This window comes from Enterococcus spodopteracolus (genome assembly GCF_030441955.1).
GTDB lineage: Bacteria > Bacillota > Bacilli > Lactobacillales > Enterococcaceae > Enterococcus_B > Enterococcus_B spodopteracolus.
Genome location: NZ_JARJHD010000010.1, coordinates 1 through 57,671, shown reverse-complemented (window position 1 = coordinate 57,671; position 57,671 = coordinate 1). Strand labels below are relative to the sequence as shown.

At 39.7% G+C, this 57,671-nt stretch carries 54 protein-coding genes and 1 other RNA gene (1 of these 55 running past the window's edge); 45 read left to right on the top strand and 10 right to left on the bottom strand.

Annotated features, from left to right (window positions below; all coding sequences use genetic code 11):
• Together P3R27_RS11250 and recU are read right to left on the bottom strand one after the other, a co-directional pair.
• Positions 1-1,228: the 5' portion of a PBP1A family penicillin-binding protein gene (locus P3R27_RS11250; RefSeq protein WP_034688155.1), read on the bottom strand. 1,163 nt of this gene lie to the left of the window's left edge; 1,228 of the gene's 2,391 nt are visible here — the first part of the coding sequence; its start codon is at positions 1,226-1,228; its stop codon lies off the left edge, out of view.
• Positions 1,218-1,859, bottom strand: a complete 642-nt coding sequence (gene recU / locus P3R27_RS11245) for a Holliday junction resolvase RecU (RefSeq protein ID WP_034688157.1) — start codon at positions 1,857-1,859, stop codon at positions 1,218-1,220. The genes P3R27_RS11250 and recU overlap by 11 nt, the downstream gene beginning before the upstream one ends.
• A 64-nt stretch (positions 1,860-1,923) precedes the next feature.
• Here recU and P3R27_RS11240 point away from each other — a divergent pair, with 64 nt between their 5' ends.
• The 7 genes from P3R27_RS11240 (at position 1,924) to P3R27_RS11210 (ending at position 7,638) form a co-directional block, all read left to right on the top strand.
• Complete coding sequence (locus P3R27_RS11240) at positions 1,924-2,463, top strand: SLOG family protein (protein WP_034688158.1); 540 nt, start codon at positions 1,924-1,926, stop codon at positions 2,461-2,463.
• A gap of 89 nt (positions 2,464-2,552) precedes the next feature.
• Positions 2,553-2,966: a cell division regulator GpsB gene (gene gpsB / locus P3R27_RS11235; protein WP_010735545.1), complete on the top strand. Its 414-nt coding sequence runs from the start codon at positions 2,553-2,555 to the stop codon at positions 2,964-2,966.
• Between the two features lie 18 nt (positions 2,967-2,984).
• An RNA gene (gene rnpB / locus P3R27_RS11230) (RNase P RNA component class B) lies at positions 2,985-3,355 on the top strand.
• A gap of 296 nt (positions 3,356-3,651) precedes the next feature.
• Positions 3,652-4,821 carry a THUMP domain-containing class I SAM-dependent RNA methyltransferase gene (locus P3R27_RS11225; protein WP_010735544.1) on the top strand — a complete coding sequence of 390 codons (1,170 nt, stop codon included), beginning with the start codon at positions 3,652-3,654 and terminating at the stop codon, positions 4,819-4,821.
• A gap of 81 nt (positions 4,822-4,902) precedes the next feature.
• Entirely contained in the window at positions 4,903-5,370 is a 468-nt protein-coding gene (locus P3R27_RS11220) for an ASCH domain-containing protein (RefSeq protein ID WP_034688159.1), read from the top strand.
• Positions 5,371-5,430: 60 nt separating this feature from the next.
• On the top strand, positions 5,431-6,933 hold the full coding sequence (locus tag P3R27_RS11215) for a carboxypeptidase M32 (protein ID WP_034688161.1): 1,503 nt from the start codon (positions 5,431-5,433) through the stop codon (positions 6,931-6,933).
• Between the two features lie 30 nt (positions 6,934-6,963).
• The gene (locus tag P3R27_RS11210; protein WP_034688163.1) at positions 6,964-7,638 is read left to right on the top strand and encodes an HD domain-containing protein; all 675 of its coding nucleotides are present in this window, start codon (positions 6,964-6,966) and stop codon (positions 7,636-7,638) included.
• 176 nt (positions 7,639-7,814) lie between these two features.
• Here the strand turns inward: P3R27_RS11210 and P3R27_RS11205 are convergent, their stop codons facing one another.
• Positions 7,815-8,138 (bottom strand): hypothetical protein, encoded by a 324-nt coding sequence (locus P3R27_RS11205; protein ID WP_034688165.1) that lies wholly within the window; start codon positions 8,136-8,138, stop codon positions 7,815-7,817.
• A 127-nt stretch (positions 8,139-8,265) separates the two neighbouring features.
• Between P3R27_RS11205 and P3R27_RS11200 the strand changes: the two genes are divergently transcribed.
• Together P3R27_RS11200 and P3R27_RS11195 are read left to right on the top strand one after the other, a co-directional pair.
• Entirely contained in the window at positions 8,266-9,411 is a 1,146-nt protein-coding gene (locus P3R27_RS11200; protein WP_034688168.1) for a VanZ family protein, read from the top strand.
• A 75-nt stretch (positions 9,412-9,486) separates the two neighbouring features.
• Positions 9,487-10,836 (top strand): DEAD/DEAH box helicase, encoded by a 1,350-nt coding sequence (locus P3R27_RS11195; RefSeq protein ID WP_126134068.1) that lies wholly within the window; start codon positions 9,487-9,489, stop codon positions 10,834-10,836.
• 108 nt (positions 10,837-10,944) lie between these two features.
• Here P3R27_RS11195 and P3R27_RS11190 read toward each other — a convergent pair whose 3' ends face one another.
• Positions 10,945-11,373: a GNAT family N-acetyltransferase gene (locus P3R27_RS11190; protein WP_034688174.1), complete on the bottom strand. Its 429-nt coding sequence runs from the start codon at positions 11,371-11,373 to the stop codon at positions 10,945-10,947.
• Between the two features lie 362 nt (positions 11,374-11,735).
• Here P3R27_RS11190 and alaS point away from each other — a divergent pair, with 362 nt between their 5' ends.
• From alaS to P3R27_RS11175, 3 genes are all read left to right on the top strand, one after another.
• Entirely contained in the window at positions 11,736-14,378 is a 2,643-nt protein-coding gene (gene alaS, locus P3R27_RS11185) for an alanine--tRNA ligase (RefSeq protein ID WP_034688175.1), read from the top strand.
• A 167-nt stretch (positions 14,379-14,545) separates the two neighbouring features.
• Positions 14,546-15,142 carry an ECF transporter S component gene (locus tag P3R27_RS11180; protein ID WP_126134069.1) on the top strand — a complete coding sequence of 199 codons (597 nt, stop codon included), beginning with the start codon at positions 14,546-14,548 and terminating at the stop codon, positions 15,140-15,142.
• 92 nt (positions 15,143-15,234) lie between these two features.
• Entirely contained in the window at positions 15,235-16,320 is a 1,086-nt protein-coding gene (locus P3R27_RS11175) for a cation diffusion facilitator family transporter (protein WP_241234804.1), read from the top strand.
• 931 nt (positions 16,321-17,251) lie between these two features.
• On the opposite strand, the gene P3R27_RS11170 is transcribed toward P3R27_RS11175, so the two are convergent.
• A complete protein-coding gene (locus P3R27_RS11170; protein WP_034688182.1) occupies positions 17,252-17,647 on the bottom strand; it encodes a ribonuclease HI family protein in 396 nt (131 codons plus the stop codon).
• Between the two features lie 75 nt (positions 17,648-17,722).
• On the opposite strand from P3R27_RS11170, the gene P3R27_RS11165 reads away from it, so the two are divergent.
• Complete coding sequence (locus P3R27_RS11165; RefSeq protein ID WP_034688185.1) at positions 17,723-18,160, top strand: EbsA family protein; 438 nt, start codon at positions 17,723-17,725, stop codon at positions 18,158-18,160.
• 109 nt (positions 18,161-18,269) lie between these two features.
• Here P3R27_RS11165 and P3R27_RS11160 read toward each other — a convergent pair whose 3' ends face one another.
• Positions 18,270-18,482, bottom strand: a complete 213-nt coding sequence (locus P3R27_RS11160) for a cold-shock protein (RefSeq protein ID WP_029594249.1) — start codon at positions 18,480-18,482, stop codon at positions 18,270-18,272.
• A 180-nt stretch (positions 18,483-18,662) separates the two neighbouring features.
• Here P3R27_RS11160 and P3R27_RS11155 point away from each other — a divergent pair, with 180 nt between their 5' ends.
• From P3R27_RS11155 to P3R27_RS11125, 7 genes are all read left to right on the top strand, one after another.
• Entirely contained in the window at positions 18,663-20,333 is a 1,671-nt protein-coding gene (locus tag P3R27_RS11155) for a formate--tetrahydrofolate ligase (RefSeq protein ID WP_034688188.1), read from the top strand.
• 935 nt (positions 20,334-21,268) lie between these two features.
• The gene (locus P3R27_RS11150) at positions 21,269-21,463 is read left to right on the top strand and encodes a helix-turn-helix transcriptional regulator (RefSeq protein ID WP_200868958.1); all 195 of its coding nucleotides are present in this window, start codon (positions 21,269-21,271) and stop codon (positions 21,461-21,463) included.
• Positions 21,450-21,941 (top strand): DUF6773 family protein, encoded by a 492-nt coding sequence (locus tag P3R27_RS11145; RefSeq protein ID WP_301356940.1) that lies wholly within the window; start codon positions 21,450-21,452, stop codon positions 21,939-21,941. Before P3R27_RS11150 ends, P3R27_RS11145 begins: the two co-directional genes overlap by 14 nt.
• A gap of 96 nt (positions 21,942-22,037) precedes the next feature.
• A complete protein-coding gene (locus P3R27_RS11140) occupies positions 22,038-22,421 on the top strand; it encodes a hypothetical protein (protein ID WP_126134072.1) in 384 nt (127 codons plus the stop codon).
• Positions 22,408-23,106: a CBS domain-containing protein gene (locus tag P3R27_RS11135; protein WP_126134073.1), complete on the top strand. Its 699-nt coding sequence runs from the start codon at positions 22,408-22,410 to the stop codon at positions 23,104-23,106. The genes P3R27_RS11140 and P3R27_RS11135 overlap by 14 nt, the downstream gene beginning before the upstream one ends.
• 4 nt (positions 23,107-23,110) lie before the next feature.
• A complete protein-coding gene (gene lspA / locus P3R27_RS11130) occupies positions 23,111-23,575 on the top strand; it encodes a signal peptidase II (RefSeq protein WP_126134074.1) in 465 nt (154 codons plus the stop codon).
• On the top strand, positions 23,572-24,483 hold the full coding sequence (locus P3R27_RS11125) for an RluA family pseudouridine synthase (protein WP_065095773.1): 912 nt from the start codon (positions 23,572-23,574) through the stop codon (positions 24,481-24,483). Before lspA ends, P3R27_RS11125 begins: the two co-directional genes overlap by 4 nt.
• Before the next feature lie 59 nt (positions 24,484-24,542).
• Here the strand turns inward: P3R27_RS11125 and P3R27_RS11120 are convergent, their stop codons facing one another.
• Positions 24,543-24,665: a hypothetical protein gene (locus P3R27_RS11120; RefSeq protein WP_256209227.1), complete on the bottom strand. Its 123-nt coding sequence runs from the start codon at positions 24,663-24,665 to the stop codon at positions 24,543-24,545.
• Between the two features lie 58 nt (positions 24,666-24,723).
• Here P3R27_RS11120 and pyrR point away from each other — a divergent pair, with 58 nt between their 5' ends.
• The 14 genes from pyrR to P3R27_RS11050 all read left to right on the top strand — a co-directional run bounded on the left by pyrR (position 24,724) and on the right by P3R27_RS11050 (position 39,739).
• Positions 24,724-25,263: a bifunctional pyr operon transcriptional regulator/uracil phosphoribosyltransferase PyrR gene (pyrR, locus tag P3R27_RS11115; protein ID WP_029594119.1), complete on the top strand. Its 540-nt coding sequence runs from the start codon at positions 24,724-24,726 to the stop codon at positions 25,261-25,263.
• Positions 25,264-25,277: 14 nt separating this feature from the next.
• Positions 25,278-26,561, top strand: coding sequence for a solute carrier family 23 protein (locus P3R27_RS11110; protein WP_010735517.1), 1,284 nt, complete (start codon positions 25,278-25,280; stop codon positions 26,559-26,561).
• 12 nt (positions 26,562-26,573) lie between these two features.
• Positions 26,574-27,500: an aspartate carbamoyltransferase catalytic subunit gene (locus tag P3R27_RS11105; RefSeq protein ID WP_034688201.1), complete on the top strand. Its 927-nt coding sequence runs from the start codon at positions 26,574-26,576 to the stop codon at positions 27,498-27,500.
• 20 nt (positions 27,501-27,520) lie between these two features.
• Positions 27,521-28,801, top strand: coding sequence for a dihydroorotase (pyrC, locus tag P3R27_RS11100; protein ID WP_034688203.1), 1,281 nt, complete (start codon positions 27,521-27,523; stop codon positions 28,799-28,801).
• 4 nt (positions 28,802-28,805) lie between these two features.
• A complete protein-coding gene (locus tag P3R27_RS11095) occupies positions 28,806-29,885 on the top strand; it encodes a carbamoyl phosphate synthase small subunit (protein ID WP_066025534.1) in 1,080 nt (359 codons plus the stop codon).
• Positions 29,885-33,070: a carbamoyl-phosphate synthase large subunit gene (gene carB, locus P3R27_RS11090; RefSeq protein WP_126134075.1), complete on the top strand. Its 3,186-nt coding sequence runs from the start codon at positions 29,885-29,887 to the stop codon at positions 33,068-33,070. The genes P3R27_RS11095 and carB overlap by 1 nt, the downstream gene beginning before the upstream one ends.
• 85 nt (positions 33,071-33,155) lie before the next feature.
• Positions 33,156-33,932: a dihydroorotate dehydrogenase electron transfer subunit gene (locus tag P3R27_RS11085; protein WP_034688208.1), complete on the top strand. Its 777-nt coding sequence runs from the start codon at positions 33,156-33,158 to the stop codon at positions 33,930-33,932.
• Positions 33,929-34,858 carry a dihydroorotate dehydrogenase gene (locus P3R27_RS11080; protein WP_034688209.1) on the top strand — a complete coding sequence of 310 codons (930 nt, stop codon included), beginning with the start codon at positions 33,929-33,931 and terminating at the stop codon, positions 34,856-34,858. The genes P3R27_RS11085 and P3R27_RS11080 overlap by 4 nt, the downstream gene beginning before the upstream one ends.
• The gene (gene pyrF / locus P3R27_RS11075) at positions 34,855-35,565 is read left to right on the top strand and encodes an orotidine-5'-phosphate decarboxylase (protein ID WP_034688211.1); all 711 of its coding nucleotides are present in this window, start codon (positions 34,855-34,857) and stop codon (positions 35,563-35,565) included. The genes P3R27_RS11080 and pyrF overlap by 4 nt, the downstream gene beginning before the upstream one ends.
• Positions 35,566-35,568: 3 nt before the next feature.
• Entirely contained in the window at positions 35,569-36,201 is a 633-nt protein-coding gene (gene pyrE, locus P3R27_RS11070; protein WP_034688213.1) for an orotate phosphoribosyltransferase, read from the top strand.
• Between the two features lie 203 nt (positions 36,202-36,404).
• Positions 36,405-37,046: a YfbR-like 5'-deoxynucleotidase gene (locus P3R27_RS11065; protein ID WP_126134076.1), complete on the top strand. Its 642-nt coding sequence runs from the start codon at positions 36,405-36,407 to the stop codon at positions 37,044-37,046.
• 41 nt (positions 37,047-37,087) lie between these two features.
• Entirely contained in the window at positions 37,088-37,789 is a 702-nt protein-coding gene (locus P3R27_RS11060) for a carbonic anhydrase family protein (protein WP_034688219.1), read from the top strand.
• Positions 37,786-38,688 (top strand): LysR family transcriptional regulator, encoded by a 903-nt coding sequence (locus P3R27_RS11055; RefSeq protein ID WP_034688222.1) that lies wholly within the window; start codon positions 37,786-37,788, stop codon positions 38,686-38,688. Before P3R27_RS11060 ends, P3R27_RS11055 begins: the two co-directional genes overlap by 4 nt.
• A 340-nt stretch (positions 38,689-39,028) precedes the next feature.
• Positions 39,029-39,739 carry an ETX/MTX2 family pore-forming toxin gene (locus P3R27_RS11050; RefSeq protein ID WP_034688224.1) on the top strand — a complete coding sequence of 237 codons (711 nt, stop codon included), beginning with the start codon at positions 39,029-39,031 and terminating at the stop codon, positions 39,737-39,739.
• Between the two features lie 187 nt (positions 39,740-39,926).
• On the opposite strand, the gene efbA is transcribed toward P3R27_RS11050, so the two are convergent.
• On the bottom strand, positions 39,927-41,627 hold the full coding sequence (gene efbA / locus P3R27_RS11045) for a fibronectin-binding protein EfbA (protein WP_034688227.1): 1,701 nt from the start codon (positions 41,625-41,627) through the stop codon (positions 39,927-39,929).
• A 192-nt stretch (positions 41,628-41,819) separates the two neighbouring features.
• Here efbA and P3R27_RS11040 point away from each other — a divergent pair, with 192 nt between their 5' ends.
• The 7 genes from P3R27_RS11040 (at position 41,820) to P3R27_RS11010 (ending at position 48,937) form a co-directional block, all read left to right on the top strand.
• Positions 41,820-42,446, top strand: a complete 627-nt coding sequence (locus P3R27_RS11040) for a hypothetical protein (protein WP_034688229.1) — start codon at positions 41,820-41,822, stop codon at positions 42,444-42,446.
• Between the two features lie 424 nt (positions 42,447-42,870).
• A complete protein-coding gene (gene trpX / locus P3R27_RS11035; RefSeq protein WP_126134077.1) occupies positions 42,871-43,896 on the top strand; it encodes a tryptophan ABC transporter substrate-binding protein in 1,026 nt (341 codons plus the stop codon).
• Complete coding sequence (locus tag P3R27_RS11030) at positions 43,893-44,774, top strand: ABC transporter permease (RefSeq protein ID WP_034688235.1); 882 nt, start codon at positions 43,893-43,895, stop codon at positions 44,772-44,774. The genes trpX and P3R27_RS11030 overlap by 4 nt, the downstream gene beginning before the upstream one ends.
• Positions 44,775-44,776: 2 nt before the next feature.
• The gene (locus tag P3R27_RS11025) at positions 44,777-45,547 is read left to right on the top strand and encodes an ABC transporter ATP-binding protein (protein ID WP_034688238.1); all 771 of its coding nucleotides are present in this window, start codon (positions 44,777-44,779) and stop codon (positions 45,545-45,547) included.
• A gap of 181 nt (positions 45,548-45,728) precedes the next feature.
• Entirely contained in the window at positions 45,729-46,589 is an 861-nt protein-coding gene (gene aroE, locus P3R27_RS11020; protein WP_034688239.1) for a shikimate dehydrogenase, read from the top strand.
• A gap of 114 nt (positions 46,590-46,703) precedes the next feature.
• Positions 46,704-47,855: an LCP family protein gene (locus tag P3R27_RS11015; protein WP_034688243.1), complete on the top strand. Its 1,152-nt coding sequence runs from the start codon at positions 46,704-46,706 to the stop codon at positions 47,853-47,855.
• A 512-nt stretch (positions 47,856-48,367) separates the two neighbouring features.
• A complete protein-coding gene (locus P3R27_RS11010; protein ID WP_235186308.1) occupies positions 48,368-48,937 on the top strand; it encodes a hypothetical protein in 570 nt (189 codons plus the stop codon).
• 404 nt (positions 48,938-49,341) lie between these two features.
• On the opposite strand, the gene P3R27_RS11005 is transcribed toward P3R27_RS11010, so the two are convergent.
• Positions 49,342-50,778: a hypothetical protein gene (locus tag P3R27_RS11005; protein WP_301357525.1), complete on the bottom strand. Its 1,437-nt coding sequence runs from the start codon at positions 50,776-50,778 to the stop codon at positions 49,342-49,344.
• A gap of 8 nt (positions 50,779-50,786) precedes the next feature.
• Here P3R27_RS11005 and P3R27_RS11000 point away from each other — a divergent pair, with 8 nt between their 5' ends.
• From P3R27_RS11000 to P3R27_RS10990, 3 genes are all read left to right on the top strand, one after another.
• On the top strand, positions 50,787-51,128 hold the full coding sequence (locus P3R27_RS11000) for a hypothetical protein (RefSeq protein WP_126134079.1): 342 nt from the start codon (positions 50,787-50,789) through the stop codon (positions 51,126-51,128).
• A gap of 287 nt (positions 51,129-51,415) precedes the next feature.
• Positions 51,416-53,587, top strand: a complete 2,172-nt coding sequence (locus tag P3R27_RS10995) for a type IA DNA topoisomerase (RefSeq protein ID WP_301390119.1) — start codon at positions 51,416-51,418, stop codon at positions 53,585-53,587.
• Positions 53,588-53,663: 76 nt separating this feature from the next.
• Entirely contained in the window at positions 53,664-53,978 is a 315-nt protein-coding gene (locus P3R27_RS10990) for a hypothetical protein (protein ID WP_126134080.1), read from the top strand.
• 32 nt (positions 53,979-54,010) lie between these two features.
• On the opposite strand, the gene P3R27_RS10985 is transcribed toward P3R27_RS10990, so the two are convergent.
• Positions 54,011-54,499: a GNAT family N-acetyltransferase gene (locus P3R27_RS10985; RefSeq protein ID WP_126134081.1), complete on the bottom strand. Its 489-nt coding sequence runs from the start codon at positions 54,497-54,499 to the stop codon at positions 54,011-54,013.
• 261 nt (positions 54,500-54,760) lie between these two features.
• Here P3R27_RS10985 and P3R27_RS10980 point away from each other — a divergent pair, with 261 nt between their 5' ends.
• Positions 54,761-57,301, top strand: coding sequence for a cation-translocating P-type ATPase (locus P3R27_RS10980; protein WP_126134082.1), 2,541 nt, complete (start codon positions 54,761-54,763; stop codon positions 57,299-57,301).
• Positions 57,302-57,671 lie beyond the last annotated feature (370 nt).

Genomic DNA, 57,671 nt, shown 5'->3' with positions numbered 1-57,671 from the left:
ATGCTGGCGCGTAGTCAGTGATCGGTTTCATAGTTGAACCAAAGTCACGAGAGGTATTAACAGCTAAGTTATTACCTAAAGCGACATCATCCGGAATGTTTCTTCCACCAATCTGCGCTGTGACTTGTCCAGTATTGACATCGATCAATGTAGTGGCTACTTGCATTTGATCATCTGGATATGCAACGTATTGATCTGTATTCACTACATCATATAAGTGTTTTTGGGCATTCAAATCTAAGTTCGTATAAATATCTAAGCCATCGGTATAGACATTCTTGTCTGTTTTAGCATGGACTTCATTGATGACCTCTTTGACATAATTGTCGACGATCCGTGTATTAGTGTCTTCTTGAGTTAATTCTTGCAAGCCATCCGTGATCGGTGTATTGATCGCTGTATCGTACTCTGTTTGAGAAATTTTTTCATTTTGGAGCATCGTGTACAAGACAGTGTCACGACGTTTTTTTGCTTGCTCTGGAAACTGGTAAGGATCATAAGCTGACGGTGCTTGAGGCATTCCTGCTAAAAGCGCGGTTTGCGGTAAATTCAATTCGCTTAATGTTTTTCCAAAGTAAGATTGAGCCGCTGTTTCCATGCCATAAAGACCGTTAGACATATAGACTTTGTTGACATAGTAGGTCAATATCTCTTGTTTTGATTTCGTTTGTTCCAGTCTGACAGCCATCCAGGCTTCTTGGGCCTTACGTCTGATTGTTTGGTCTTCGGTACTAGTGGAGAAGAAAGAGAGCTTGATCAGCTGCTGAGTCAACGTACTACCACCTTGTAAGCCGCCAGATGTGAAGTTGGATAATGCGGCACCGATGATCCGAACAGGGTCGACACCGATATGTTTGTAAAATCTTCGGTCTTCGACTGACACGATGGCATCTTCAAGTGTCTTTGGCAGTTCGTTGGCAGAAATTTTTTCTCTTTTTTCTGCTCCTAGATCCTCAAATAACTCGCCATCTTTCGTATAAAGTTTTGACGAAACTGTTGCATCCAGTTTTTCGTCTGTCAAAGCAGGAGCATCTTTGGCATAAAACCAAAAAAGTCCGACCCCTGCGAGAAAAGCGATACAGATCAAGGAAAGACCAATTAAAAGAATACGTGTGATCAATCCTTTTCGATCTTTTCCAGTGCCTTTTTTCGTTGATTGTTTTCCTCTTTTCTTTGGAGAAGAAGAGGAGGTGCTTCTTTTAGAAGATCTTGTTTGGTTAGTTGGCATTCTTTGGTTCTCCTTCATTAGATTCTAAGTACTGGTCGATTGCTTGCAAGTATGGAACACGAGGGGCAAAACCACTTGGAATCTCGATTCCTAATTCTTCGATCAATGAAAGCGGCAAGGATTTTCTTCCTTGTGTCTGTTGTTCGTTCCAATAGTGGATTAAATGTGTACTATCTAAATAAAAACAACGCTGTAAGGCAGAAAACCATAAAAGTACAAAACAGATTCCTCCTTGTTTTTGACAAGCTTCCATATGTGAGATTTGATGGGGATGAAAATTTTTAAATGGAAATGAAGTTTTGTTTTTTGTCTCTTTTGCTTCAAAATCCAAATAGAAACCTCGATAGACACCGTTATAATCAGTTGTAGAAGCTTGTGTAAAATAAGCTTCTTTAATGACAGCGGCACTACGTCGAGGGTAGTCAACTTTTACGATTTGAACCGGTGTTGGCTTTTTATGGATAACAGCCATTTGATGGGCCAGATAATACTCGTTGCTTTCATTGATGGCTTCTTCAAATCGCATCCCGCGATTGCCAAACTCCGTATTTGGGTTCCTTTTTACTTGTTTTTTTTCTTTGGACGAGGCATCCTTGATATAAGGACGGCCATTTGGATAGCGTAAAACCATGATCGAATCACTCTCCTAGGCCACATTATAGCAAAAAAGCACAGAGAAAGAAAAGGAAACTGGAATGGATACAATAAAAGTAATGTATATCTCTGGTTATCGCAGTTTTGAATTAGGCATATTCAAAGATAATGACCCTAAAATGACAGTTATTAAAAAAGTTTTAAAAAATGAATTGACCCAATTGGTGGAAGAAGGATTGGAATGGGTGATCATCAGCGGTAACTTAGGCGTCGAATTATGGGCAGGTGGAGTCGTCGCTGAAATGAAGGCGGATTATCCAGAATTGAAGCTTGGGATCATTTATCCGTTTGCAGAGTTTGGCAATGGTTGGAATGAGAACAATCAGGAAAAGAAAAGGCTGGTAGAACAGCTTTCTGACTATCGTGAGTCGGTGAGTCACCAACCCTATCAATCACCAAGTCAACTAAGGAATCATACCCAATTTATTCTACAACATACAGACGGGACACTATTGATTTATGATCCAGAATATCCTGCAAAAATAGACTATTTTTTTAAGGATGCACAAAAATACCAAGGGAGTCATCCTTATGAGATTCGAACCGTCAGCATGGATGATTTGCAAAATTTTAGTGAATAAAATAATATAGTGTTTGATTTATCAAGTCTTTTCCGATACAATAAAAAAGTAGAAACGTTAATACGTAAATGAGAACTAGAGGTGTAAATATGGCGAATTTGATTTATAGTCCTAAAGACATTTTACAACAAGAATTCAAAACAAAAATGCGCGGATATGATCCGATCGAAGTTGACGAATTCTTAGACAATATTATCAAAGATTATGAGAATTACAGCAAACAACTCCTTGCTTTACAAGAAGAAAACGATAAATTAAGTGCAAAAGTCGCTCAATTATCGAAAAACCAAGGAGCAGCTCCAAGTCGTGCACAACAAACAGAAACTCCGAAAAGTGCGGCAGTAACGAATTTTGATATTTTAAAACGTCTATCAAATCTTGAACGTGAAGTATTTGGTAAAAAATTAGATGCACAAGCAGGAAATGTACCACCAGTAACGCCTAATCCAAACAACTATACAACAACAAATGAACATGACAACGAAGCAACACGTCAGTTTTAAGCAATGAATCGATTTGTGGTTTTCGGGTAATCGCGGTCTGGCTTTGACCAGACTGAGGAAAGTCCATGCTCGCACAGGCTGTGATGCCTGTAGTGTTCGTGCTTAGCGAAAAAATAAGCTAAGGTACTCTTTTAGAGTAACGGCAGGAAAACAAGCTAAGGTTTCGGCTATGCTTCAGTATCCTTGAAAGTGCCACAGTGACGAAGCGAACGAGGAAACTTGTTCGGTGGAACGCGGTAAACCCCTCGAGCGAGCAACCCAAACAACGGTAGGGGCGCTTTTTGTCGGGGAATCAGAACGAGACAAAAGGGCAGTTGATCTGCAGATAGATGGTTACCGCTTTGTTTTTTCTCCCTGGAAAAACAAAGTACAGAACATGGCTTATAGAAAACCACATCTTCAGGGAATAAATCGATAGGCGAATAACAGCCTACAAAATCAGTACTAACAATAGCTTTTTCCTACATCCGATCTTTTCACATAGAAAAGATCGGATGTAGGAGATTTAGAAGAGGGTGTGACGGAAGCGCACAGCTCCAAGAATGAAGCAGCAACATACGAAAATAGCTTGTCGTATTTTTGGGTGTTGTTGCTTATTTTCTAAGGGCTGCTTCTGCCACACCATTTGTTTGATTATAGAGGACGAAGGTCATCATACCTCTTTTTGATTGATAAGGAGAATACAATGGATAAAAATAGAGAATTCAATTTAATAGCCACAGCGGCCAGCGGGCTAGAAGCATTAGTAGGAAAAGAACTGAGAGATCTTGGCATCGAGTGTCAAGTCGAAAATGGTCGTGCGCGTTTCAAAGGAACGATGGAAACGATTGCTACAACCAATCTATGGTTGCGTACAGCAGATCGTATCAAGATCGTCGTGGGTGAATTTGATGCTCGTACGTTTGATGAATTATTCGAGCAAGTCAAAGCGTTGCCATGGGAAGATTATCTTCCTTTAGATGCGTCATTCCCTGTAGCTGGAAAATCGATCAAATCGACGCTTTATAGTACACCAGACTGTCAAGCCATCACTAAGAAAGCAATTGTTGAAAGACTACGTACGTACTACCATCGTCCGTCTACTGTGCCGTTGACAGAAACCGGTGCACATTTCCAACTAGAAGTTGCTTTATTGAAAGATCATGTGTTAGTGACCCTTGATACGACTGGTCCAAGTCTGTTCAAACGCGGTTATCGTTTGGAAAAAGGTGGTGCCCCATTAAAAGAAAATATGGCAGCAGCTTTAGTGATGTTGACGAACTGGCGAAAAGATCGTCCGTTTTATGATCCGGTTTGTGGTTCAGGAACACTCTGTATCGAAGCTGCATTGATCGGTCATAATATCGCCCCTGGTTTCAATCGTGAATTTGTGTGTGAGACGTGGGACTGGTTCGATCCGGCAATCATGGAAAAAGTTCGTGCAGCGGCGGAAGAACAGGCAGATTATGATATCGAATTAGATATCACTGGGTCTGATATCAATGGTCAATTGATCGGTATCGCCAGAGCTAATGCGGAAGAGATCGGTTTAGGAGATTCCATCACTTTCCAACAACGGGCAGTGAAGGACTTCAAAACGGAAAAAGAATACGGCGTCATCGTTGCTAATCCCCCTTACGGTGAACGCTTAGGTGAAGAAGAGTCTGTTCGTCGTCTCTACAAAGAAATGGGTGAGGTCTTCCGACCATTGAAAACGTGGAGTAAGTACATCTTGACAAGTGATTTGGCATTTGAAGAATTTTACGGACAAAAAGCAACAAAAAAACGTAAATTATACAATGGTGCATTGCGCACAGATCTGTTCCAATATTGGGGAACTCGGCCACCAAGAAAAGAACGGACTGAAAATGAATAACTAGGATATAAGTATAGACACCTAAAAACCATGGTTGGGACTTTAAGACCTTTGGCCCTATGATTTTTGGAGGAATTGAAAATGAATGAACAAGCAAAAAAATATTGGAAAGAATTTTGGCAAGGCGAAGTCCCTCCAACAAATGTTACTGCAGAGCAGTGGGGGTGGGAAGGGACACCGATGGCAGATGAATTGGCGGATTTGATTTTAAAGGGGATCAAAACGGCGTCATGTTCATCATACGATGAATGCCTGTATTACGATGCAGACCCTTTATCTAAAATCGGAAGTTATACCATTGTTTTAAATAGTAAAGACGAACCTGTAGGCATCATAAAATATACAGATATGACGATAATGCCAATGAATGAAGTAACAGAAGAAATTGCCTGTGCTGAGGGTGAGGGTGATTTGAGCCATGATTACTGGTATAAAGTTCATAAAAAATTTTTTAGGGAGTTACTGCCCCAAATTGGAAAAGAATTTTATGAAGAGATCCCCCTTGCTGTTGAACGGTTTGAATTAATCAACGCAAAGGAAATGTCGTAAAAGTAAGTGAGCTATAACTATTGGATAAATGATAACTAGGATAAGTTGGAGGATTTTTGGATGAATGAAAAGGAATTTTTGAAAGAAGTCAAAGAAATCGATTTAATGGGTCAAGCGTTAACAGTATTGGACTGGGATATCCAAACAGGCATGCCAGAAAAATCAAGTGAAGAACGCAGTGAAGTCAACAGTTATTTATATGGGCTATATTTCTCAAAAAAAGTCGGATCGAAAATCGCAGAAGCAATCGAATACTTCTCTGCGCACCCTGACGAGTTGTCTGATCTTGGAAAAACGGTTTTTGAGAAAGTCAAAGAAGACTATGAATTAGAGCATAAAGTACCGGAAGAATTGATGATTGCTTTAACTTCTGCGACTTCTAAAGCCCACACGAAATGGCAAGAATCGCGTGAATCAAAACAATTTGCTGATTTTGAATCCGCGTTATCTGAAAACATCAAGATCACAAAACAGTTGATTCCATATTGGCGTAAAGAGGAGAAAACAGACTATGATGTGCTGTTGAACCAATACGAACCAGGAATGACCGTAGAGATCTTAGACCAAGTATTTGACCAAGTCAAAGAAGGGATTATGTCCATCCGTCAAGACTTAGTCGAAAAAGGAACAGCACCTGAGACGGATTTTCTTTCACGTAAAATGACGAAGGAACAACAAAAACGTTTTGTAGTCGGTGTGATCAAACAGTTAGGGTATGATTTTTCTAGAGGGCGCTTAGATGACACGATCCATCCATTTATGATCGGGATCAATCGTAATGATGTCCGCATCACGACACGTTGGAATGAAGAGGACTTCAAAATGGCAACGTTTGGAGTGATCCATGAAGCCGGACACGGAATGTATGAACAAAATATTGATGAAAAATATACGTATACACCAGTAGGCGAAGGCACATCAATGGGTATTCATGAGTCGCAATCACTTTTCAATGAAATCATTGTCGGCAGCAACCGCAGTTTCTGGGAAAAGCAGTACCCATTCTTCCAAGAGTGTGCTGAAGGAACCTTTGATGATATTTCTTTTGATGATTTCTATCGTTCGTTACAGTATACAAAAGCAAGCTTGATTCGGATCGAAGCAGACAGTTTGACGTATCCATTACACATCATTATACGTTATGAGATCGAAAAAATGATTTTCAATGAAGGGTTAGAAGTTGAGAAATTACCAGAAGTATGGAACCAAAAATATGAAGAGTACTTAGGTATCCGTCCAACAAACGATTTAGAAGGGATCTTGCAAGATGTCCATTGGTCAGGTGCAAGTTTTGGTTACTTCCCATCTTATGCGTTAGGATTCATGTATGCTGCACAATTATTACATGCAATGAAAAAAGATATCGCTGTTGATGAGATTTTGGCTTCTGATGATTACTCACCGATCAAAGAGTGGATGACAGAAAAAATCCATCAGTACGGCGCATCAAGAAAACCAAATCAATTGATTCAAGAGGCGACAGGAGAAGCATTGAATCCGCAGTACTTGATCGATTTTATGCGAAAACTTTACTTTAGCGTTTATGGTGTTGAAGAAGTCTAAAAAATTCTCAAATAGAAGGTGAAAGCGGCAGTGTATAAATTAAATGAAATTGCTAACTACAGCATGGCACAATTGGCTTTGGATCGTTCAGGACATGGTGTGGACCATACGAATCGAGTAGTCGAACTTTCCCGACAAGTCCTTGAGACACTACCGCAAGCCAATCCTTTTATCACGCTGGCAGCGGCATATCTACACGATACGATCGATGATAAAGTGGTCGAAGATGAAGAGCAAGCGAAAGAAAGACTCAGAGTCTTTTTGGCAAACATCGGAGTTGCAGAATCAGAGATTCATCAAATCTTTCATATCATCGAAAATATGTCTTTTTCAAAAAGTTGGTCTGATAACGTCGAATTGTCCTTAGAAGGCAAGATCGTACAGGATGCAGATCGCTTAGAGGCGTTAGGTGCGATGGGTATCTTACGTACGGCATATTATGGAGGACATAAGGGGCATCCGATTTTTGACCCAGCCATCCAACCAATCAATTATACGAACAAACAAGATTATCGTAAAGGCTCGACAGTCATCAATCATTTTTATGAAAAATTGTTGTTATTGCCAGATCAAATGAATACGGGTTATGCGAAACAAGAAGCAAAACGACGTGAAGCGTTCATGCGTGAATTTCTAGAGGAGTTCTACAAAGAATGGTTTGTCGGCGATGATTCACTTGATTCACAAATCTGGCGTAACCGATAATTAAATAGATACGTCTGAGCCATTCGTCCTCTCGCGTCATCTAAAACCAAATAAACGGCGAGAACATAAGGAAGTTCTTCGTAAAAAAAAGCGTCATCCACAAAAAGTTGAAAAACAATTTTCGTGGATGACGCCTTTTTTTTGAGGTTAAACACTTCTGTCTCAATCTCGTCTTTCTATTTGTTTTTTCGAATTTGCTTGATCCTTAACAATGCTCGGAAGATATTCAGCAAAAATAATAAAGTAGCAATTCCAATCGGTACCCAGATCAAATAGACAGAATAGCCAAGTTCTGCAGAAAGTTCTGCACTTGAAGTATGTGAAAGCTCAGAGACTGCTTGTTGCCATGTCTGTAAGTTGAAAACAAGCATAAAGCCTGCGATGATCAATAGAATAAATCCTAAGTAATGGATCGATGTCCGTTTGCGAATCAATGCAAAGACTAAATAGAGAATAAGTAAAAATGCTGGAACACCAAATACAAAATAAATATTAAGCAAAATGAATCGCCTCCTCATAATAATCATACTTCAATTGATAGGAATTTAAAAATAATTTAGTCATTACTTGCATTCTCTTCACCAATATTGCTAAGATAACTGTATTCAAAGGAGGTCTGTTTGTTTTATGGCAAGTTATATCGAGCCGATTCGTTTTGCGTTGATTGTCTTTCCTTTTCTCGCATTGGCGATTTCTGCTATCTTTTTTATTTATGAATACCGAAAGTATGGAACGTTTCTCCTAACTAGAGCGGTCATTTTATATTCATTTGTCTTTTATCTATTATGTGCTTACTTTTTAGTGATTTTACCTTTACCTACTAAGGAAGCTGTCGCGCAAATGACAGGTCCAAAAATGGAATTACACTTATTTGCGTCTTGGGAGAACTTCAGAGCGAATACAGTCCTCGTGTTGTCCGATCCGAGTACCTATTTATCTGCGATGCGACAAAGTGTTTTTTTAGAGCCATTATTCAATCTCTTTTTACTCTTACCTTTTGGCATCTATTTAAGGTATTATTTCCGACTATCCTTCGTCAAAACGGTCATTGCAAGTTTCTGTCTCTCCCTATTTTTTGAGTTGACACAATTAACCGGTCTTTACTTTATCTATCCACGTCCGTATCGATTATTCGATGTCAATGATTTACTGACCAATACATTTGGCGGAATGCTTGGCTATCTTGTGACGCCAATCTTTACGTTTATGTTGCCAACAAGAGCGAGAATGGATGAAGTATCTTATGAAAAAGGCAAGACGGTCTCTTTGACACGCCGTCTGGTTGCCTATTTGATCGATTGGTTTTTCTTATCTATTTGTACGTCGATCATCGGAGTGGTTGCCGGATTGTCGATTGGAAGTAACGAGTTCACCTCCTATAGTTGGTGGTTGTTCGTGCAAGTCTTTCTATATTTCATGCTTCTTCCTTTCTTCACAAATGGTAGAACACTTGGAAAAAAAATTGTCCGTATCAGGCTTGTGGAAGATGGGAGAGAACGAATCAGATTTCGTGCATTGTTCATTCGATATGCGTATTTCTATTTCTTATTTTATGGGCTAGGCTGGTTGAGCCAATTAGTTGGTCCAGTCATCAATCAAGCGACAGGTGTCACACAGATGAGTGCAGTATTCATTTTCTTATGTACCTTGGTTGCACAGTTCATCTTCGGTCTGAATCTATTCTTATCTTTTATCCGCAAAAAGAGAGTTTTATTCTATGAAAAAGCGAGTCATACTTACACGATCAGTACGATCAAAGATAGAAAAGCCTGACCTTTTCAAGCAAAGTAAGCAAATTTATGGTATAATTCCAAAGTCGTGAAAAATACAAAGAGAAGAGGTGTCGAAATGAGTCATTTTAAACAATTCAATTTTCATCCGTTTATCAACGAAGCGTTAGCAGAAAAAGGGTTCCAACAACCAACAGAAGTGCAAGAACGATTGATTCCTTTGATTTTAAAAGGGAAAAATATCATCGGACAATCACAAACTGGTTCAGGAAAAACGCATACGTTTCTTTTGCCTCTATTTCAAAAAATCAATGCCAGTAAAGAAGAAGTCCAAGTGGTGATTACAGCACCAAGTCGTGAACTGGCGACACAGATCTATGATGCGGCTGTTCAAATTGCTAAGTTTTCCGATCCGGAGATTCGCGTATCGAATTTTGTCGGCGGAACAGACAAACAACGTCAATTAAATCGCTTGAATCACCAACAACCACAGATCGTTGTCGGTACACCAGGACGTATCCTTGACATGATGAATGAGCAAGCTTTAAAGATCCATACAGCCTTTGCTTTCATCGTGGATGAAGCAGATATGACCTTAGATATGGGATTCTTGAATGAAGTTGATCAAATCGCTAGCCGCTTGCCAGAAAAATTACAATTTTTAGTTTTCTCAGCAACGATTCCAGAAAAACTACGCCCATTCTTGCGTAAATATATGGAAAATCCAATCATCGAAGAAATCAAACCAAAAGCAGTGATCTCAGAAGATATCGAGAATTGGTTAGTTTCAACAAAAGGAAAGGATAAGAATCAAACGATCTATCAGTTATTGACGATCGGGCATCCTTATTTAGCAATCGTCTTTGCAAATACGAAACAACATGTAGACGAAATCGCTGATTACTTGAAAAACCAAGGCTTGAAAGTAGCGAAGATCCATGGAGATATCACTCCTCGTGAACGTAAGCGTGTGATGCGTCAAGTGCAAAACTTAGAGTATCAATATGTAGTTGCGACAGACTTAGCTGCTCGTGGTATCGATATCGAAGGCGTTTCTCATGTCATCAATGCGGAGGTTCCAGAAGATCTAGATTTCTTTATCCACCGTGTCGGTCGTACTGGTAGAAACGGCTTAAAAGGAACCGCGATCACTTTATATGCACCAAGTGATGAGCCATTGATCGAAGGCATCGAAAAAATCGGTGTTGTCTTTGAGCCAATGGAAATCAAAAATGGTGAAATCGTTAAAACCTATGATCGTAACCGTCGGACAAAACGTGAAAAATCAAAAGACAGCCTTGACCCAACACTGATTGGTTTAGTCAAAAAGAAAAAGAAAAAAATCAAACCTGGTTACAAGAAAAAAATCGACTGGGCAATTGCGGAGAAAAATAAAAAAGACCGCAAGATCGAAAGACGTCAACAAACGCGTACAGCCAGAAAAAATAAAAAGAATTCCAACCAATAAGAGCAGTCATGAGCGAATCACGCTGCACTTGACTTTCAGCCCCAAAAACCTAAATAGTAAATCTATTTTTGGTTTTGGGGCTGATTTTTTTTGATTACACATTTGATATTAGGAGAGCTTTTTTCGCATTTGTTGACAAAGAATGCCGTCTTCGATTAGTGGGTCTGAAAAACTCTGATAGCCCTGCTTTTCGTAGAAAGGAACGGCGGGAATTTCTGCAATCAAATAGATTTCTTTGAATGCCTCATTTATTGCTCGCTTTTCTGCTAATTGAAGCATTTCTCTGCCAATCCCACGGTTGCGCCAATTATTTGCGACACAAAAACGATCAAATTGGATTTGTTCTTCGCTTTGTTTTTGATAACGCAAGGTAGCAATTGGCTGTTCGTCATGGATCATGACAAAGTTCGGGTAATAGGCATCTTTACCGTCGAATTCTAAATGAGCAGGTATTTCTTGCTCTAACACGAATACGTCATAACGTAAAACGTAACTGCTGGCTTTTATCCATTCTTCGGTTCCAAAATACGTTTCCATTGTTTTGCCTCCTATTGAGTTCTTTCCTGATTATAGCAAGGAAAACGTAGACCGCAAACAATAAAAAATCAAAAAGTAGGATTGACAGCCTCGCTAAGAATACGTATACTGATAAAGTACAAAAAGGACATAGTTTGTTTTAGACTGACTCACAGAAAATTCTTTCTCGGCTGAAAAAAGAATAGTCACTGTTCAACCTGCTCCCTTTTTTCAATTTGATAGAAATATCAACGCGACTCAGCGTTAACGAGTTTAAGAGGTAATGAGTAAACATCATTGCAATCAAGGTGGTACCGCGAGTTTTCGTCCTTGGCTGTAATGGTGTTTTTTGTCGTTTATTATTTAGAAAGAAGGTAAAATAAATGAAAAAATTAAGCAGTGCAGAAGTACGTCAAATGTTTTTAGACTTTTTCCAAGAAAAAGGACATACGATCGAACCGAGTGCTTCACTAGTACCTGTCAATGATCCAACCTTATTATGGATCAACTCAGGAGTGGCGACACTAAAAAAATATTTTGATGGATCTGTTGTACCAGATAATCCAAGAATCACGAATGCGCAAAAATCCATTCGGACGAATGACATCGAAAATGTTGGGAAAACAGCTCGTCATCATACGATGTTTGAAATGTTAGGGAACTTCTCGATCGGCGATTATTTCAAAGAAGAGGCAATCCACTGGGCATGGGAATTTTTAACAAGTCCAAAATGGATGGCGTTTGATCCTGAAAAATTATATGTTACTGTTTATCCAAAAGATACAGAAGCAAAACGTATCTGGCACGAAGAAGTTGGCTTATCTCTTGATCATATCGTGGATGTAGAAGATAACTTTTGGGATATCGGTGCTGGACCATGTGGGCCAGATACAGAGATTTTTTATGATCGTGGCGAAGCCTATAATGACTTGGAAGAAGATGATCCTGAAAACTATCCTGGTGGCGAAAATGAACGTTATCTTGAAATCTGGAACTTAGTATTCTCAGAGTTCAACCACAAACCAGATAATACATTTGAACCTCTTCCACATAAAAACATTGATACGGGCATGGGTTTAGAACGAATGGTCTCCATCGTTCAAGACGCACCAACTAACTTTGAAACAGATTTGTTTTTACCAATTATCCATGCGGTTGAGAAATTAAGTAACCAAGTGAAATACGGCGAGAACGCCTTGACAGATATTTCATATAAAGTAATCGCTGACCATATCCGTGCATTATCTTTTGCGATCGGTGACGGGGCTTTGCCTTCAAATGAAGGACGTGGCTATGTGTTACGTCGTTTGTTGCGTCGAGCAGTCATGCATGGGAAAAAACTAGGGATCGAGCAAGCTTTCTTATATCGTTTAGTACCTGTTGTTGGTGAAATCATGGAGAGCTATTATCCTGAAGTGTTGGATCAAAAAGAATTCATTGAAAAAGTCGTTCGTACGGAAGAAGAACGTTTCAATGAAACGATCAACGAAGGTCTTGAGATCTTGAACCAAGTAATCAAAGAGGTAAAACAAGCAAACGGAACAACGCTTGCCGGGAAAGATATCTTTAAACTTTACGATACGTATGGATTCCCAGTCGAATTGACAGAAGAAGTGGCGGAAGATGAAGGATTGAATGTCGATCACGCAGGTTTTGAAACAGAAATGCAGGCGCAACGGGATCGCGCGCGTGCGGCTCGTAATACTGAAACATCTATGGGTGTTCAATCTGCTTTGTTGACAGACATCAAAGTAAATAGCACATTCATCGGTTATGACCATATGGAATCTGATAGTGAATTACTGGTGATCGTCCAAGACGAAACAATCGTCAGTGAACTATCGGATGGGGAAGCTCAATTGATCTTTGATCAAACACCATTTTATGCTGAAATGGGTGGACAAGTAGCCGACCAAGGTTGGATCATTGATGCCTCTGGTGAAACAGTAGCAAATGTGGCTGATGTTCGTAAAGCACCAAATGGACAATTCTTGCATAAAGTAGAAGTCCTTTCTGAGATCAAAGAAGGAAACACTTACCATTTATTGATTGATGAACCAAGACGTAACCGAATCATCAAAAACCATACGGCTACTCACTTATTGCACAAAGCATTAAAAGAAGTATTAGGTGATCATGCCAACCAAGCAGGTTCATTGGTTGCACCAGGTCATTTGCGTTTTGATTTTACACATTTCGGTCAAATCACAAGTGAAGAATTGGCGAAAATGGAACAAATCGTAAACGAAAAAATCTGGGAAGCCATTCCTGTTGAAACGATCGAAACAGACATCGATACAGCGAAAAATATGGGCGCAATGGCATTGTTTGGTGAAAAATATGGCAACGAAGTCCGCGTGGTCAATATCGGCGGTTGGTCGATCGAATTATGTGGTGGTACGCATGTTGGTAATACCGAAAACATCGGAATCTTTAAAATTGTTTCTGAATCAGGGATTGGTGCAGGGGTTCGTCGGATCGAAGCAGTGACAAGTAAAGAAGCTTATGAATTGTTGGAAAGCGAAGAACAACAACTAAAAGAAGTTGCGGCAATCGTGAAATCACCACAATTGAAAGAAGTCGTAGCTAAAGCAGAACTGTTGCAACAACAATTAAGAGAATTACAAAAAGAAAATGAACAATTGGCAAGTAAGTTAGCCAATCAACAAGCAGGGGATATTTTCAAAAATCCAGAGACGATCAATGGTAAAACGATCATCACTGCACAAGTTAAAGTAAAAGACATGAATCAATTACGTCAATTAGCCGATCAATGGAAACAAAAAGCAGTTTCAGATATTCTTGTCTTGGCAAACGAACAAGAAGGTAAAGTCAGCTTGTTAGCAGCAATGACGCCTGAAGCAAATGAAGCAGGCTTGAAAGCCGGCGAGTTGATCAAAGTAATCGCACCTAAAGTCGGCGGCGGTGGCGGTGGTCGTCCAGATATGGCGCAAGCAGGTGGAAAAAACCCAGCTGGTATCTCAGACGCATTGACAGAAGCAAAAACATGGTTAGAAAATAAATAAAAGCAAATGTAAGTTTTTACTACAAAGAAATGGCAAGCGAGTTTGGGATGATTTCCCAAGCTCGTTGCTTTATTTTCATTGACTCAACGGTTGTTGCTATATACACATTTATTGACAAATCATCAAAACGCTATAGGATTAGAGTAAAGCAAACAGGGGGAGATTCAATGAATAGCAAAAATAAAACATTTCGGTTAGTACTTCGTGCCATTTTGTTAGCCATCATTATCGTTCAATCAATGATTCCGTGGTTAGGCTTTATCCCATTAGGTTTTATTAGCTTGACGATCATCCATATCACAGTGATCGTAGCGGCCGTGGTATTAGGACCGAAAGATGGCATGTTGATCGGCCTGTTCTGGGGAATTGCGACGATCATCCGAGCCTACGCGATGCCAACTACACCTTTTGATACATTGGTTTTCACCAATCCAATCATCTCAGTTGTACCCAGAGTTTTAGTGGGACTAGTAGCTGGCCTAGTATTTCACTGGTTGTATAAGCGTTCTACTACGATCGTCGTACCGACTGTTGTAGCTGGAATTCTAGGCTCTTTAGTCAATACGATCCTTGTATTAGGATTTATGGGCTTATTTTATACAAATGCCACAGCTCAAGCTTATGGTGTCGATGCTTCGGTCTTGTTCAAGACACTTGCTGGAATTGCAGCAATTAATGGGATTCCAGAAGCTATCGGCGCTGGGATCATCACACCGTTACTCGCCAAAGCATTATTTGCAGCAACACCTTTAAAACCTGAATGATATAAGACTAGCAATCATAGATAAAAGGAGTCACAAATTTGACAAAGAAACAAGAAATACTAACAGCAAAAGAACGAACAAAAAAAGCATTGATGGCAGGAGTATGGGGAATGTTAACTAATGTGATCCTATTCGTTGCGAAATTAATGATCGGACTACTCTCTGGAAGTGTGTCGATCATGGCGGATGCCATCAACAGTTTGTCGGATACCGCTTCTTCTGTTTTGACTTTGATTGGCTTTAAAATCGCAGCAAAACCAGCAGATCCGGAGCATCCATATGGACACGAACGTTTTGAATATATCAGTGGACTATTCGTATCTCTCATCATCACATATGTCGGATTCCAGTTCTTACATTCCTCAATTGAAAAAATCATCGATCCGAAAAATATCGCTCTATCACCGATTATCTTTTTAGTTTTAGTCTTTTCGATTGCCTTAAAAATTATTCAGGGGCGTATGTACAAGAGAACTGCAAAAATGATCGATTCGGAAACCTTACATGCCACTGCCAAAGACAGTTATAATGATGTATATACGACCTTTGCTGTTTTACTCTCAGCTTCTGTCGAGTGGCTGACAGGCTGGCGCGTAGATGGCTATATTGGCTTTTTATTAGCACTTTATATCTTGTACAGCGGTGTAATGATGTTAAGAGAATTCGTATACGAATTATTAGGAAGCCGTCCCACTGTCGAACAGATCCAGGCGATGGAGGAGCAGCTAAATGGCTATACAAAAATCCTCGGCTATCATGACTTATTAGTGCATAATTACGGACCAAATCAACGATTTGCTTCAGTTCACGTGGAAGTCGATGATCGGCTAGATTTGAATGAAGCGCACAAAATCATGGACATTATCGAAAAGGATTTTAAACGATCATTAGGTGTAGAATTAGTCTGTCATCTAGATCCTGTACCAGTCAATAATGAGAATTATCAAGTAATTCTCAATGAGTTGAAAAAAATCATCAATGAGACAGCAGAAGGCTTGAAAATCCATGATTTCCGCATGATCCATAAAGGACAGATCCTACAATTTGATGTCGTTGTCCCTGAAGGTACGCGTTTGTCTGACGAGGAGTTAGAACGAATGATGCGTATCCAAATAGAAAAGAGAGTCGGGCAGTATCAATTAGATATCACCTTTGATCATAATTATTTACTTTTCTAAATTGTTGACAAAAAATAATACGCGATGTTTAAATATCTATACGACCTATCTGTCGCGATGAGATTTTGACTAAACTTAAAATAAGCAAAAAACCTGAAATCTTAGATAATCGGGTTTTTTGCTTATTTTAAAACAAATCTTTTAGCCTTTCATTTTGGTTATTAGAAATACTATAATGGATGACAGTAGACTTTTACGTTATATTGTTCTGAAAGACGTATGTGTTTTCTAGGACAAAATAGGATAACTAAAACAGACAATGGCTGCTTCTTCGTTGTACCTACAAATGTTTGACTGAACCTAGATGAAAGTTTTCGCGGATTTGTTCGTCACGCTAAATCGAATTTTGATGGTGAAAGAATCAGAAGAGGCAACTTCTCGTCGGATTTAGACACGGACAAATAGTACATCCGAGGGATAATAAAAGGAAGTGAAAAATTTGGCAGAAAACTAAAAACGAATCCTCTTTTGGAACAGACTTCAATGATAGCTTTTATATCTTATCATGACCCATAAAGACAGCGTTGATAAAATAAACAGAATGATCGATACATATGTGGATAGTCAGACTTTTTCAGAAAATACCTTGGAGATTATGAGGTCATGTTAGCTGAATTCGGCGTATGTTAATAGTTGACCAAAATAAAGCAGTCAAAAATTTTGTCGGAATCTAGCTATCAGGACTTATTTATTCTAATCGATAACTGGAAACAATAAACATTTATTTTGCCCTTACAATCTTTGAGTTAGTCCAAATAACAGCGACATAAAATTCTGAATATTTAGCAGATGTTTGAAAGAATCGTGTCTCAACATTTGTTGATCTATTATTATGATTATGTTCTTTTATAGACCGAGACAAAAGGTGAAGTTGACCGTATAAAGTGCTTGCAAATCAAGATACGATTGCTAATTGCTTTGTTCCAATATTTTATAAAAATTTTTGTAAAGCTTGTCTAGCTAGATTATCAGCGCCTTTATTTTTACTTTCAGGTACCCACTGAAGGATCAACATTGAAAAATCTTTTAATAGACTTTGTATTTTTTCTAAATAGGGTAAAAAATCTTTGTTGCTCGTATGATTTTTATCGATGGTTGATACAAGTACTTTACTATCGGAATAGCAGAGAATGATTTCTTCTGCCTTCTGTCTATTCTTTAGAATTTCTAAAGTTTTTAAAAAGACTTCAAACTCGGCTTGATGGTTTGAACCAAAGGACAACGGGATAGACAACTGTTCTTGTTGTTGATCAGCGACTATTAATATTCCTCCACCACTAGGCCCAGGGTTGCCTTTTGTTGATGCGTCAATGTATACTTTTAACATAAGGAAAAACACGCCCTTCAAAAATTGTCGGTTTGACTTATTATACCACTACAGATAAAGACACGAGGTTGAAGAATGAAAAAAAATATTCGCTGGCAGCCCGAAACGGCACAGTCGATCATTTATTGGTCATCAACATTTATTTTATTATTTTTGAGTTTGGTTTTATCGTTAGAAAATACAAGGCCTTATTGGAAAAGTAATATCTTAATGGGGATATTCTTTATTTTTCTTTTGCTAGGATTTCGACGCTCCCTTGTTTTAAAGAAAGAGGCAATAAAAATAAAATATGCTGCTTTTTGGAGAGATCGCGACATACCTATCAATGAAATCAAGGAAGTTCACGTACAAAAACGTAAAGTATCTTTATCTTTTGTAAAAGGCAAAGAGCCATTCGTGATTTTCGTCAATCAGAAGGCACAAGGAAAATTGCTTGATCACTTGAAACATCCATATAAAAAAACGATCATCACTTCTTCGCTAATAGAGAATACGAACGATTTAGTTGAGTAAAAAATAACGATAGAGACATTGGTAATTTTTTAACTGCACAGAGAGTCCTCTATAATAATAAACAAGCTATTCCGAAAAATATCGGAATAGCTTGTTTTGTTTGATTGGACTAAGCTTGATCATTGATCTTTTTGACATGGGCCGCCTGAACGCCTCGATTACCTTCAATGACGGTAAATTCTACCACTTGGTTTTCTTCAAGTGTTTTGAATCCTTCTTCTTCGATCGCAGTAAAATGTACGAAGATCTCTTCTGTTTCATCATAACTAATAAAGCCATATCCTTTTTTGTTATCGAACCATTTCACCATTCCTGTGGTCAAAACACTCACGACCTTTCTATGTCTGATCATAGCCTATATTATAAAGAGAATTAATAGGTACGTCAAATAAATTAAAAGTCAGTTTTTTTTGTTTTTTTTTTTAAGGAAAACAGGTATAATGGATTTAACTTAACAAAATATAATTATTTATATATATAGTTCGTGAAAAGAGGCGTTTTGATGAAGAATGATTTAGAAATTTCACAAGAAACACAGCTAAAACCGATAGTTAGAGTTGCGGATAGCATTGGGATCAATGAGGATGATTTGGAATTATATGGAAAATACAAAGCAAAGATAAACTTTACCGGAATAAATGATTTTTCGGAAAAAGAGGATGGTCGCCTCATATTGGTAACTTCTATCAATCCAACACCAGCGGGTGAAGGAAAATCAACAGTTACAGTCGGATTAGGTGACGCTTTGAACCAAATAGACAAAAAAGCAGTGATTGCATTGCGTGAGCCCTCATTAGGTCCGGTTATGGGAATCAAAGGCGGAGCCACAGGAGGTGGCTATGCGCAAGTATTACCAATGGAAGATATCAATTTGCATTTTACTGGCGACATGCATGCGATCACTTCTGCAAACAATGCATTGTCAGCTCTATTAGATAATCATATCCATCAAGGAAATGAGCTGGGGATCGATCCTCGACGTGTCATTTGGAAACGTGTGGTGGATTTAAACGACCGAGCATTGCGAAATGTGATCGTTGGGCTGGGCGGACCGATGCAAGGAGTACCAAGAGAAGATGGATTCGACATTACTGTGGCTAGTGAAATCATGGCAATTTTGTGTTTAGCTGCCGATTTAGATGATTTAAAAGCTCGATTAGCACGAATTGTGATTGGCTACACCTACGATCGCCGTCCTGTAACAGCGGGGGATTTAAAAGCAGAGGGTTCTCTTGCTTTGTTATTAAAAGATGCGATTAAACCGAACCTCGTACAAACGATCTATGGTACACCAGCATTTATCCATGGTGGACCATTTGCCAATATTGCCCATGGCTGTAATAGTGTATTAGCAACTAAAACTGCTTTGAAAATTGCGGATTATGTAGTGACTGAAGCTGGTTTTGGTGCTGATTTAGGAGGAGAAAAATTCCTAGATATCAAAGTTCCTAATTTGCAGAAAGCGCCAGATGCGATTGTGATCGTAGCAACTGTACGTGCGTTAAAAATGCATGGGGGATTGGATAAGGCAGAATTACAAAACGAAAACCTTGAGGCGTTGCAGGCTGGGTATACGAACTTAAAACGGCATATTCGTAATATGAAAAGTTATCAGATTCCAGTGATCGTCGCAATCAATGAGTTTGTGACTGATACAGACGCTGAATTAGAATTACTGAAAGAATTGTGTGAAAAAGAAGGAGTCGTAGCAAAACGCGCAAGTGTTTGGGAAAATGGTGCGGAAGGTGGCGTGGACTTAGCAAAGGCAGTCGTAGAATTGATCGATACAGAGCGAGCGGATTACGTTCCATTGTATCGATCCAGTGATCCAATCAAAACAAAAGTCAAGGCAGTCGTTCAAAAAATCTATGGTGGTAAAGAAGTCTCTTTTAGTAAAAAAGCAGAAAATCAAATCATTGAGTTTGAGAAAAATGGTTGGTCTGACTTACCGGTTTGTATGGCGAAAACCCAGTACTCTTTTTCTGATGATCCAACATTACTAGGTGCACCAGAGGATTTCACAATCACGATCCGTGAATTTGTGCCTAAGTTAGGTGCCGGATTTTTAGTCGCTTTGACAGGCGAAGTGATGACGATGCCTGGATTACCAAAAAAACCAGCCGCCTTGAATATGAATGTGACGAATCAAGGAGAAGTAATTGGTTTATTCTAATCGTAAAATAAAAAATTTGAAGTAGTCTTAACTTGACCTTTTCAATATGAAAGTGCATAATCTAAAAAATAGAGCAACTATTTTCTTGCTCTTTGACAATCAGGATTAATGCGTTGAAAAAAATCAAATCTGGATCAGAATGAACCTCATTCTGGTTCAGATTTTTTGTTATCTCACTTTAATTAATTGATTTAATAGATTCTATTTTTTCATATGGACAAACAGTTTAAATCCTTAAGATAATCGCTTTATTGTCTTTACGTGGGCATTCTTCGCTTCTATATTTTAATTAGAGTAAGGATAGATCATCTCATTGGTGATGCCTTCTACTGATTCATAAAAAAGAGCACACCTCTTTTTTGGAATGTTGAAACCCCAATCAATCAAGCATCATTACTTCAGTAAGAAATGGGTATTTATTTAGATGCTCGGAAACTGTTGTATGTTTCATATTCACGCGGAAATGATTGCACGTTTTTTTAGTAGAAAGCGCCAGTTCTTGTTCAGTTTTTCTGCATAGCACGTATAGGCAACTCACTGAAAGCTTGAATCTATATTTGACAATATGACATCAATCAATCACTTCACTTGTATTTGGCAGAACACATTTTGCGGGCTGTAAGTAGTCGGGGTGAATGTCGGCGACTAAGAAGGATATTTCTTTCGATAATCTCAGTATATTTTGTAATGATTTCCTTCTATTAGAGCTTGTTATGTTTTTTTATCTCTAAAATGAAAATGGGACTGAAGAATTAATTCTACTTATTCAGTTCAAAAATTTTAAAAGAAATAATGCTTTTCCTGTTTTTTTATTATTACTATTCTTCATTTTCTTTCTTTTGAAGCAATATATATTTTACATTTAGCAATATATAGTTTACAATACAAGTGACAGTATAGAATGGAGGTTAGCCACCAAGTTGAAAAATATCCGAATGAAACTCGCGCGTTTAGAAAATGATTTAAGCCAAGAAGAATTGGCTCAACGTGTAGGCGTGACAAGGCAAACGATAGGATTGATTGAAGCAGGAAAGTATAATCCCACACTCAAGTTGTGTCAGGCCATCTGCCATGAATTAAATCAAACATTAGATGATCTATTTTGGGAGGATAAAGATGAAAAAGAATAAACTTAAAGCTGAACGTATCGTACAGGTCAATAATCAAATACAAAGTGAAGCCTTTTTGTTATTATTGGTATTATTAGGGACTTCGATCTTTGTAAAAAGTTATTTGTTGGAGCAACCAGCTTCTGAAGTGTTTACTGAGTTATTGTTGCTAGGGGTAGCATTTATCTATTTATTGATCCGTGGCTCACTGATTGGTCACGAGCTTATCGATCAATCCAAACATGCAAAGAAATTGCGAGTGCTAGCAGTCATTATTGGAAGTGTATTCGTTTCTGCAGTTACTGGGGTGAGAAATTATACCTTATATCATGATTTATACACTGGTTATTTCGATCCTCATTTTTTAGCGATTTTAGGGATTACGTTTATATCTTCGGCTTTATTTATGTCAGCCTTAGTGTTCTTGGTTTCTTCTGTCAATCGATTTGGACAGAAAAGACTGGAAAGTAAATTAGAGGATGAAAATGAGGGAAAATGACTGCTGAAAAAGATGGTACAAGGATCGATCCATTAGGGATAATAGAGATTCCGCTTGTGTTTTGATAGAGACTAACGCATAATAGGAGGAGCGAAAATGGAAGTGAATGTTACTAGAGATACCGGATTTTACGGAATGGGTAGTCCAATCACATTACGGGTGGATGATTGGAAAATCAGTTTGGGGCAAAACCAATCTGTTACTCTAGATGTAGACGCCCCGTTTCAGATGCAAGTTACCTTTTTTTGGCTAAAAAGTCCAGTATATACGATAGCAGAACCAACTAAAAACTATCGGATCACGATAAATTTATTGCTATTGCAGTTATATCCCGTGCTTTTCTTGTTTACAGGGATCAGTGCTATTGCTATTCAAAGTATCCTTTATAGTTTACTGATCGTCGTCGTAATGATTGGTTTCTTTCTATTTATAAAAAATAAAGCATATGTCATCAAGGAGGCTAGTGATGAAGAATTCTGATCTTTTTTTGAGTAGCTTTAATCGGATCGAAAAATGGCTGCAAGAAGAGATGGGGAACCCACGAAATATGGGGTTTACTGAACTCGTTCGTCGTTTAGCGCAAAAACAACACCAAAGTATCAAAAAATATGAGGATGACTTACTACAGTTGGCTCAATTACGTAATGCGATCGTGCATGATCGGATCGCCGTCGATTTTATTATCGCTGAACCTAATGAATGGGCGACGAAGCGTATCCAAAGAATCGAGCAAGAACTGATTCGTCCAGAAACAGTGTTACCGCGTTTCGCAAAGCATGTAACTGGGTTTGAATGGGACATCCCACTACCTAGTTTGTTAGAGACTGTTGCTCAAAAGCGTTATTCTCAGTTCCCGCTATATCACAAAGGGACATTTAAAGGATTAGTGACGTTGCGGATGTTAGGTTTTTGGTTGGCTAAAGAAAGTCATCATGGTGTGATCGATCTTCAAGGAAAAATAGCTGCCGATCTGATCACTCAAGATGGTAAGTATACCAATTATCATTTTGTATCAGCTCAGACAACGATTGCTGAAGTAGAAAAAATGTTTGGTGAGCAGGGTACGCTTGAAGCTGTGTTGATCACCAAAAATGGTGACCCTAACGGAAATTTATTAGGGATCATCCGACCAAGAGATATTTATCATGAAGTAGAAAAGGAATGATTGTTTGTTAGCGATATATTGGATTATAAGTGCGTTGATCATCGGGTTAGATCAATGGGTAAAATGGTTGATCGTCAATAACTTTGCTTTAGGAGAAACGAAATCAGTGATTCCAGGGATCTTGTCCTTGAATCATATCCGTAATTTTGGAGCAGCTTGGAGTTTACTAGAAGGAAAAATGTGGTTTTTTACTGTCGTGACGATCATCGCAGTTGTAGTGATCTTGACGTTGATGATCAAAAATCGTAGCAACGGAAATCGTTGGTTCATGATCGGTCTGACATTGATTCTAGCTGGAGCACTCGGTAACTTTATCGATCGTGTCCGTTTAGGTTATGTGATCGATATGTTCCAAACTGATTTTATGAATTTCCCGATTTTTAATGTGGCAGACATTTCTTTAGTGATCGGTGTGATCTGCGTATTGATTTATATTATTTTAGATGAAAAGGAACAACGAAAAAAATGACACAATTAAAAGCAACTATCAAAGAAGAAAAAGGACGAATCGATAAAGTTTTGACAGCATTATTTGCGGATCATAGTCGTTCACAAGTTCAACAATGGTTGAAAGATGGTGCCGTTTCCGTAAATGGTGAACCAGTAAAAGCGAATTACAAAGTAAAATCTGCTGATGCGATCATCGTGGAAGTACCAGAGCCTGAAGAACTTGAAATCGTAGCAGAAGACTTACCAATAGAAATCGTCTATGAAGATGACGACGTAGCGGTGGTCAATAAACCACAAGGCATGGTCGTTCATCCTTCTGCTGGCCATGCCCAAGGAACACTAGTCAATGCGTTGATGTACCATATGAAAAATCTGTCATCGATCAATGGCGTGATCCGTCCTGGGATCGTTCATCGAATCGATAAAGACACTTCTGGATTATTGATGATCGCAAAAAATGATCAAGCCCATGAAGCTTTGGCACAGCAATTGAAAGATAAAACTTCCCTAAGAAAATATATTGCTTTAGTCCATGGCGTTATTCCTCATGAAAAAGGGACGATCAATGCACCTATCGGGCGCTCAAAAGTCGATCGAAAAATGCAAGCGATCCGTGAAGATGGAAAACCAGCTGTGACGCATTTTACTGTACTAGAACGTTTTGAGAATTTTACTTTAGTAGAGTTACAATTAGAAACAGGGCGTACGCATCAAATCCGTGTGCATATGAAGTATATCGGTTATCCTTTAGCAGGTGATCCCGTATATGGACCAAAGAAAACTCTCAAAGGTAATGGCCAATTTTTACATGCAAAATTATTAGGTTTCACTCATCCTCAAACGAATGAACGAATGACCTTTGAGGCACCATTGCCAGAAGTTTTTGAAAAAACTTTAGAGAAGTTGAGAAAAGATATTGCTTTTTAAAGTACTTAACGGTATAGTAATAAACAATAAAAGAAAAACTTAATAGAAATCCTTTAAGTTTAGTCCCGTGAGGCTAAGAAGGGTGTGAGTAAGAATTCCTGTGGTGCGCCATAGCGAGACTTGCTCAATGACGTCGCATACACAAAGCGACCAGTGTAGTAGTATACACTCAGTCTAAACATTCCTCCTGTCCTCTTAGGGCAGGAGTTTTTTTGTGTAAAAAATGGAGGGGGAAAAATGATGCAAGCAAAAGAAGTAGTGGACCAAGTAACGATGAAACGAGCGCTAACACGTATCACTTACGAAATCATCGAAAGAAATCAAAGTATCGAAGAGATCGTCTTAGTCGGAATCAAAACGAGAGGGATCTATATCGCTGCTCGAATTGCCGAACGTCTAAAACAACTCGAAAATATCGAAGTACCTGTAGGAGAACTTGATATCACATTGTACCGTGACGATAAAAAAGAGATCGCTCAAGAACCAGAATTGCATTCTTCAGATATTCCAGTCAGTTTAGAAGGAAAAGAAGTTATCCTGATCGATGATGTGTTATACACAGGACGGACGATCCGCGCTGCAATGGATGCAGTCATGGACTTTGGTCGTCCTAGAAAAATCTCACTAGCGGTTCTAGTTGATCGGGGACACCGAGAATTACCGATCCGCGCAGATTACGTAGGAAAAAATATCCCTACAGCAAAAAAAGAAGAAATCTTAGTAGAGATGCAAGAATTAGATGGACAAGATCGCATCATGATCTTAAACGAGGAAAAGTAGAGGAGTAAGGCAAGATGGCAGAAGAAAAAAAGTTCCACAACGATAGTGTGGTATTAGACATCCATGATCGACCAACCATTGGACACTGGGTGGGTTTAAGTTTACAGCATTTATTCACGATGTTCGGTGCAACTGTCTTAGTACCGATCTTAGTCGGAATCGATCCTGGGATTGCCTTGGTCAGTTCAGGATTAGGAACGATCGTTTACTTGATTACAACAAAAGGGAAGATCCCAGCATATCTAGGCAGTAGCTTTGCGTTTATCGCCGCTATGCAGATGTTGATGAAAACCGACGGCTTCCCGGCGATCGCACAAGGCGCGATGACAACGGCACTTGTTTATCTGATCGTTGCGTTGATCATCAAGAAAATCGGTTCCGCTTGGTTAGACAAAATCTTGCCACCGATCGTGGTTGGCCCAGTCATCATGGTCATCGGTTTAGGTTTAGCTGCCAACGCAGCAAATAATGCGATGTTCAATCAAGACCATTACGATTTCAAATATCTATCAGTTGCATTGATCACTTTAGGATTGACGATTTTCTTCAATATGTTCTTACGCGGGTTTCTAGGATTATTACCGATCTTGCTTGGCATCATCTCGGGTTACATCGTGGCTTTACTTTTCGGGATCGTTGACACCCAACCAATCATCGACGCACCGTGGTTCGCGCTGCCTAACTTTGAGATTCCATTTGTGCAATATCAACCGAAGTTATATATAGGGGCAATCACTACGATGGCACCGATCGCCTTTGTCACAATGACCGAACACATCGGCCATTTGATGGTCTTGAACAAATTGACCAAACGAAATTTCTTTGAAGATCCAGGCCTACACCGTACATTGACAGGAGATGGATTGGCTCAATTAGTGGCAGCTTTTGTTGGTGGGCCTCCAGTGACAAGTTATGGTGAAAATATCGGAGTCTTGGCAATCACTCGTGTACACAGCGTATTCGTGATCGGAGGCGCAGCAGTCTTCGCAGTGATCCTTGGCTTCATTGGCAAACTAAGTGCTTTGATATTAAGTATTCCTGGCCCAGTTATTTCAGGTATCAGTTTCATCCTATTCGGAGTGATTGCGGCAAGTGGGATGAAAATCTTAGTCGAAAACAAAATCGATTTTGATAAAAAGAAAAATCTATTGATTGCTTCAGTCATCTTAGTCGTAGGTATCGGGGGATTAGTCCTAGAAGTAGGGACATTCACTTTATCTGCCATGGCACTAGCAACAGTTTTAGGAATCATTTTGAATCTTATCTTACCAGAAACTTCACGCAGCGAAGAAAATTAAGGAGGACATCGCATGATCATCAAATCAGAACGCATCAGTTTAAAACACTTATTAACGGTAGAAGCATTAACAGACCAAGAAGTAATGGGATTGATCCGACGAGGACAAGAGTTCAAACAGGGCGCAACTTGGTCACCACAAAAATCCCAATATTTTGCAACGAACTTGTTCTTTGAAAACAGTACACGAACCCATAAAAGTTTTGATGTAGCAGAAAAGAAACTTGGTCTTGAAGTGATCGAATTCGAAGCAAGTACAAGTTCAGTTACAAAAGGTGAAACATTATACGATACCGTTCTAACGATGTCTGCACTTGGGGTGGATGTAGCTGTTATCCGTCATGGAGATGAAAACTACTATGACGAATTGATCCAAAGTAAAACGATCCAATGCTCGATCATCAATGGTGGTGACGGTAGTGGGCAACATCCAACGCAGTGTTTACTTGATTTGATGACGATCTATGAAGAATTTGGCTATTTCGAAGGCTTGAAAGTGGCGATCGTCGGAGATATCACACATTCTCGTGTCGCAAAATCGAATATGCAGATGTTGAAACGTCTTGGCGCGCAGGTTTACTTCTCAGGTCCAAGAGAATGGTATGACGATGAATTTGAAGTTTACGGTCATTACTTACCACTAGATGACTTGCTAGATCAAGTCGATGTCATGATGATGTTACGGGTGCAACATGAACGCCACGATGGAAAAGAAAGTTTTTCAAAAGAAGGCTATCATCAAGAGTACGGCTTGACAGTCGAACGCGCTAAAAAAATGCAAAAACACGCAATCATCATGCACCCGGCACCAGTCAATCGAGATGTCGAATTGGCGGATTCACTGGTTGAAGGGCTCCAGTCACGGATCATTCAACAAATGAGCAATGGTGTATTTGTCAGAATGGCGATCTTAGAAGCTGTATTAAGTGGAAAAGCATAAACATAAGAGGAGGAAGGAACATGAAAACACTCATTAAAAACGGTCAAATCAATACAAAAAGAAATGAAACAACACCAGCAGAAATTTGGATCGAAGAAGGAAAGATCAAAGCAATCGGTACAGGCTTTCCTGAGGCTGAATTTGATGAAGTGTTTGATGCACAAGGACAGTTGATCACACCTGGATTAGTGGATGTCCATGTCCATTTGAGAGAGCCAGGATTTACTTACAAGGAAACGATCGAAGCTGGCACGAAAGCAGCTGCTCGAGGCGGGTTCACCACTGTTTGTGCGATGCCAAATCTTGACCCAGTACCTGATACAGCAGAAAAATTAAAACAAGTCTATGACATCATTAAACGTGATGCTGTCGTCAAAGTATTACAGTATGCACCGATCACTGAGAATCTTCGAAGTGAAGAACTAGTCGATCAAAAAGCATTGATCAATGAAGGCGCATTTGCTTTTACCAATGATGGTGTCGGCGTGCAAACAGCAGGTACGATGTACTTAGCGATGAAAGAAGCCGCAAAAAACAATAAAGCACTCGTTGCTCACACAGAAGATGAATCATTATTATTTGGCGGTGTGATGCACGCAGGAGAAAAAGCAGAAGAGCTAGGGTTGCCAGGTATTTTGAGTGTGACTGAGTCTTCTCAAATTGCTCGTGATCTCCTATTAGCGGAAGCAACAGGCGTTCACTATCATGTCTGCCATGTTTCAACAAAAGAAAGCGTGCGAGTGATCCGCGATGCGAAAAAAGCCGGGATTCACGTGACCGCAGAGGTTTCACCACACCATCTGATCTTGATCGATGAAGATATCCCAGAAGATTTTGGTTTTTGGAAAATGAATCCGCCGTTGAGAGGTATAGCAGATCGCGAGGCATTGATCGAAGGCTTGCTTGATGGCACGATCGATTGTATTGCCACCGACCATGCCCCTCACGGATTAGAAGAAAAAAGTCAAAGTTTCTTGCAATCACCTTTCGGGATCGTTGGAAGTGAAACAGCCTTCCAACTCGTGTATACACATTTTGTTGAAACAGGAAAATTCACACTAGAGCAAGTGATTGACTGGATGGCAGTGAAACCAGCAGCCATTTTTGGCTTGAAAGCTGGCACATTGATGATCGGCGCACCAGCAGACTTGGCAGTTTACGATATTGCGCATGCTACAGTAATCGATAAAAAAGATTTCTTATCAAAAGGCGAGAACACACCTTTTGTCGGTTGGGAAATCAAAGGGGAAACATTGATGACATTTGTCAACGGAAAACTTGTTTGGCATAAGGGGGAATAATTGGATGGAACGGTTGCTAATTTTAGAAGATGGCACAGTATTTAAAGGGAAATCATTTGGCGCGACAGCCAATGTGTTTGGAGAAATCGTCTTTACGACAAGTATGACAGGATATCAAGAAACGATCACAGACCAAAGTTTTAATGGACAGATCATTACATTTACGTACCCAATGGTAGGGAATTATGGCGTGAACCGTGATGATTATGAATCGATTGCACCAACGTGTAAAGGTGTAGTGGTCAAAGAGCATGCACGTGTTGCGTCAAATTGGCGTAACCAAATGACATTAGACGAGTTCTTGAAACAAAAGGGAATCCCTGGTATCTCTGGCATCGATACACGGGCGTTGACACGAAAAATCCGTGAAGTTGGGACGATGAAAGCCAGTATCGTGGATGCAGGCGACACATTTGAACATGCGTTTGACCAACTAAAAGCAACCGTCTTGGCAACGAACCAAGTCCAACAAGTTTCAACCAATAAACCTTATCCTAGCCCAGGAACAGGAAGAAATGTGGCAGTCATTGATTTTGGATTGAAACATAGCATCTTACGTGAATTGAGTAAGCGTGACTGTAATTTAACAGTCTTACCGTACAATACGGATGCGGAAACGATCCTTTCATTATCGCCAGACGGCGTGATGTTGACGAATGGACCAGGAGATCCGAAAGATGTACCAGAAGCGATCGAGATGATCAAACAAATCCAAGGCAAGATCCCGATTTTTGGTATCTGCTTGGGGCATCAACTCTTTGCTCTAGCAAATGGTGCAGATACTTACAAGATGAAATTTGGTCACCGTGGACTCAATCATCCTGTTCGTGAAGTTGCAACAGGAAGAATCGATTTTACGTCACAAAACCATGGCTATGCGGTAGATGAACAAACGATCGACCCGGAAAAATTACTTGTCACTCATGTGGAAGTCAATGATGGCACAGTCGAAGGTGTCCGTCACCGTCGCTATCCTGCCTTCAGTGTGCAATTCCATCCGGATGCAGCACCTGGGCCACATGATGCACTACATTTATTTGATGAATTTATGGAAATGATGGACGCTGGAAAGGAGCAATTCTAATGCCAAAACGGACAGATATCAATAAAATCATGGTGATCGGTTCTGGTCCGATCATCATTGGTCAAGCAGCTGAGTTTGACTATGCAGGCACACAGGCTTGTCTAGCTTTAAAAGAAGAAGGCTACGAAGTCGTCTTAGTCAACTCCAATCCAGCAACGATCATGACCGATAAAGAAATTGCCGATCAAGTCTACCTAGAACCAATCACATTAGAATTTGTCTCACGAATTTTACGAAAAGAACGTCCTGATGCGATTTTACCGACATTAGGTGGGCAAACAGGTTTGAATATGGCGATGGAATTAGCTGAATCAGGAATCTTGGACGAATTAGGTATCGAATTATTAGGGACGAAATTAAGTGCGATCGACCAAGCAGAAGATCGTGACTTGTTCAAAAAGTTGATGGAAGAATTAAATCAACCGATCCCAGAATCAGAAATCGTGACAACGGTAGAAGAAGCAGTCGCCTTTGCCAATAAAATCGGTTATCCGATCATCGTTCGACCAGCCTTCACATTAGGGGGAACTGGTGGCGGTATGTGTGAGAATGAAGCCGAACTACGCCAAATCGCGGAAAATGGCTTGAGTTTGTCGCCTGTCACCCAATGTTTGATTGAACGTAGTATTGCAGGCTTCAAGGAAATCGAATATGAAGTGATGCGCGACTCTGCCGATAATGCCATCGTTGTCTGCAACATGGAAAATTTCGATCCAGTTGGTATCCATACAGGGGATTCGATCGTCTTTGCTCCAAGCCAAACATTAGCAGATCATGAATATCAAATGTTAAGAGATGCATCACTATCGATCATCCGTGCATTGAAAATCGAAGGTGGCTGTAACGTTCAGTTAGCATTAGACCCTCATAGTTTCAAGTACTATGTCATCGAAGTGAATCCTCGTGTTTCACGCTCCTCTGCTTTAGCAAGTAAAGCGACCGGCTATCCGATTGCGAAATTAGCAGCTAAAATCGCGTTAGGTTTGACCTTGGATGAAATGAAAAATCCAGTAACAGGAACGACTTACGCTGAGTTTGAACCCGCATTGGACTATGTAGTAGCCAAGATTCCACGTTGGCCTTTCGACAAATTCGAAACCGGTGAACGTGTCTTAGGCACGCAAATGAAAGCAACCGGCGAAGTGATGGCGATTGGTCGTAACATCGAAGAATCTTTATTAAAAGCCGTTCGTTCATTAGAAATCGGGGCACACCACCTTGAATTGCCTGAATTGAAGACAGTCAGTGAAGAACGTTTGATGGAGAAAATCGTCCGTGCACAAGATGATCGTTTATTCTACTTAGCCGAAGCGATCCGACGTGGCTATCCAATCCAAGAGTTGGCAGACTTGACGAAAATCGATTTATTCTTCTTGGATAAATTGTTGCACATCGTTGAATTAGAAGAGGAGCTTTCGGAACAACCGAATCAGTTGGATCTACTTCTTACTGTGAAACAAAATGGCTTCACAGATCGAAAAATTGCAGAATTGTGGAAAACGACGACGGAAACGATTCGCCAATTACGTACAGAAAAGAACATTCAGCCTGTTTACAAAATGGTCGATACGTGTGCTGCCGAATTTGAATCCCACACACCTTACTTCTATAGTACGTATGAAATCGAAAATGAAAGCCATCGTTCAAAAAAACCGTCTGTTCTAGTACTCGGTTCTGGACCGATCCGTATCGGACAAGGGGTAGAATTTGATTATGCGACAGTTCATTCAGTCAAAGCCATTCAACAAGCAGGCTATGAAGCAATCATCATGAATAGTAATCCTGAAACCGTTTCGACTGATTTCTCGATTTCTGATAAACTTTACTTTGAGCCTTTGACTTTTGAAGATGTGATGAATGTCATCGAGTTAGAACAACCAATCGGTGTCATCGTCCAATTTGGAGGACAAACAGCGATCAATCTAGCTGAACCATTAGCAAAAGCAGGTGTAAAAATCCTAGGAACAACGATCGAAGACCTTGATCGTGCGGAGAACCGTAATCTATTCGAACAAGCGTTACAAGAATTAGGGGTACCTCAGCCACTAGGAGATACTGCGACAAGTAAAGAAGAAGCTGTGGCAGTCGCAAACAAAATTGGTTATCCAGTACTTGTTCGTCCAAGCTATGTCTTGGGAGGTCGGGCAATGGAGATCGTCGAGAATCAACGTGACTTAGAAGATTATATGGAACATGCGGTGAAAGCTTCACCAGAACATCCAGTCTTAGTCGACCGTTACTTGATCGGTAGTGAGTGCGAAGTCGATGCGATCTGTGATGGTGAAACCGTCTTGATCCCAGGAATCATGGAACACATTGAACGTGCAGGTGTCCATTCAGGCGATTCGATGGCGGTTTATCCACCACAAGCGTTGTCAGAGGAAATCAAACAAACAATCGAAGATTACACGATCCGTTTAGCACGAGGGCTGAATTGTATCGGGATGATGAACATCCAATTCGTTATCCACGATAACCAAGTATATGTCATCGAGGTGAATCCACGTGCGAGTCGAACAGTTCCTTTCTTGAGCAAAGTGACGAATATCCCGATGGCACAGATCGCGACAAAAGCCATCTTAGGAGAAAAATTGAAAGACTTAGGCTATGAAGATGGTTTGTACCCTGAAACTGCAAACGTCCATGTCAAAGCGCCAGTTTTCTCATTTACGAAGTTGCATAAAGTGGACACTTATTTAGGACCAGAGATGAAATCGACAGGTGAAGTCATGGGTTCAGATCAAAACTTAGACAAAGCGCTGTATAAAGCGTTTGAAGCTTCAGGTTTACGCTTGCCTGATTATGGTGCTGTCTTGTTTACGATCGCCGATGAAACGAAAGAAGAAGCCTTAGGTCTAGCAAAACGCTTTGCAGAAATCGGCTATAGCTTATTGGCAACGAAAAACACCGCAGCGTTCTTTGAACAACACGGACTTGTGGTGACCCCAGTAGCTAAAATCTCTGAGGAAACAAAAGAGAAAAATGTCGTTGATCTGATACGTGCTGGCAAAGCACAAGTGGTCGTCAATACCATTGATAAAGATCGTGGGAATGCTTCAAAAGATGGTTTTATCATTCGACGTGAAGCAGTAGAACATGGCACGCCATTGTTTACTTCCCTTGATACTGCGGATGCAATCGTCCGCGTGATGGAATCCCGAGCATTTTCAACACAAGCAATCTAATCGTGGAGGGCAATTGCCCTCCTATTTAAAAAATGAAAAAAGCAAAGCAGTCTGCGAAAAAGTCCCAAAACATAGGAGTGTTAAGATGAAACAAGAAGTAATGAAAATCGTTCACCAACGGCAACTAGCACCACGAATCTATGAAATGACACTGACCGGGGAATTAGTCCAAGAAATGACACGCCCTGGACAATTCCTTCATATTCGCGTACCACGAGCAGATTTGTTGTTGCGCCGACCAATCAGTATCAACCAGATCGATCAATCACAAAAAACTTGTCGTATCATCTACCGTGTAGAAGGAGACGGAACAAAGCATTTCGCAGAATTGACTGCTGGTGATTCTTTAGACGTCTTAGGACCTTTAGGAAATGGCTTCGATCTTTCGGGATTAACGAAAGAAGATGAGGTCTTCATTGTCGGTGGAGGAATCGGAGTTCCTCCTTTATACGAACTATCGAAACAGCTGAAGGAACGAGGTGTCAAAGCGATTCACTTTCTAGGCTTTGCTTCACAAGAAGTAATGTATTATGAAGAAGAATTTCTAAAGCTAGGTGATACAAGGATCGCAACGGATGACGGCACCTATGGACTGCATGGGAATGTCGGTAATCTATTACTTGCGGCAAAAGATAAGCCTGCTGCTGTTTTTGCATGCGGTTCAAATGGATTACTAAAGACAGTGGAACAGCTCTTTGCCGGTCATCCTAACGTCCAACTGTCATTAGAGTCTCGCATGGCCTGTGGTGTCGGTTCCTGTTACGCATGTGTCTGTCATGTTCCAGGCGATGAAACAGGAACGAAAAGCTTGAAAGTCTGTGATGAAGGACCGATTTTCCAAGCAGGAGAGGTGATTTTATGAGTAACCCTTTAGCAGTTAAACTTCCAGGACTAAATTTGAAGAATCCGATCATGCCAGCAAGTGGTTGCTTTGGGTTTGGCAAAGAATATGGCAAATACTACGATTTGAACCAACTTGGTGCGATTATGGTCAAGGCGACGACACCTAAAGCGCGCTTTGGTAATCCCACGCCGCGAGTAGCTGAAACACCTTCTGGTATGCTCAATGCGATCGGGTTGCAAAATCCTGGAATGGAAGTGGTCATGGAAAAATCGCTACCTGAATTAGCCACCTATAAAGATTTGCCGATCATAGCGAATGTCGCTGGCGCATGTGAAGAAGACTATGTTGAAGTCTGTGGCAAGATCGGCGATGCACCGAATGTCCATGCCATCGAACTTAATATCTCGTGTCCAAATGTCAAACATGGCGGAATTGCTTTTGGAACCGATCCAGAGGTGGCATTCCAACTGACACAAGCGGTGAAAAAAGTGGCGAATGTCCCTGTCTATGTCAAATTATCTCCTAATGTTACGGATATCGTTCCAGTGGCACAGGCTATTGAAGCTGGCGGCGCCGATGGTTTTACGATGATCAATACTTTATTAGGAATGCGTATTGATCTGAAAACAAGAAAACCGATCCTTGCCAATCAAACAGGAGGGCTGTCCGGACCGGCGATCAAACCTGTAGCGATCCGCTTAATCCACCAAGTAGCGTGTGTCTCCAAGCTACCGATTATCGGGATGGGCGGAGTGCAAACCGTGGACGATGTACTAGAAATGTATATGGCAGGCGCTAGTGCAGTCGCTGTCGGAACGGCGAACTTTACTGATCCATATATTTGTCCAAAATTGATTGCAGATTTGCCAGGACGAATGAATGAATTAGGTATCCAGTCTTTAGAGCAACTGATCAAAGAAGTGAGAGAAGGTAGAAATCAATGAATCAACGACCAATTATTGCTTTAGATTTTTCATCATGGGAAGAAGTGGAAACATTTATGCAACGTTTCCCAGAAGACGAAAAGTTATTTGTTAAGATTGGCATGGAACTCTTTTATCAAGAAGGACCAATCATTGTCCGCTGGTTAAAAGATGCAGGTCATGAGGTTTTCTTAGATTTGAAATTGCATGATATTCCGAATACTGTCGAAAAAGCGATGCGCGGTTTGGCAAAATTAGGTGTAGATATCACCTGTGTGCATGCTGCAGGCGGAATCCGTATGATGGAAGCAGCCATGCGTGGATTGACCGATGGCACATCAGAAGGAAAGAAACGCCCATTACTTTTAGCAATTACGCAGCTAACTTCTACTAGTGAAGAAGAAATGCACCATGACCAACTGATCGAAGTACCATTGGAGCAAAGTGTGATCCACTATGCCGCTTGTGCCAAAGCAGCAGGATTAGATGGGGTCGTTTCTTCAGCATTAGAAGTCTCATCGATCAAAGAAAAAGCGGGTGAGCAATTTGTTTGTTTAACCCCTGGTATTCGTCCAGAAGGAACAGTCGCAGGCGACCAAACAAGGATCGTAACACCGACACAAGCAAAAGAAATCGGTTCAACCTTCATTGTTGTCGGGCGACCAATCACACAAGCAGAAGATCCTTACCAAGCGTACAAAACAATCAAAGCAGAATGGAGTCGTTAATCTATGAACATTGAACAATCTATTGCCAAAGACCTTTTAGAAATCGAAGCTGTTTTCTTAAGTCCAAGCCAACCTTTCACATGGGCAAGTGGAATCAAAAGCCCAATCTATTGCGATAATCGTATCACGATGAGCTATCCTAAAGTCAGAAAAGAAATCGCCCAAGGATTAGCAGAAAAAATCAAACAAGAATTTCCAGAAGTTGAAGTGATCGCTGGTACAGCAACTGCCGGTATCCCTCACGCAGCTTGGGTGGCAGAAATCCTAGACTTACCTATGGTGTATATTCGTAGTAAAGCGAAAGCACACGGTAAAGGTAATCAAATCGAAGGTCGTATCTTTGAAGGTCAAAAAATGGTTGTCATCGAAGATTTGATCTCCACAGGCGGAAGTGTGTTAGAAGCGGCTGAAGCAGCTAAAAGAGAAGGTGCAGATGTTTTAGGTGTTGCGGCAATCTTTACGTATGAGTTGCCAAAAGGAAAAGCGAACTTTGAACAGGCTGCTCTACCATTGATCACCTTGACGAATTATTCTGTATTGATCGAATTTGCATTAGAAAATAAAACGATTAACGAAGAAGAGCTTGCTTTATTGAAAGAATGGAAAAAAGATCCTGAAAACTGGGCAACAGCTTAGTAATCAGATGAAAAAAGGGCGGAAAAACGGATGTTGTTTCAGCCCTTTTTCTGTTTGAGATATAGTAAAGTCCTGATGATACATAGCGAGAATTATTCTTTTATACATGAAAAAGTGTTAAGATAATAAGCTGAAAATTTGCGAATTCCAGTTATTTAATGATAAGATTATCGGAAAAGTCATCTCAACGAGGAGGGTTCTTTATGGGATTGAATGAATTTATTTTGGGTTTAAATAACTTGGAAAGAATCACCAGAGCTCCGGGATTTTTCAAACACACGGAACACACCGTCGCAGCCCACTCTTATCGTGTGGCTTCGATCGCGCAAGTGTTAGGTGACATTGAAGAACTCCATGGACAATCGATTGACTGGAAGCTCTTATATGAAAAAGCCTTGAACCATGATTATACCGAACGTTTTATCGGTGATATCAAAACCCCGGTGAAATATGCGAGTAAAGAGTTGAGAGGGATGCTACAGACCGTCGAAGAAAAGATGACGGATGAGTTCATCAATCAAGAAATCCCTGAAGCTTTACAAGACATTTATCGCCGGCGATTATTCGAAGGCAAAGACGATACGGTCGAAGGTGAATTACTTGCTGTTTCAGATAAAATTGATCTTTTGTATGAATCGTTTGATGAGATCAGTAAAAATAATCCGGAGAAAGTCTATAAAGAGATGTTTATTGAGGCGGTCACAACAATCAAAGGCTTTGATCATCTACCATCCGTCCAATATTTTTTCAAAGAGATTTTTCCAGAATTACTTAATCAAGAATTCTATGGAAAAGAAGATTTCTTAGCAGCTGTTTCAAGCATTGTCAAAAAAGAAAAAGAATAGTCAAAGTACCGTGTAGGTAACTGGTTCAGGAGGAATTTTAGTTGAAGAAGAATATGGATGTTGAATGGAATTATTTTGGTGAAAGAGGACCGGAACATTGGGCAGAATTATGTGATTGGTTTGCAAAAGGAGCCGAGTTTGAATTACAATCGCCCATTCCTTTGACAACGTGTGAAGCGAGCAGTAACACGAAAGAAACACTCTCTTTTCACTATCAGAAACAACGATTCACGGATAAGGAGTTCAAGAATACGATCCATCTTGTACCATATGATCAAATCAGTTATGTTCTTTTCAATGAAGAAACATACTATTTGACCGACATCCATTTTCATATGCCATCAGAACATATCATTAATGGTAAACAAGAAGATATTGAATTTCATTTTGTACACACCAATGACCGACAAGAAAACTTAGTCATTGGTGCGATGTACCGTCTATCAAATGATGAGGGTTGGTTGTACGATCGTCAAAATGGCGACAAATGGGATCTCGATGCACATGAGCATTGGACCGATGCCTCTGTCTTTTTTCCTGAGCAGAAAAGTCATTATCATTACGTTGGTTCATTGACTACTCCCCCAACGAGTGGGCCGATCCAATGGTTCGTCATGGATCAAATTGGTCGATTGAATCGTGATTTTTTGATCCCATTCAAGGGGCAATACGCACAACCTAACAATCGTCCGCTACAACCAGTGAAGAATCGAAAAATCTATTATTATAAGGGGACAAAATGAACATCCAACAATTGAAATACGTTACTGCAGTAGCAAATAACGGAAGTTTTCGAGAAGCGGCGAAAAAGTTATTTGTTTCTCAGCCGAGCCTTTCTGCAGCAATCAAAGAATTGGAGAATGAGTTGAGTATCCATTTATTTACCCGCACGAATCGAGGGGCTTATCTAACAGAAGAAGGACAAGACTTTTTAAAACGGGCGGAACGAATTTTAGTACAATTAGATTCTTTGGAAAACTATTACCAGAAGAGTGAAAAACGTGAAAGCTTTTCGATTGCTTCACAACACTATGATTTTTTAGGTCCATTGACTGCGCAGCTGATTGAGACATTCAAAGCAGAAGTGAAACAGTTTCGGATCATGGAAACGACCACAGCGAACGTGATCGAAGAGGTCCAACAGCAACAAAGCGAGTTAGGTATCCTTTATATGAATGACCATAATCGCACAGGGATCAAGCGTTACTTAGAACAAGGGGAATTAGTCGCTCAGTCTTTAGGAAGATTCAAGACACATATCTTTCTGAGACAACGCCATCCACTTGCCCAACAAGAAGAAATAAAGGTGGAAGAGCTAACAGCATTTCCACAAGTTCGGTTTACACAAGATGGCAATAATTTCCCTTATTTTTATGAAGATCTAATTGAGATTCCTGAACAAGAATCGGTGATCTATACGAGTGATCGTGGCACATTGATGAACATTGTGTTAGAAACAGATGCCTATGCTTCAGGCTCTGGCATCGTGATTGGGGAGATCAAAGAATATTTACGATTGATTCCATTAGCTGATAGTCCAATGAATGAGTTATATGTCATTTATTCTGGAAAGCAGCCATTAAGTGATATCGCCAAGAAGTTTATCACAAGTATCCAACAGGTGATGAAACAAATGAAGTGAATGTTTAGGATCAATTGAAAAAGAAGATGAAGCAAAAGATAAGCCGTGAAATCAGTGAATGCTGATTTCAGGCTTATTTTTTGTTCTTTCAATTCTAACTGTATTGTTGCAGTAAAGCACATAATGTTACATAGTTAAAAAATGATTCATACTGTCATCAATAAATCAACCGGGAGTGATTTCACCGTTGATTTATCAATAATGATAAAGGGGTTCAGCAAAATGAAAAAAGGAATAAAAATAATGTTAGGGGGAGTTGGCGCGACGAGTGTAGGACTATTTAATAAGGGGGGCTGTTGCTTGTGCTGCTGATTCGCTTCCACAAATCGGAGAAGGGTATTTGAAATCAGTCAATCAAAGCACGATCGATCGCATGAGTACGATGGCCTATGTATTATCCTACCAAATGTATCAATGGGGAGATATTGGTTTGAATGAAAGACTCACTGACAATGGATACAATCCCAAAAATGTGTCCAGTCAATCCTATTCAGTAGGAGTCAATAGTGATATGGGAACGAAACAAACGTCAAAAAATGTGAATACAAGTGCTTTTCATAATCAAACTAATCAAGATCAAACGCTTACCACACCTTCTTATACTGAAACTTACATAGATTCGATTACGACATCAACCACACATTCTGCAGGTGTTTCTACATCAGTGAGTGCTGATATCAGCGTATCAATGTTTGGTTCGGCAAGTATGAGTCTTGAATTAAGTTACAATTTTAGTACAACCACTTCACATACTCGGGAGACACAAAAAGGTTGGACTGTTCCTGGTCAAGCCATCAATGTTCGACCGAGACATACAGTCGAAGTCAACTGGGTATTTTATACAGGTGAAGCAACAGGATCGGTTGATTTACAAGAACGCATCCGAGCAGATATCCCGTATAAAAAAGATTCTGCTGGACGTATCCATACATACGGACTTGGAACGGTAGTTGGCGACCGCCAAGTGCTGTCAGACAGTTATTGGGATCGCCATATCACAGAAACTCGTAATAACTGGAAGAAACTCGATGCAAATGTGGCAGGACATTAAATTGGTGCTGGTACCTATCGTGTCAATTATGGTTCAGGACTTATCTTAGAAGCCTTCGATCGAACGACTGGTACAAAAGAAATCATTGCGGCAGGCTATCGAATTTAATTTGTCATTGGTATTTGAACTACAAAAAAACCGATCGTCAGAAGTCATGACTTCTTGACGTCGGTTTTTTTCAGTAAAATCAATCTTTTGTCATTGCTTGGATTTTTTCTTCTTCTGGTGTCACAATGATCGTTTTTTGGTTTTCGTAAATCACATATCCTGGTTTAGCGCCATTCGGTTTGCGAATATATTTGACTTGCACTAGATCCACAGGCACTTGTGCAGAGTGGCGATATTTGGAGTAATACGCAGCTAGTTCAGCAGCTTCCGTAATGGTTTCATCAGAAGGCTGATCACTTTTGATGATCACATGAGAACCAGGAATATTTTGCGCGTGCAACCAGTGATCCGTTTTTCTTGCAGTTTTCATGGTTAATTGATCATTTTGCAGATTATTTTTACCAACTAAAATCTCAGTACCGTCAGAAGAGAAGTAGCGATCAGGTTGAGAAGGTTTTGCTTTCTTTTGTTTTTTGTTCGTTTTCTTTTTCAAGTAGCCCTCTGCTAATAGCTCTTCTTTGATCACTTCAATATCCATCGGTCCAGCAATCTCTAATTGCGAAAGGACAGATTCAAGGTACTGGATCTCGCTTTTCGCTTCTTCGATTTGTTTTCCAATCAATTTGACCGCATTTTTAAGTTTTTGGTAGCGATGAAAGTATTTTTGCGCATTCTGATTAGGTGTTAAGGCGGGATCAAGAGTAATCCGGATGGGTTGATTCTCTTCATAATAATTCGCTAAGGTCACTTCAGTCGCGCCACGAGGAACTTGATTCATAAAAGTCGTCAATAGTTCGCCGTCACGACGAAACTCTTCCGCATTTTTTGAATCAAGCAAGGTCTGCTCGCGCTTTTTCAATTTGTTGCGATTACGTTTTAGTTCATTTTCGATTTTACGGATCAGTTCGCCGCCTTGTTGTTTTGCTCGATCTTTCTCCGCTTTTTCTTGGTAAAACGCATCTAACAAAGCGCTTAATGTGGCGTATTCTTGTGTTGAATCGGCTTGTTTCGCCAATTCGTGATAAGCAATCGGTGTAAAGTATTCTTTTGTGCCCACTTCATAGTGTGTGGGTGTAGGTTGCTCGATCCCAGTAAAGAATTCTTCCCAGACAGCCATTTTTTCATTCGGTCGCTGATTGATCCGTTCGACTAATTCTAATGCAGTGTCGTGGCCTAATCCTTGAAATGCTTGTTGTAGTGCTTTTGTATTTGGCTCGATTTTTGATAGGCGTTCAAATACTTGTTCTTTTGTTGCTTTAAAAGGATCAAGTACTGCTTGTTCAGGTGGTGCGACATATTCGACACCAGGGAGTAACGAACGATACGTGTTTTGTGAGCTGCCGATATGTTTGATGGCGTCTAGGATCTTTCGTGTTTGCTGGTTCACTAAAACGATGGTACTGTGTCGTCCCATCAATTCTACGATCAAAACAATATTTTGTAAGTCGCCTAGTTCATCCCGTTTTGAAAAATGGAAGTGGATGACTCGATCATTTTTGATTTGCTTGATATTATCTAAAATCGCACCATCTAAATGTTTACGCAACATCATCACGAAGTTCGGCGGATTTTCTGGATTTTGATAATCGATCTCTGTGATCTGGACACGGGCATAGCTTGGATGAGCAGATAACAACAATCGGTGGTTCTTTCCACGAGAACGAATCACCAAAATGATTTCATTTTCATACGGTTGGTGGATCTTTGAGATCCGACCAGATAATAGTGTTTCGCGCAATTCATGGATCATTGCATGGGTAAATACACCATCAAAGGACATGATTCATTCCTCATTTCTATTCATAAGTACACTTATTATAACGAAAAAAGAAAGGAAAGACCAATGGACCGGATGATTTCTTCTGTAAAAGAGAGAATAAAAAAAGAATTTACATGAAAAACTAGTGTTTTATTTCGTTCTTTCGCTTGATTTTAGGTATAATTAGAGAAAGAACAGGTGGGGGAAAAGAAGATGCAGCGATTGATGGTAGAGATAAAGGATAAAATCATACTAAGCTACACGAATTTATCAGAGAATTTTGAACAACATCCTCAAAAATATTTCAGACGGATCGGTCTTCTTCTGAGCTGTTCATTTTTGTTGACGGTCGCGATGTTTTTTTTGCCGAGTAGAATCAAAGAAGCACAGGTGGATTCATTGATCTATTCCTCGATCCATTCCGAAAAGTTACGGCCCTTGCCATTTTCTTCCGCGCATCAAGAGATCACTGATAGTCGAGCCATCTCTGTCATGTTTAGTCTGCCGAAGGGGGCAATTTACAAGCAAGTGGTGGATATCTTTGAGGATCCGCAACAAAGTAGTGAGTTGAATCGAACGATTTTCTTCTACCCACTCGTTTATGATACCCAAGAATTAGAACAACGGTATGGGATCGAAAAAGATAAAATCACTATCATTTTCTTTGATGGCGGAAAAGAGAGAAATCGCTTAGTTATTTCTGACCAAAATAAAGAGGAACTGGAGAAAACCTTGGTTCCTGCATTGAATCGATTGCCATTGATCAACATCAAACAGCTTGAAAAAGAATTAGCAAATGGTGAACAAGCGGAAAAAGTAACAGATAGTACCTTGGAATAAGTGTGGCGAAATACTTAGTGATAAATAACAAAAAGTCAAAAAAATAAAAAATTAGTTGACGGATAAATAAAATTCGATTAGACTTAGGATAACACTCAAAGGAAAGGATGGTCCAAGATGAACTTATCAATTCAATTTTTATCAGAACATAAAAATAATTGGCGTAACTGGCGTAGATAAGTTGTATCAAGGACGAACTTTTTCGTAGATACAACTTTTTAGAGTACAACAATGTACGATTCTAAAGTTTGTATCTATGCTGGACAAGAATTTGACGACCGCATAGATGGCTCTATGCGGTTTTTTGTTGGTAAAAGACAATGACCGTACAAGCGGTGATTGTCTTTTTTTGTTCATTCGCTCGAAGTTACACACGTAGCTGATTTATTATAAAAAAATACATAACAAAAAAGGGGAAGTAAAAATGAAAAATAAACGATTGATCGCAGTAATCGCACTGATACTTATTTATTTGACCGGTACATTTATCTACGAAACGATCAAGGATCAGCCACCTGTTGAAGGCAATCGAACAGGTGATAAGAAAGTTGTTGGGGTCTTACAGTTCGTTAGTCACCCTGCTTTAGATGAAATCTATCGAGGGATCAAAGATGGATTAAAAGAGTCAGGTTTGGAAGAAGGACGAAACCTAGAAATCAATTTTCAAAATGGTCAAGCCGACCAAAGTAAGTTAGCTACCATGAGTCAACAATTGGTTCAAAATAATCCAGACGTTCTCGTAGGTATTGCGACACCAGCAGCACAAGCCATCGCAAACACCACGAAGGATATCCCACTTGTCTTGGGCGCAGTGACTGATCCTGTAGGGGCGGGGCTAGTACAAAGTTTAGAAGCACCAGGGGGCAACATCACAGGAGTTTCTGACCAACCGCCTGTGGAAGCGCAGATTCAATTAGCGACAGAACTATTACCAAAAGCAAAAACGGTTGGGATTCTTTATGCATCATCAGAAGACAATTCACGTTATCAAGTCAGCCAAGCAGAAGAAGCGGCAAAAGCCAAAGGACTAACACCAGTGAAGTATGCCGTCCCTTCAACGAATGAAATTGCGCAAACCGTCCAAGTCATGAGCCAATCAGTTGATTTTATCTATGTTCCTTTAGATAACACGATTGCTAATGCGATGCAAACGGTCATCAAAGAAGCAAATAAAGCAGATATCCCAGTAATTCCTTCTGTCGATACGATGGTCGAACAAGGCGGGTTAGCGACAATCGGGATCAATCAATACGAATTAGGTGTGCAAACAGGTAAAATGGCAGCCGTTTTAGCAAATGGGAAAGAGCCAGCCACAACCCCTGTCTATGTCTTTGATAAAGGCGATATCATCGTCAATGAAAAACAAGCAGAACTATTAGGAATCACGATTCCTGAATCCATCAAAAAAGATGCAAAAGTATTGACAGAGATCAAGGAGGAAGAACAATGATCGTATCCGCAATTTCACAAGGGATGTTATGGGCTATATTAGGTTTAGGGATTTTTATGACTTACCGCATTTTAGATTTTCCTGATATGACAACAGAAGGTTCATTCCCTCTTGGTGGGGCTGTCTGTGTAACAGCGATCACGCATGGCGTTAGTCCGTTATTGGCAACGATTCTAGGTGTTTTGGCCGGAATGGCGGCTGGATTTGTTACAGGCTTACTTTATACAAAAGGAAAAATTCCAGTCATCTTAGCCGGTATTTTAGTAATGTCAGGTTTAAACTCAGTCATCTTGTTTGTGATGCGCACACCCAACCTTTCATTGTTGAGTCATCCAGTCTTACAAGATGTGTTCCACGCACTACATTTCCCGAATTATTTTGACACTGTCTTATTAGGCCTCTTATCTCTCGGTCTATTGATCAGCGTATTGATTTTCTTCTTCAATACAGATCTAGGGCAAGGCTATATTGCCACTGGGGATAATGAGACAATGGCACGTTCATTAGGAATCAAAACCGACCGCATGAAAATCTTAGGTTTGACTTTATCTAACGGAGTGATTGCTTTATCAGGCGCATTGATCGCACAAAACGATGGCTATGCGGATGTCAATAAAGGAATCGGTGTAATCGTGATCGGACTAGCTTCGATCATCATCGGGGAAGTCATTTTCCAAGAGTTGACATTAATCGAGCGTTTATTAGCAATCGTTGTCGGAAGCATCATCTATCAACTACTGATTTTAGCTGTTATCAAACTAGGTTTTGATACGACTTATCTGAAATTATTCTCAGCGATCATCTTAGCGGCTTGCTTGATGATCCCACAAGTAAAACAAGCACTGAAATTAAAAACTGGCTTTGAAAAGGAGGTCTAACGATGACAGCTATCTTAACGATCAAAAATGGTAGAAAAGTAGTCAACAATGGGATGCACGAAGAAAAAGTATTATTGGATGATATCCAATTGACCATCAATGAAGGAGATTTTATCACTGTTCTTGGCGGTAATGGGGCGGGCAAAAGTACTTTGTTCAATACGATTGCCGGAACATTGCAATTAAGTCAAGGTGGGGTTTATTTCAAAGACCAGCCAATCACGAAGTTATCAGAAGAAGCACGAGCTTTATTTCTATCACGCGTATTCCAAGACCCAAAAATGGGGACTGCACCACGGATGACGGTGGCAGAAAATCTATTGTTAGCCGAAAAAAGAGGGGAGAAACGGACGCTTTGTTTGCGTCAATTGAAAACCCAAAAAGAAGCGTTCTATAAAATATGCCAAGAAGTAGGCAATGGATTAGAGCAACATTTGGATACACCTGCTGGCGAATTGTCAGGGGGGCAACGACAAGCCTTAAGTTTATTGATGGCAACGATCAAAGCGCCAGAATTACTTTTATTAGATGAACATACCGCAGCACTAGATCCTAAGACAGCCAAGCTACTGATGGAATTGACCAACCAACGCATCACAGAGCAAAAGTTGACATGCTTGATGATCACGCACCGTATGGAAGATGCCTTGAAATATGGGAATCGTTTGATCGTCTTACAAAAAGGCCGGATCGTCAAAGACTTAGCGAAAGAAGAAAAACAAGCATTATCCATGAACGATCTCTTACACTTCTTCGAAGAAGTAATCGATTAGTCATTCGAGAACGCTATCTCCGTTTGACAAGTTTGTTTCCTTCAATTTATACTTGTGATAGCAGGTATAATAACAATCAAAATCAACACGATTCATATCAGAAAAATGATTGATGCCGCTTGTTCATTCGTAGGTTCTACGAATGGACGCGGCATTTTTAGCGTATTATAGGAGGCGTTCCATGATTTCAGGAAAAACAAGATTAGCAGGGATTTTTGCATCTCCCGTTACCCATAGTTTATCTCCATTGATGCATAATACCGCCTTTCAGGCTTGTTCGATCGATGCTGTTTACTTGGCATTCACAGTCGATCAGACGAATCTTATGCAGGCAGTCGAAAGCATTCATACATTCAATATGTTAGGTGTCAATCTTTCCATGCCTAACAAAACAGCAGTTATTCCTTATTTAGATGAATTAAGTCAAGAAGCGCAGTTGATAGGCGCTGTTAATACCATCGTTCATCGAGACAACCGCTTGATCGGCTATAATACGGATGGTATGGGTTTTATGCGTTCAGTACACGAAGCGGGTGTCGCAATCAAAAACAAAAAAATAATCATGCTAGGTGCAGGTGGCGCAGCGAAAGCAATCGTTGTTCAAGCGGCGTTAGATCAAGCAAAAGAAATCGTCATCTATAAACGGAAGAATGCTACTTTTGCGAGTGTTGTTGCGGATTTTGAGAGAGTTGCGGAACAAACCAACTGTCCCATCATCGTCAAAGATTATGCAGATACTGAACAGTTGAAAAAAGATCTAGAAGATACGGACCTTTTGATCAATGGTACCGATATGGGCATGGGCGCAAAAAAAGAGTTGATGCCAATTGATCCTCAGTTTCTCCATAAGAAACTCGCAGTTTTTGATTTGATTTATTCCCCTAAAGAAACACGCTTTCTAAAAGAGGCCAAAGCAATCGGCTGTGTCACACGAAATGGGCTAGGGATGCTGATGTACCAAGGAGCAATTGCCTTTGAGCTTTGGACAGATGAGACCATGCCGATTGAGAAGATCCAACCTTTACTCATTTCAGAGGAATGAAACGAGTGTTATCAAAGGATTCGTTAGCTTTTAGTTAAATTTACAACGATCTTACTGTTTTTCATTAAGAAGTATCGTATGATTTTACTGAGTTGAACAAAGGGAGGAAATCAAATGAGTCGGATGGATCGCTATCAGAACATCCATAAAAAAGCAAAACCAATCAAAGAAAAGTCATCGCCGCTATTATCTTGGCGACGCGCAAGTAAGAAACAAGCGGAGTCTGAAGAGGAAGCAAGCCCTTCTTACGAACAAACTTATGACGAACGTCCAAGTGATTCTCGATACTCAACGCCTTACGAGGAACACGTTCATTCAGGACAACAACCCCAGAAAAAAGGACTCTTTAAAAAGAAACAGCCTAAAGATCCACGCAAGAAGCGGTCTTGGTGGAAAATCATAGTAGGGATCTTATTATTTTTATTTGTCTTCTCACTGATTTCATTTTTCGTCGGCAAGTTCGTGGCTGAAAATGATCAGTCACTGGAACCAGCGACTTCAGAAACATTCAACGGCACCCAATCAACAAGTGGCGCTCACAATATCTTGATTTTAGGCAGTGATACAAGGGGTGAAGATGCGGGGCGAGCAGATACGATCATGGTTCTACAATTAGATGGACCTGCGCGTAAACCCAAATTGATCTCATTCATGCGGGATAGCTTCGTGACGATCCCTGGGGTCGGAGACAACAAAATCAATGCAGCTTATGCTTATGGTGGCGCGGAGTTAGTCCGACAAACCTTGTTAGAGAACTTTGGACTGAACTGTCAATACTATATGAAAGTCGATTTCAAATCTTTTGAAAAAGTGATTGATGCTATGTTCATGAACGGCGTGTCGATCGATGCTGAAAAGGACTTGAATCTAGACGGTGTCGATATCGCTAAAGGGAAACAACGAATGGACGGTCATGTGCTGTTGCAATATGCGCGTTTCCGGATGGACGAAGAAGGCGACTTCGGTCGTGTCCGCAGACAGCAACAAGTAATGGATGCGATTTTCGGTCAACTGAAAAATCCATTGAACTTGATCCGTGCGCCATATGCTGCCGGAAAAGCAATCGGTTATACATCCACCGATGTACCGATGACTTTTTTAGTCAAAAACAGTTTCTCTATCTTACGTGGTGCTGGCGGAATCGACCGCTTAAGCGTCCCAGCGGATAATACTTGGAGCTATGGTCAAAGTGATTATGCGGGTAGTATCCTCGTATTAGATAAACAAATGAACCGTGAAAAGATTGAACAATTCTTGAGTAAATAATCGTTGATGTTTTGTTAAAAAGGCTTTTCTGGAGGTGATAACTTCTGGAAAAGCTTTTTTTGTGTGGATGTCTTAATTGCTATATAGTGTTTCTTTTTCCAATAGCTCTATTTTATCCTCCTCGCAAAAATCCACTTATTATTCAGATTGAATTTATTAACAATTTTCCAGTTTTTTATGAGCTTGTATTTTTACTTTTATTTCTTAAAAATAAATCTTTGTTTCGCAGGTATGACTTGATAAAAAAACAACATAAATAAATCAGTGGAACTTGTCTATTTCTTTATCATGCTATAATATAATATTATAAAGATAATTATTTTTATTAAATACATATAAAATAACGATTGAAAAACACCTCTTATGTTTTCTGTTTAATTTTTTAGAGGTTCGGAGGATGATTATGAAATTTAAGCATACATTTGGTGAACCAAAGATGAATCGGTCTTTTTGTAAAGTATAGGAATCATACTCATTAAGTACATACATCATTATTTAGAGGAGGCAAAGACATGGAATTATTGGTAAAAGAAACATTAGCATTAGGAAAAAAAAGGGATATACTTTTTCCGTATTACGTCGGTTACACGTTCTTTAAGGAAAATAATTACCAAGGAAAGATCACCCATAAAGAGGCAATCTTAGCCTACTTAAATTATTTAAGTCGTTTGGCAAAAACAAATCTTTGGTCATCAAAAAAACGCGAAGAAACAGGAAAACCTGTTGACTGTGAAATGTATGTAGCGAAATTTCGTGAACTGAATTCTGATTCAATTATTTATACAGAAATTGATCCTACTACGTTAAACTTAGGTGGCTACCCAATTGAAGTCAACGAAGAGATGATGGAAGGCACAGAACTTACTGCGGAAGATTTATTTATGGAAGGTGGGGTATATGAGGAAGCTTTTTTTAATGAATTTCATGGGACAAATTTATCTAAGACAGACTTTAATCTGGTAAATCAACGGTTCTTTCCTTTAAAAGATAAATTGATCATCTATTCCTGGAATACAGAGTTTACAAAATTACTTCAACTATGCGCGTGTGGGCTGGGGCGCCTATCTTTGGAGTGTTTATGATTCTAGAACCCAAATCTTTACGATTATCAGTATTTATTTGGCAGAACCGGCGTAATATAAGGTATCATAAGATAATATAGGTTCATACTTACAGATTACTGAATTAAAAATTTTAAATAATTGCGTTAATCTAAAAAAATGACTATGTAGATTAGTATTTTTTATAAATAGAACCCGCTATTAGCAGGTTCATTTCTATCATTTTTTTTAGATCTGGATAGGCAGTGAGAATATAATACTTTCTTTTTTTTCGTATCACATTACGAGTACGCTGGATTACTACGCAAGAGTAGGTAATATTACTTACAGGTAAATAATCATTTTTTCCTTCTACTGTTCTCCAAAGCCCCCAGCCATTCGGAACTATTCCAGAAATATAGGCATGAGACTGATAAATGACACGATCATTTGATTTTTTGTAAACGACATTCTCCTAAAGGAAGCTTGATTTTTCGGTCTAAGTAATTTTGATTCGCAGTAAATATAGCGATGTTAATATATACCAACGCTTGAATGGGATCATTAAAAGTCGATGTATAGTTTATTAAATCATGCGATATATCTAAACGTCCTTTTAATTCTCCATGATTTTTCCCTATATGACTAGCAATCGTATGCCCTTTCCCTCCATCTGCAAAATGTTCATCATAATATAAATCAACAGGAGTGTACCACTCAATTTCTTCATCTTCAATATCAACATCTGCTAATTCCTTAATCTTTTGATAAATTTTCTCTAAACTTTCAGAGAGCCAATTAGCTCCCATTGCGCCTAGGACTAAAATTTCTTTTGTCTTATCATCTATAATATTTCCAGTCTCTTCATCCAACACACCACGTTTCCCATCAATAGTGATCGAATCATCATTTGGTAGTGCCTCAGCACTATAAGAAAACTCAATCGCTCCAACTAAATGTGCTGGAACGGCTTGTTGCGTTTGAGCATAGATAAAGTTCCCAGCGTGATCCGATACAACTGCGGCACCATATAATGTAGCGATCATTCCTGATGGGTCAAAGTCTAACCCATTGTTGTTGGGAGCCAAGGCTTCGCTTAAACTTTGGCTGATTTGGCTGGTTCGTTCATCATATGCGACAGCCATTTCTTGGGCAGTTTCAATAGCTAAGGCTTTAGAAGGTTCATTGACGACCCCGAATTCAAAGGGTGTGGTTGCTTGGACGTAGTCGAGCAATTGTTCTTTTGTTGTGATCATCTCTGTTAAGAGCGTAGAGATGCTCGTATCAAGCTTGACTTGATAGTTAAAAGGTTCTGGGAAATCATAGCCGTAGTAAGAAGAACCGGTGATGTTCAAGATGGCATCATCTGCACCACGAACGGATTCGCTATACTGGATGCTTTCTAAAACGAAAAACTCATTCTGGGAGAGAGAATCGGCTAGTGACGTGTTACGTCCGACCACGGCTGCTTGTTCCCGTAGTGTCCAAGGGATGGTGTAGTTGATGTAGCGACGATAAAGTTCAACACGGTCACTGACGCTGAAAGTAAAGATTCCGTGGTCGCTCTCGCCAGTCAAGTACTCACGCATCAACGCATTGCTTGTTACATCTTGTGCGTAGCGGTTTTGTAAGGCTGCGGAGAAATTATAGGTATTTGTTGTCGAATCGATTCCAGACATTGCAAAAGTGTTCAGTTCATTTTGAGTGGAGGCACTGCTACCGATCGATTCAAATAAACCACTGTTTGTTTTCGCTAAATCAGCTGTTGCGACGCCTAAAGAGGCGCCGAGCTGATAAAAACCGACCCCTAGACCAATTCCTAGCAGAGGCGGCGGTCGACAGTAAGCCAGCGCTAAGTGTACTACCTGATAAACCAGATCCATAAGCAGACATGCTGATTCCATTAAAAACGTTTATGGCAACTGCTGCATTTTGCGGTTCTGCGGACGAAGGGATCGGTGAGGTGGTATCGATCGGACCGATGGTTTCGTCAGGTTGGGTGATTTCGCTAGCGATCGCTTCTTGGGCGTGGACATCAAGTGGCAAAGTGGCAAAAGGTACGAGCAACAGACCAACAAGTAATAGGCGATACATTTTTTTCATTTTTTACTCCTTTTTATCAAATGGCTTGAGTGACTACCAACAGTTCAACTACCAAAAACCTCCTTATTTGTGTCGTAGATTGCTTAATTATATTTTCCAAAATATAACAATAAACTTCAAGTTTATTTAAAATTACAATTATAAAAAACCTCATTTTTTATATGGTTATTTACCTTGCAAAAACTAATTATATGTTAATTCTTGCTGTTCTTTTATCAATGTTTATCTTCTTGTTTAAAAATAACAGCATGATAATAATAAAAAGATAAATGTTATTCTTTAGGTGGTTATAGTTATTTTTTTGTAACGCTTTTTTCCATTCAACAAAAACATCTTCAATTTTTTCGCTATTCTTTTTGAAAACCATTTGGTAAACTGTTAAGGAATTCTTATTTTATCAAGAGGAGGAGGGAAAACATGAAAACAGTGATACTTGCTGAAAAGCCTTCTCAAGCAAAAGCGTATGCGGAAACGTTCAAAAAAAGGAAAAAGCAGGAAGGTTATTTTGAAGTTAGTGATCCACTATTCACAGGTGAAGTAACAATCACTTATGGGTTTGGTCATTTAGTGGAAATGGTTCCTCCTGGAGAGTATGAAGAACGCTGGGCGAAGTGGTCATTGCCCAACTTGCCGATATTTCCTGACCAATTCAAATATACGGTGCCTCCAGAGAAACGGAGCCAATTCGCCATTGTCAAACGACAATTACAAGCAGCTAATACGATCATTATCGCAACAGATAGCGACCGTGAAGGTGAAGCGATTGCTTGGTCGATCATCCAGCAAGCAAAAGCCTTTACGAAGCAAAAGCAGTACTTACGCTTATGGATCAATTCATTGGAAAAAGAGGCCATCTATCAAGGGTTCAAACAACTAAAACCAGCGGAGCAATTTTATCCAAAATACAAAGAAGCACAAGCACGTCAACATGCGGATTGGCTGATCGGGATGAATGGCAGTCCGCTATATAGTTTACTTTTACAACAAAAAGGGATTTCTGGAAGCTTTTCATTAGGGCGTGTCCAAACACCAACGCTTTATATGATCTACCAGTTACAAGAAGAAATCAGGAAGTTTAAAAAAGAGCCTTATTTCGAAGGAGAAGCGCAGATCAAAAGTCAACATGGACAGTTTGTCGGTAAAATCGAACCGAAACAAACCTTTAAGACTGCGGACGAATTAGTTGCTGCGATAGAGGCAAAAGGTGCGCATTTAGGAAAACAACAAGGAACGATCTTACAAGTAACGAAAAAAGAAAAACAACAAAGTAGTCCTCGTTTGTTTTCTTTGTCAAGTTTACAATCGAAAATGAATCAACTGATGAAAGTCAGTGCGAAAGCCACGCTTGATGCAGTCCAAGGTTTGTACGAAAGCAAGTTTTTGAGTTATCCTCGGACAGATTCTTTTTACATTACAGAAAGTGAACACCAGTATCTTGTCCAAAATCTTGATCGCTATAAATCGTTTTTAGGGATCACAGAGGTAGCGACACCAGAAACATTTCCTAAAAAAAGATATGTGGATGCAAAAAAAGTCCAAGAGCATCATGCGATCATTCCAACCAAAACGATACCGACGAAGGAACGTTTTGCGAAGCTTTCCCGACTAGAGCAAGCGATCTATTTGCAGGTGATGCGTACGACTTTAGCAATGTTTGCAGAAAATTATCGCTATGAAGAAACCGTGATCCTTACAGGAGTGGAACGATTACGTTTAAAAAGTGTCGGGAAACGTCCGATCGCAGAAGGCTGGCAACAAATCTTGACCGTAAAAAGCAAGAAAAAATCAGATGGTCAGTTTTTGCCTAAAGTCAGTGAGCAAGAGGTCGTGACTGTTGATCTGAGAAGCCTTGAAAAAGAAACGCAGCCACCTAAGCCCTACAATGAGGGAACGCTGATCACTGCGATGAAAACCGCAGGAAAGACCTTAGATGATGAAGAAGCGCAAGAGATTCTGAAAGAAGTGGAAGGGATCGGGACGGAAGCAACCCGCGCGAGCATTATTGAAAACTTGAAACAAAGGCACTATATCGAAGTCAATAAAAATGATATTCAAGTGACTGCTAAAGGTATCACTTTGTGTAAAGCAGTAGCAGGAGAATCTTTACTGACAAGTGCTGAGATGACAGCGCGGTGGGAAAGTTATTTGAAAAAAATCGGTGAACGGCAAGGAACGCCGGAAGTTTTTTTAGAAAATATCAAAAAATTTATTCTGCATTTATTAGAAGTCGTCCCAGAACAAGTAAAAACAGTCGACTTGTCGGAAGAGCAAAGCGGTTTGATGCAAATCGAAGCAATGGAGAAGAAGAATGACCAAATCGGGCGTTGTCCGAAATGTAAAAAAGGCATTGTGATGTTGTATCCAAAAATCGCGACATGTACGAACAAGGAATGTGATTTTAAATTGTGGCCTACGATTGCTAAGAAGAAATTGACCAAAACCAATCTTAGAGAGTTACTCTCAAAAGGAAAGACTAGTAAAGTGGTCAAAGGATTCACTGGTAAAAAAGGGAAGTTTGATGCAGTCCTAGTTTTGAAAGAAGATTTAACGATCGGCTTTTCATTTCCTTGGATGGAAAAACAAGAGTAGGTATATATATTCCGAAAAGTTAAAATACCTAAACCAAAAAATACTAAAGTAATAATTATTAGAGGAGTACTTGTACGTGAAAAAAATCAATTCGCTTTTGAATTATGCGATGGGATTGTTAACGTTGGTTGCGCTCTATCAAGCGGTCATCGCATATCCAGAATACGGAACCAAATTATTAGCTATTACAAAACATCCGACTGGCTACTCACCGACGGTCATTTTGACAACTTTGACTGCAGCAGCCAAGAGTGGCACTTACTTGTTGCATACAACGAGTAGTCTACTGAAAAGAAAGAAACAACGGAAACAGTTGCTTTTCGTATTAGCTGCGGCGGGTGTTGTTTATTTCTTACCGATGATTACGCAATTTATTCAACAGTTCATATAAATAAAAAAGACGACGATAAGAGAAAAATTTCCTTATTCGCCGTCTTTTTTTAACTCTTTAATATACCAAGCGTCCATCGTGGAGTGTTCAGAACCTGCTAGTGGATCAGCTATCAAGTGAAAGCCGAACTTTTCATACAGTTTACAAGCAGGCTTTAAGGAATGCATCGTTTCTAAATAGCATTGACGGTAATGTTGAGTGGCATAAGACAATGCTGTTTCCATCAATTGGTTGGCAATTCCTAAACCTTTTGCTTCTGGGGCTAAGTACAATTTTTGTAATTCACATATCTGCTTTTGCTCGTCGAAAGGTGCAATGCCGATTCCGCCAACTACTTTATTTTCTAATTCCACCACCCAATAAGCAGCACAGGAGAGAACATGGTAGTAGTCTGTTAAATGGTCTAATTGTAGGTCGAAATAGGCAGTTCCTTCAATCGCCAAATCGAGTGATTCTAGGGAAGTTTGAATAATTTCTTTGATGATTGGATCATCTTGTGGTTTAATTTCTCGGATCAGCATCGGACAAGGCTCCTTTTCTATCGTGTTTATTTATCGTAATACAAATGAACGGAAGGGTCAATTTACTTTGTACTCAGAGGGACATTCTTTTATCAACTTCTCCCTTGACCCATTGCTTGAACTGTGAAATAATAACTTCATAAAAAATTTATGACTTAAGAGCGTTCGCCGGAACGATCTTGTAGGAGTCAGACAAACGAACCGTAGGCTTTAATGGTTCGTTTGCCTGACTCCTTTTTGTTTTGGGAGGGAATAGGCAGAATGAAAATAGAAAACTTACAGACAGATAGACAAAAAGGATTAACAGAACAAGAAGCAAACGATCGATTAGCATACTACGGTTTGAACTCGATTGACAATCAGCCAACTAAATCTTTTATTGCTTATCTCAAAGAAGCAATAAAAGATATCACGATTTTGATTTTACTTGTTGTTACCGGATTATCTACGTTTATAGCTTATCGCACGCATCCAGATGATTTTACAGAACCAGTTGTGATTTTTTCGATTGTCCTATTAAATCTTTATTTATCAATACGGCAACAAAAAAGTGCGGAAAAATCAATGGATCAACTGAAAAAAATGAGTACGCCAACCAGTCTTGTCTTGAGAGAAGGTTTCGTTAAAGAAATCAATAGCACTGAGATCGTTCCTGGTGATATCGTACAACTTAAATTGGGTGATCGTGTCCCTGCTGACGCGAAAGTAATTACAAGTACTAATTTCTTTGTTGACGAATCATTTTTGACTGGAGAAAGTGAACCGAGTGAAAAAGACGCTTCTTATCAACCTACTGATAATGAAGGACTGAGTGATCGTAAAGATCTAGTATTTTCTGGTTCATTAGTCGTGACAGGTAAAGCGACAGTCTTAGTAGAAAAAACTGGCAATGGGACAGAAATCGGAAAAATCTCTCATTTGATCACGAACGAAGGAACGCATGTCGCACCACTGCAAATCAAAATGCAAAGACTGGCTAAAGTACTAGGGCTAGTCGCAATCACTGCTGGTTTCTTGGCAATTGTAATTGGTTTAGTAAAAGGTTTGAGCGTAGAATCAAGTATCATGACTGCAATTTCAATGGCAGTGGCAGCAATACCAGAAGTATTACCTGTTGTCGTAACCATCTCTTTAGCTGTGGGAATGGGGAATATGGCAGTTAAGAAAACCATTGTTCGGACACCGTCAACCGTTGAAACAGTAGGTGGCGTTTCTGTCATTTGCTCAGATAAAACGGGGACGATTACTGAAAACAAAATGTCTGTGAAAAAAATTACTCCATTAACAGAAATACCTACTCTTATAGATTTCACTAAAGACAAGGAGAAAAATCTACTTTTGCTGTTTTATCTTGCGAGTGGTTTTTCTGAGAACGAAGGAGGGGGAAATCCAACGGAATTAGCGATTCAAAAAGCTGTAAAAGATCAATTTTCGGAGAAAGAATTACAGGAATCTCTTTCCAATTTGAAAAAAATCAAAGAATTGCCCTTTGATTCAAAAAGAAAACGTATGACTGTCGTCTATCGTAGAGGTCAAGAATATTTTTCAGTCACAAAAGGAGCATTCGATCGACTACATTTGATGAATCTAAACGAAGATTACCAAGCGGAACATGATCAACTTGCTGATCAAGCGTACCGTGTATTAGGGGTAGCCTACAAGGTATTCCAACAATCAATCGAAGAATTATCAGAGGAAAAATTAGAGGAGGAGCTGACATTTGCCGGCTTTATCGGCATCATTGATCCAGCGAGAAAAGAAGCAGCGAAAGCAGTGGAAGTAGCCAAAACAGCAGGAATCAAAACCGTTATGATTACTGGCGATCATTTATTAACAGCTTCACGTATTGCTAAAGAAGTAGGGATAATGGGAGAAGGAGACCGGGCCATGACAGGGGCGGAACTGAAAAGAATGAGTGACGAACAGTTAACCGAAACTATCGATAGGTTTCGAGTGTTTGCCCGAACGTCACCTGAAGACAAGATACGAATCGTTAAAGCTTTTCAACAAAAGAACGAAATCGTCGCTATGACAGGGGACGGAGTAAACGATGCGCCAGCACTGAAAGCAGCAGACGTCGGTATTGCTATGGGGAGTGGAACGGAAGTGGCGAAGGAAGCTTCTGATATGGTTTTAGTAGACGATCATTTTGCAACGATCGTCCAAGCGGTAGAAGAGGGGCGAAGAGTCTATCAAAATATCCGTAAATCTCTATATGCCATGTTAGGTTGTAATATTTCAGCTTTAACGATCGTATTGATTTCTTTGATCTTAGGTTGGGGCGCGCCAGTCACAGCGATCCAATTGTTGATCATCAAAGTAGTCGCAGATGGCATCCCTGGTTTTAGTTTAAGTGTCGAACCTGCAGAGGAAAAAAATATGGAAAAACAACCGATTCATAAATACGATAGCATTTTTTCACGAGGATTGACCTTTAAGATTCTTGAAATCTCTGTCGTGTTTACCGTCGTCACATTATTGGCGATAGTTATTGGTCGTACACAATCAGTAGCGATTGCTGAAACAATGACATTTATTGTCTTAGGGTTATCCACGATCAGCCATATGTATAATTGTCGCAGTGAAGTATCTATTTTACGATTGAAATTTTTGGGTAATCCATTGCTAGTCTTAACTACAGCAATTGGTGCATTGATCATTGTCTTATTAGTGACAATCCCTGTTACACAACATATCTTTGGATTTGTTACGATTGGACTTTCCAACTGGCTATGGGTTCTTGGTTTGTCTTTTCTTCCAGTAGCCTATATCGAAGTGAAAAAATGGACACATCTGTTTTAAGTATTACCAGAAATTTTTCTTTCCACTAGTTATAAAGCTAAATTTTACTGTTCGAGTTCGTCTGTATTCCATTTTTTGCAAGACAGACGAACTTTTCTTATATTGATTGGAAAAAAGAATAAATGACAAAAATAAATGTCAATGTCTAAAAAACAAGTAAAATGCTGTATTTGATCATAAGCAAGAGAGGTTAGAGCGAAAAAACACACGGATAAATATTTTTATTTATTCTAGTTTACATAATATATATTATACAAAGTAGATTCAAAGTGAAATCAAACCTCTATCAAACCTTTATCAAACCAAATTAAACCGAAAAACACAAAAAAACGACTCTTTCGAGCCGTTGCAAAATTTTAAAATTATTTTG

Coding starts and splice junctions, on each gene's coding strand:
- P3R27_RS11010 (WP_235186308.1), top strand. CDS start 48,368: ATGGAATTATTGGTAAAAGAAACATTAGCATTAGGAAAAAAAAGGGAT.
- P3R27_RS11135 (WP_126134073.1), top strand. CDS start 22,408: ATGAAGAATTCTGATCTTTTTTTGAGTAGCTTTAATCGGATCGAAAAA.
- pyrE (WP_034688213.1), top strand. CDS start 35,569: ATGAACATTGAACAATCTATTGCCAAAGACCTTTTAGAAATCGAAGCT.
- P3R27_RS11000 (WP_126134079.1), top strand. CDS start 50,787: ATGCTGATTCCATTAAAAACGTTTATGGCAACTGCTGCATTTTGCGGT.
- recU (WP_034688157.1), bottom strand. CDS start 1,859: ATGGTTTTACGCTATCCAAATGGCCGTCCTTATATCAAGGATGCCTCG.
- P3R27_RS11180 (WP_126134069.1), top strand. CDS start 14,546: ATGAATAGCAAAAATAAAACATTTCGGTTAGTACTTCGTGCCATTTTG.
- P3R27_RS10995 (WP_301390119.1), top strand. CDS start 51,416: ATGAAAACAGTGATACTTGCTGAAAAGCCTTCTCAAGCAAAAGCGTAT.
- carB (WP_126134075.1), top strand. CDS start 29,885: ATGCCAAAACGGACAGATATCAATAAAATCATGGTGATCGGTTCTGGT.
- P3R27_RS11120 (WP_256209227.1), bottom strand. CDS start 24,665: ATGTTTAGACTGAGTGTATACTACTACACTGGTCGCTTTGTGTATGCG.
- P3R27_RS11095 (WP_066025534.1), top strand. CDS start 28,806: ATGGAACGGTTGCTAATTTTAGAAGATGGCACAGTATTTAAAGGGAAA.
- P3R27_RS11140 (WP_126134072.1), top strand. CDS start 22,038: ATGGAAGTGAATGTTACTAGAGATACCGGATTTTACGGAATGGGTAGT.
- trpX (WP_126134077.1), top strand. CDS start 42,871: ATGAAAAATAAACGATTGATCGCAGTAATCGCACTGATACTTATTTAT.
- P3R27_RS11155 (WP_034688188.1), top strand. CDS start 18,663: ATGAAGAATGATTTAGAAATTTCACAAGAAACACAGCTAAAACCGATA.
- P3R27_RS11240 (WP_034688158.1), top strand. CDS start 1,924: ATGGATACAATAAAAGTAATGTATATCTCTGGTTATCGCAGTTTTGAA.
- P3R27_RS11085 (WP_034688208.1), top strand. CDS start 33,156: ATGAAACAAGAAGTAATGAAAATCGTTCACCAACGGCAACTAGCACCA.
- aroE (WP_034688239.1), top strand. CDS start 45,729: ATGATTTCAGGAAAAACAAGATTAGCAGGGATTTTTGCATCTCCCGTT.
- pyrC (WP_034688203.1), top strand. CDS start 27,521: ATGAAAACACTCATTAAAAACGGTCAAATCAATACAAAAAGAAATGAA.
- efbA (WP_034688227.1), bottom strand. CDS start 41,627: ATGTCCTTTGATGGTGTATTTACCCATGCAATGATCCATGAATTGCGC.
- P3R27_RS11025 (WP_034688238.1), top strand. CDS start 44,777: ATGACAGCTATCTTAACGATCAAAAATGGTAGAAAAGTAGTCAACAAT.
- P3R27_RS11030 (WP_034688235.1), top strand. CDS start 43,893: ATGATCGTATCCGCAATTTCACAAGGGATGTTATGGGCTATATTAGGT.
- P3R27_RS11105 (WP_034688201.1), top strand. CDS start 26,574: ATGATCATCAAATCAGAACGCATCAGTTTAAAACACTTATTAACGGTA.
- P3R27_RS11040 (WP_034688229.1), top strand. CDS start 41,820: ATGCAGCGATTGATGGTAGAGATAAAGGATAAAATCATACTAAGCTAC.
- pyrR (WP_029594119.1), top strand. CDS start 24,724: ATGCAAGCAAAAGAAGTAGTGGACCAAGTAACGATGAAACGAGCGCTA.
- P3R27_RS11110 (WP_010735517.1), top strand. CDS start 25,278: ATGGCAGAAGAAAAAAAGTTCCACAACGATAGTGTGGTATTAGACATC.
- P3R27_RS11080 (WP_034688209.1), top strand. CDS start 33,929: ATGAGTAACCCTTTAGCAGTTAAACTTCCAGGACTAAATTTGAAGAAT.
- P3R27_RS11165 (WP_034688185.1), top strand. CDS start 17,723: ATGAAAAAAAATATTCGCTGGCAGCCCGAAACGGCACAGTCGATCATT.
- gpsB (WP_010735545.1), top strand. CDS start 2,553: ATGGCGAATTTGATTTATAGTCCTAAAGACATTTTACAACAAGAATTC.
- P3R27_RS11200 (WP_034688168.1), top strand. CDS start 8,266: ATGGCAAGTTATATCGAGCCGATTCGTTTTGCGTTGATTGTCTTTCCT.
- P3R27_RS11125 (WP_065095773.1), top strand. CDS start 23,572: ATGACACAATTAAAAGCAACTATCAAAGAAGAAAAAGGACGAATCGAT.
- P3R27_RS10980 (WP_126134082.1), top strand. CDS start 54,761: ATGAAAATAGAAAACTTACAGACAGATAGACAAAAAGGATTAACAGAA.
- P3R27_RS11220 (WP_034688159.1), top strand. CDS start 4,903: ATGAATGAACAAGCAAAAAAATATTGGAAAGAATTTTGGCAAGGCGAA.
- P3R27_RS11015 (WP_034688243.1), top strand. CDS start 46,704: ATGAGTCGGATGGATCGCTATCAGAACATCCATAAAAAAGCAAAACCA.
- P3R27_RS11215 (WP_034688161.1), top strand. CDS start 5,431: ATGAATGAAAAGGAATTTTTGAAAGAAGTCAAAGAAATCGATTTAATG.
- P3R27_RS10985 (WP_126134081.1), bottom strand. CDS start 54,499: ATGCTGATCCGAGAAATTAAACCACAAGATGATCCAATCATCAAAGAA.
- P3R27_RS11145 (WP_301356940.1), top strand. CDS start 21,450: ATGAAAAAGAATAAACTTAAAGCTGAACGTATCGTACAGGTCAATAAT.
- P3R27_RS11225 (WP_010735544.1), top strand. CDS start 3,652: ATGGATAAAAATAGAGAATTCAATTTAATAGCCACAGCGGCCAGCGGG.
- alaS (WP_034688175.1), top strand. CDS start 11,736: ATGAAAAAATTAAGCAGTGCAGAAGTACGTCAAATGTTTTTAGACTTT.
- P3R27_RS11175 (WP_241234804.1), top strand. CDS start 15,235: ATGGCAGGAGTATGGGGAATGTTAACTAATGTGATCCTATTCGTTGCG.
- P3R27_RS11195 (WP_126134068.1), top strand. CDS start 9,487: ATGAGTCATTTTAAACAATTCAATTTTCATCCGTTTATCAACGAAGCG.
- P3R27_RS11150 (WP_200868958.1), top strand. CDS start 21,269: ATGAAACTCGCGCGTTTAGAAAATGATTTAAGCCAAGAAGAATTGGCT.
- P3R27_RS11005 (WP_301357525.1), bottom strand. CDS start 50,778: ATGGATCTGGTTTATCAGGTAGTACACTTAGCGCTGGCTTACTGTCGA.
- P3R27_RS11190 (WP_034688174.1), bottom strand. CDS start 11,373: ATGGAAACGTATTTTGGAACCGAAGAATGGATAAAAGCCAGCAGTTAC.
- P3R27_RS11055 (WP_034688222.1), top strand. CDS start 37,786: ATGAACATCCAACAATTGAAATACGTTACTGCAGTAGCAAATAACGGA.
- P3R27_RS11065 (WP_126134076.1), top strand. CDS start 36,405: ATGGGATTGAATGAATTTATTTTGGGTTTAAATAACTTGGAAAGAATC.
- pyrF (WP_034688211.1), top strand. CDS start 34,855: ATGAATCAACGACCAATTATTGCTTTAGATTTTTCATCATGGGAAGAA.
- P3R27_RS11170 (WP_034688182.1), bottom strand. CDS start 17,647: ATGTTAAAAGTATACATTGACGCATCAACAAAAGGCAACCCTGGGCCT.